Origin of the sequence: Actinacidiphila glaucinigra (assembly GCF_035918135.1) — a bacterium.
Lineage (GTDB): Bacteria > Actinomycetota > Actinomycetes > Streptomycetales > Streptomycetaceae > Actinacidiphila > Actinacidiphila glaucinigra.
The window spans coordinates 8334572-8392242 of record NZ_CP109144.1 but is presented as its reverse complement, the minus strand read 5'-3'; the positions used below and the strand labels follow the sequence as shown (position 1 = coordinate 8392242).

Sequence of the window (57671 nt, the reverse complement as noted above, 5' to 3'; positions counted from 1 at the left end):
CCTCGGCGCGGCTGAGCGCGGCGTTCCTGGTGTCGGGCATGAGGACGTAGGTGACGAGGGAGACCAGCGCGCACCCCGAGACGTACCAGAAGAAGGCCGTCTCGTGACCCGCGCCCTTGAACCACAGGGCCACGTACTCCGCCGTGCCGCCGAACAGCGCGTTGGCGATCGCGTACGGCAGCGCGACGCCCAGCGCCCTTACGCGGGTCGGGAACAGCTCGGCCTTCACGGCGGCGTTGATGGAGGTGTAGCCGGTGACGATGACGAGCGCCAGCAGCGACAGCCCGAGCGCGGGCCAGTACGAGGAGGCCGAGCCGAGTGCCGTCATGATCGGGTAGGTGCCCAGGGTGCACCCCACCGCGAAGGTGATCAGCAGTGGCCTGCGGCCGATCCGGTCGGAGAGCGCCCCCGCCAGGGGCTGGAGCAGCGCGAAGACGAACAGCGCGGTGAAGCTGACCAGGGTCGCGGTGTTCTTGGCCATGCCGGCGCTGCCGATGAGGTACTTGGTGAGGTACGTGGTGTACGTGTAGTAGGCGACGGTGCCGCCCAGGGTGAGCGCCATGACCAGCAGCGCCTGGCGCCGGTGCTGCCACAGCAGCCGGATCGAGCCCCGGGCGTCGTCCTGGGTGCCGGCCTCCTCGGCGAAGGCGTCGGTCTCCTCGAGCCTGCGCCGGATCCAGAAGACCACGACCGCGAAGACCGCGCCCAGCGCGAAGGGAATGCGCCATCCCCAGTCGTGCAACTGGTCCGTGGTCAGCACGTGCTGAAGGGTGATCAGGATCCCCAGGCCCAGCAGCTGGCCCGCCGTCATCGACACGTACTGGAAGGACGAGCCGAGACCGCGCCGGTCACGGGCCGACGCCTCGGTCAGGTAGGTCGCACTGGCCGCGTACTCGCCGCCGATGCTCATGCCCTGCAGCAGCCGGGCCAGCAGCAGGACGAGCGCCCCCGCGTAGCCGGCCTGCCCGTACGTCGGGGCGATCGCGATCAGCAGCGCGGCGACCGACATCATCGTGACGGTGAGGGTCAGCGCGCTCTTGCGGCCGTGGCGGTCGGCGGCGCGGCCCAGCACCCAGCCGCCGACGGGGCGCATCAGGAAGCCGACCGCGAAAATGCCGGCGGTGTTCATCAGCTGGGTGGTCGGGTTGTCGCCGGGGAAGAAGGAGTCGGCGAAGTAGATGGCGAAGCTGGCGTAGACGAACCAGTCGTACCACTCGACGAGATTGCCGAGCGAGCCTCCCACAAGGGCGAGGCGGCGCTTGCCGCGCTCCCCGGCGGCGGGCGGCGCGGGCATGGCGGAAGTCGGCGACATCGGCGGCTCCAAAGGGAAAGGCCCTGATGGGGGACGGGGCGAAGTGCCCAGAGCATGTGGGCCCGCGCCGCGCCCGGACAAGGTCCGGCGCCGAGATCTAACGTTCCGCTAAGAATCGGGTCACGGTCGCCGCGCCGCCCGGTCGCCCTGGGGGACGCCGTCGACACGGTCGCGTTCCGTCACCATCGCGCCGCCCGGTCGCCACGGCTGACACAGGCCGGCGACGCGCCGCTGGATATCCATGGGCGCTGTCCGCCCCTCCGGCACCGGTCGTCCCCTTGCCTAGGGAACACCGAGTTCGAAGAGCACGTAACCGGCGTACGAGCCGGAGGCCAGCGCCGCGAAGCCCAGCAGGGCGGCCCGGTCGGCCGGGCGGGCGCGGGCGAGGGCCAGCGCGGGCGGCACGAACAACGGGAAGGCGGGCAGCAGGTAGCGCGAGACGTTGCCGAAGATCTGCTGCGTGCCCAGCACGGTGACGACGGTGAGGACCGTGTAGACGACCAGGACGAGCGGCAGCCGCAGCCGCACCAGGACCGGGATCAGGGCGAGCGCGAGCACGACGACGCAGATCCCGATCACGTCCTCGATCGGGCACGCGAACAGGTAGTCGAAGTCGCCCACCGCCACGGAGGTGAAGACCTCGACGGTGTGGCGGCCCCAGTCGAAGGTGTGGGCCCAGGCGCCTTCCTGGAGCTTGAAGTAGCCTGCCGGATCGCCCATCCGGTGGCCCACCCAGGCGAGGTAGCCGAACAGGCCGAGCGGCGCGATCACGATCGCCGTCAGCGGCCGCGCCACGCCGTCCGCGCGAGGCTTCCGCAGAGCCGGCAGGGCGGACAGGACGAGGGCGCCGATCAGTGCGGTGGCGGTGGGCCGGGCCAGGCCGGCGGTGAAGGTGAGCAGGCCCGCGGTGAGCCAGCGGCGGGACATGACCGCGTGGCAGGCCCACACCGCCAGGGCGACGTACAGGGACTCCGAGTAGCCGGACCACTCGGTGCCGGAGCCGGGCCACACCGCCCACAGCCCGGCCGCGCACAGCCCGGCGCGGTGGCCGCCGAGACGCGCGGTGACGGCGTAGACGCCGAGGGCGGCGACGAAGGAGGCGAGGACGGACACCAGCATCCCCGCCCCGTACAGGCCGAGGCCGGTCACCTCGGAGACCAGGCGCATCGCGGCCGGGTAGAGCGGGAAGAAGGCGGCCGAGTTGCCCTCGAGGGTGATCGGGCCGGCCGCCCCGGGCACGGGGACCAGCGCCGGTTGGTAGCCGTGGGCGGCGACCTGCTGGTACCACCAGCCGTCCCAGGTGGCGAGGACGTCCCAGGGGCGGGCTCCGCCGCCGAAGCGCGGGTTCTTGTCGCGGAAGTCGCCGGTGTGGTGCAGCAGGTACAGGAAGACGGCGAACCCGGCGAGCTTGAGCGAGCCGTAGACGGCGAGGGCGCGCCCGAAGCGGGCGGTGCGGGAGGGCTCCTCGCGCGGGCCGGCGGCGGTGGCCGCGACCGGGGCGGCGGTGAGCGTGCTGGTCATGAGGGGGTGGGTTCCGTCCGGGGGTCGTGCCGGTCGCGGAAGACCCAGGACCGGAGGAGCAGGAAGCGAAGGAGCGTGGCGGCCAGGTTGGCGGCGACGAGCACCGCGAGTTCGGCCCGGTGGCCGGCGGCCGGTGCCGTGTGGTGCAGGACGGCCAGCGCGCCGCTGGTGAGCCCGAGGCCGACGAGGAAGGCCAGCAGCCCGCGCGCGTGGTGCCGTACGGCGCCGGAGCGGCCGCGCAGGCCGAAGGTGAGGCGCCGGTTGGCGGCGGTGTTCGCGACGGCGCAGATCAGCAGCGCCAGGGCGTTGGCGGCCTGGGGGCCGACGGGCGGCCGCAGCGCCGCGTAGAGCAGCAGGTAGCCGAGGGTGCTGACGGCGCCGACGGCTGCGAAGCGCAGCAGTTGGGAGAGGAGCCGGGCCGGGGCCTCGGTGCCCGCGGAGCCGGGGCGCAGTTCGGTGAGGGGGAGCCGGCCGGTGGCGAGCGCGCGGCCGACGCGGGCGATGCCCCGGAGGTCGGCCAGCGCGGTCGGGAGGATGTGCACCCGGCTGTCGGGGTCGTCGACCCAGTCGACGGGCACCTCGTGGATGCGCAGCCCGGCGCGTTCGGCGATGACGAGGAGTTCGGTGTCGAAGAACCAGCCGGAGTCCTGGACCAGGGGCAGCAGCCGCTCCGCGACGTCGCGGCGCACCGCCTTGAAGCCGCACTGGGCGTCGGAGAAGCGCACCGCGAGCGTCGAGCGCAGCAGCACGTTGTAGCAGCGGGAGATGATCTCCCGTTTCGGGCCGCGCACGACCCGGGCGCCGCGGGCCAGGCGGGTGCCGATGGCGATGTCGGAGTGCCCCGATATCAGCGGTGCGACCAGCGGGAGCAGGGCCGCGAGGTCGGTGGAGTGGTCGACGTCGAGGTAGGCGAGGACCGGCGCGGACGACTGCGACCAGGCGGCGCGCAGCGCCCGGCCGCGCCCCTTGTCGGGCAGCCCGATCCACGCCACCTCGGGCAGTTCCGACGCGAGGCGCTCGGCGATCCGCGGGGTGCGGTCGGTACTGGCGTTGTCGGCGACGGTGATGCGGAAGGCGTACGGGAAGGTGTCGCGCAGGTGGGCGTGGAGGCGCCGGACGGACGGCTCCAGGTCCTCCTCCTCGTTGTGCACGGGAACCACGACGTCGAGGACGGGGTCCGGGTGCCGGGCCGGGAGGGGTGCGCGCTCCATCACGGCGACCGGGTGGTCTTCTCTCATGTTCTGTCCGCATCTGTTCGCTGGTGCGGGGCATGCCGAGGGCACGCGGGACGGGCTGGACGACTGCGGCGGCGCGGAACTGGGGTCCGGGCGGCCGGGGATCGGGGCGGCCGGATCGCGGCGGCCCGGGTTCAGGGAGTGGCGCTCACGCTCGATCCGAGGCTCGCGGGCGGTGGGCTCGTGGTGGAGCCGGAGGCCCTCCCGGTCGGGGGGCCGCCGCCGTAGGCGCCCTCGCCGGTGCCGTCGTACGAGGACGAGGACGAGGACGAGGAGGTGGGCGCGTTCGTGGGGGCGTTCGAACCGGTCGCGGAGGGATCGACGCCACTCGGGCTCATGTCCGGGGAGGCCGGGCTCGTGCTCGTCGAACCGCCGGGACTCGGATAGGCCGTGCCGGTCGCCGGCGGGGTGCCTGCCGGCAGCTGCCCCGGGCCGGCGGGCCCGTTCGCGGCGAAGGCGCCCGGCAGCACCGCCAGTCCGGCGGCCAGGGCCGCCACCGCGACGGCGGAGCCGCCGGCCCGCCAGGCGGCGCGGGTGCGGCGGCGGGTCCGTACGCCGTCCCGCAGCCGTTCCCGGTGCCGGGGCTCAAGGGGGGTGTACTGCTCGGAGTCGCGCAGCATGCGCGCCAACTCGCGCTCGAAGTGGTCCATTCGCTTCTCCTTCAACCCACCGGCTCGTTGGCGTCGGACAGGATCCGGCGCAGTCGTGCCACGCCCCGGGTCGCGTGGGACCGGGCGGTGCCGAGCGGGCACCCCAGGGCCTCCGCGACCTGCGCCTCGGGCAGGTCCTGGTAGTAGCGGAGCACCACCGCGGCACGCTGGGCGGGCGGCAGCAGGCTCAGCGCGGCCTCCAGCCGCGACCGTTCCGCCACGGCCACGGAGACGTCGCCGGCGGCCGGCGGTTCCGGCACCTGCTCGACGGGGCGCTCCCCCCACCAGCGCCGCCGGGCCGAGCGGGCCGCGGCCCGGGCCAGCACCTTGCGCACATACGCCTCGGGCGCCTGGTCGGCGACGCGCGGCCAGGCGAACCACAGCTTGACCAGGGCTTCCTGCAGCAGGTCCTCGGCGCGATGGCGGTCGCCGCCGGTGAGCAGCCGGGCGAGGTGGAACAGGGCGGACCATCGGGCTGCCATGAACTCGTCGAACCCCCCATCGGTCCGGGAATCCCCCATCAGCACCGCTCCCTGGTCTCGCCGGACTCCTACGTCATGTGAAAGACGTCGGGAGGCGGCCCACTATGCAGGTCAGGGCTGTGATTCGGGTCACGCGGGCGGGGGCAGCGGCCTGGAGCAGGTCGAGGTCGCGACGTAGGCGAGGCCGTCGTAGTCCTCGGCCGGTACGACGGTGACCGGGGCGAGACTCCGCATCCGCCGGGGCACCTGGGCGCCGATGGAGCGTGCGGGACGGGGTTCGGCGAGCCGGCGCCGTACGGCGGGGCCGGCCTCCGCCGCGGCCCGCAGGTCCACGAGGTGGTCGCCGGGGTGGGCGGCGGCGAGCAGCGCCTCGAGGGACCCCGGCGGCGGGGGTCCGATCCGGTTCGCGGCGGGGGGCCGCGGGCGGGACCGGCGCCAGGGGCCGGGCCGGAGAATGCGGGCCCGGAAGCCGCCCCGGCCGAACAGCAGGGCAAGGGCGTAGTAGGCGTCCCCGTAGCGGGCGTGGAGGTGCCGTCCCAGCGGGGCGGGGCCGCCGTCGTGGCGGCCCTTGGCGATGTGCGCGTTGTGGGCCCAGACCACGACCCGGGCGGCGGGGTCGCTCAGGGCGTCGTCCACGGCGTCGGCCATGTGGCGGTCGCGGGCGGCGAAGACGGTGCGCTCCGGGTCGGCGTGCTGCCGGGGGCGGGTGACCAGGTCCGCGGCCCGGACGAGGATCCGCGCGTGGTGGAGCGGCCCGGCCGCGCCGATGGCGCGTCCTCGCACCAGGTCCACCAGCGTCTCGGCTTCGCGCACGAGGCGCTGCCGTGGGTCCGGCGCCGATCCGGGGGCGGCCGTGGCGAGCGGGCCGAGCGCCGTGTGCAGCCAGGAGACCCGGTCCGGAGCGGTTTCCCGCAGGAAGGCGTCGAGCAGCCTCAGGGAGTCGCCGCACTGCTGCGGGTCGATGCCCGCGAAGCGCACCCGGCCGTGCTCGGGCCGCGTCGCGTTGTGGACGCGCAGCCACTCGACCGCGGAGAGCACTTCGTGGGTGCGCCAGATCCAGAACCCGAGTCCGGTGAGCGCCGCCACGGGATCGCCCGCGCCCTGCCGGACGCAGGCGTCGACGGCGGGTCCGGCGGAGGCGCTCGCCTCCATGGCCAGGACCGAGAAGCCGAGTTCGGTGACGAGGAACTCCAGCAGGCGGTGCTTGAGCCGGAAGAACTCGCCCGTACCGTGGGTCGCCTCGCCCAGGCCCACGACCCGCACCCCGCGCAGCACTCGTCCGAGCGGGCGCAGATCGCCGGTGGGCGCGCCCGCGTCGAGGCCGTTCAGCGGCAGGGCGTTGCGGGCCAGCCAGGCCGTGAGTTCCGGATCGTGCGACTGCGGGTCCCCCGCGTGCCGGTCGGGCATCGTGTCGGACCGGCGGGGTCAGACCGGCAGCCCCGTGCGGGCGCGGCGTTCCAGCGTGCGCCGGCGGCGTTCGGCCGCGACGGCCCTCAGCCCCTCCTCACGGCGCTTGTTGTACCCGGGGGGTTCCACCGTGAAGAGGCAGAGGCCGCACACGTAGCCGCCCTCAGGGCCCTCGATCACGGGTTCCAGGCAACGCTCACAGTCCATCGTGCAGTCGTACCCCATCGGGACGGTGGCGGGCCAGCGGTTCCGGTGAGGTCGCGGAACCGGCGGGCGCCGCGCACGGGGTCAGATCCTGACGCTCCGCCGGCTGACGGGGACGCCGTCGCCGTCCACCCAGCCGAGAACCAGCCGGCGGAACCCGGTGTGGCTGATCATGCGGGTGGTGGTGTCCGCGGAGCCGCACTGGGCGCCGATCTCCCGGCCCTGGCCATCGTCGCCGTCGTCGGTGGCGAGGTAGATGCAGCCCGGGTCGTCGACCTCCTTGGTGACGAGGGCGTCGACCTCCCAGCCGCGCCCGACCCGGTGGACGGTGATCACGGCGTGGCCGACCCGCCCGGAGTCGTACACGGCCAGGCGTGCGCTCCGGCCGCCGTCGCGGTGCGTTGTCCAGCCGTCCGCGGCCCGGACGGAGGGCGCCGCGGACAGCAGCATCGCCGCGGACAGGACGGACACAGCGACGGGGCGGACACGCACGACGGCCTCCAGGTCGGATGCGACGGCCACCGGTCGGCGGCCGCCCCCATCCAAACCCCCGGACCCCGCCCGGGCCCCGGCGCGGCACGCCGGGCGGGCCCGTGATCACTCCGCTGGCGGGTTCCCGCCCGTACGGGCCGGCAGCACCAGCGCGGCCGCGCCGGCGACGGCGGCGGCCGTGCCCACGCCGCGGAAGCCGCGCGAGGAGCGCCAGGACAGCACCGACCAGCGCGACTGGGCGGACAGCACCGAGCCCACGCTCAGCCAGGAGCCACCCGACAGCAGCGACAGGGCGGACCCGAGGGACCCCGCGGACAGGGCGCTGCCGACCGAGCCGACGGACAGCACGGAGCCCACCGAGCCGATGGACAGCACGGAGCCCACCGAGCCGATGGAGAGCACCGAATCCTTCGACCACAGGGACAGGGTTGAGCCGCGGCAGGTGGAACCGCACGAGGAACCCGGCGGCGGCGTGCAGGGTGTCGTCATGGCCTCCATCCTGCCGAACGCGGCGGCTTTCCAAGGCACCTGAGATTACGTCAGGAGCGTGATCGCGCGTGAACCGGTACGGACCGGGAAGGCGCGCAGTGAGGGGGTGGGGCGCACGGAGGACGGGACGCGGAGCAGACGGAGGCAGGTGAGGGCCCGTGAGCGCGACCGGGCACCGCGACGGCGGTGACGAACGGGTGGGCGAGCTGGTGTCCCGCGCGTCGGAGCAGTTGTCGCAGTTGGTGCGCGAGGAACTGCGTTTGGCCCAGGCCGAGATGACGCGCAAGGGCCGGCGCTGCGGCCTGGGAGGCGGCCTGGGAGGCGGCCTGTTCGGCGGGGCGGGGCTGTTCGCGGTCCTGGCGCTGCAGGTGCTCGCCGTCACCGCCGTCGCGGCTTTGGCGCTCGCGCCGCCGGTGTGGGCGGCGGCGCTGGTCGTCACGGGGCTCCTGGCCCTGGTCGCCGCGGTTCCGGCCGCGGCGGGGCGCGGGCAGTTCGGGCGGGCGGCCCCGCCCGTGCCGCGGGCCGCCGTCGACAGCGTCAAGGCCGACATCGCGGAACTCGAGGAAAGGGCACACCGATGACGAGCGAGAAGTCACCCACGACCGACGAACTGCGGGAGCGCGTCGAGGCGACGCGCGAGGAGCTGGCCCGTACCGTCGCGGCGCTGACGGCGAAGACCGACGTCAAGGGCCGGCTGATGGACCGGGCGGGCCGGGCCGGCGCCAAGGCGCACGGGGCGGCGTCCCGGATCGGCGAGCTGGTCCGGGAGAAGACCCCGGAACCCGCCCGCGACAAGGCCGTGAAGGCGGCCGGACGGATGCGGCTGCGGGCCGTGCACGCGGCTCGGCCGGCCCGCGCGAAGGCACCGGCGGTATGGGCGGGAGCCGGGCGGAGCGCGCGGGCCGCCCGGGCCCACCGCGCGCCGCTGCTGGGCGCCGGCGCCGCCATGGGGTTGTTGCTGCTGGTGCGCCGCGCCAGGAGGAGGCGCGGGTGAAGGCGTCCACAATCGTCTACAAACCCGCGGGCATGACCCTGGGCGCGGTCTCCGGGCTGATCGCCGGCGCGTTGTTCAAGCGGGCCTGGAGGACCCTCGGCCACGAACAGGACGCGCCCGGAGCCACCGACGAGGACAGCTCCTGGGCCGAGGTACTGACCGCGGCGGCGCTGCAGGGCGCGATCTTCGCCTTCGTGAAGGCGGCGGTCGACCGTGGGGGTGCGACCGCCACCAGGCGTCTGACCGGTGCGCGGCCCGGTTGAGGCCCACGTCGTGGTCGAGGCTCACCTCGCGCGGGCGCTCTCCCGCAGCCAGGCGTCGTACCAGGTGGCGAAGGTGAGCGGGGTGCCGTCGGGCCCGGTGGCCGGGCGCAGGTCGAGGTCGTCGACCCTTTCGTCGTCCCAGATCTGACCGGCCGCCGGGCCCGACACGACCAGCCACTGCCGCTGCGCGCAGCCCAGATGACACAGGCAGACGGCACCGACGGTGCGGTCGTCGTCCCACAGCAGGGGTGCCCAGCGCTCGTCCCAGGCCTCGAAGGCGGCGTCGAACTCCTCGACGTCCTCGAAGTCCTCCTCCTCCGGGCAGTCGGCCGCCATCGCGGCGAGTTCGGCGGCGGTCGCCCGGGTCGTGGGGAACGGTTCCGCCAGCCGTCCCAGGTCCGTGAGGTCCGCGCCGTCGCCGTGCCACGCCCAACGGCCGTCCTCACCGCGCCTGACCGGGAACACCCCGTACGCCGGGCCGGCTCCGCCGGCGCCCACCAGGAGCAGGAACCGCCGGTACTCCTCCGGCAGGCGCACGCCGATCTGGTCCTCCAGTTCGGCCAGTTCGCCGGGCGTGAGCGGCTTCTCCAGCCCCGTCACCCGTTCCCGCAGACCGGCCCATTCCTCGCTCGCTCCGCTCATGGGGCGGACGATACTGCACGGGTCCGTTGTCAGTGCCGGCGCCTACTGTGAGGGGTGTCCCGATCCGTATGGCTTCTCGGAACCGGACTGGAGCGCCGGCCCTGTGGCGGGGCCGGCCTCCTCCCAGAACAGGAGGCACGATGACCGCCGTGACGGACAGCGCCGCGCTGCCGCCCGCCCTCATACCGGGCTACGACGGCGGCCCCTTCGGCCATCTGCCCGGCCGCCTCGACGACCATCTGTTCTGGGTGGGGCACCTGCACAACTGCGCGCAGGAGGAGGAAGCGGAGGAACTGCTGCTCGGCGCCGACGAAGCAGAGGCCATGCGGTTGCACAACCTGCTGCTGAGCGGTGCGGAATGGCCCGTGTTCAGCGTGCCGCTCGCCGGGGGCCGGCGTTTCCACGTGGTCTACCGCGCCTTCGAGGAGGACGAGGGCGTCGACTACCTGCTGCAGGATCCCGGCTGGGAGTCCGCGGAACTCCTCGCGGCAGACGATGGACACTTCACCGGCCCCGGTCTGTCCTGGGAGGAACTGGTCGCGGTCGCGGACAACGGCCTGCCCGGCGGCAGCACCGACGATCCGCACGCCCGCCTGTTGCTCCTGCTGCCCGCCTTCGGCGACGACGCCGTCCCCGCCGACGCGGAAGGCCGGGTGGCGGCGGCCCTCCGCGCCCGCACCCGGGTCGGTGAGCCCGAGCGGCTCGCAGCGGCCATGCTGGAGGAGCAGGGGCCGTGCGGTCCCGTGCGCTGGACCGCGGCCCCGGGCGGGTACCGGACCAACGACGGCCGGTACTCCTTCCGGAACCCGGCGGGCGCGTACGCCCGGGACGCCGGCCGGCTCGAGAGGATCGCCCGGGCCCTGGCGCCCTGAGTCCCTCCCCCAGGCCGTGTCGTCACATGCCCTCCCCCAGCCTTCGGCCGGGGGTGCCCCCACTCGGCGGCGCTCCCCCAGTTCCGCTGGGAGGTGCCCCCAGGCACGGCGCTCCCCCAGCCTTCGGCCAGGGGGAGTTGTCGAATCGTCCGAGTAGCCCACCACGAGGACGACTCTCCGCCTTGCGATGCACCGCACCTGGGGGCATCTCCCAGCGGTAGCTGGGGGAGCTCATGTGACGACACGGCCTAGCCCTGAGCGCGGGCACCCGCACCACGCGGTCGAGCGGTGCGGGCCGGGCAACCGCCGACCGAAAGGCGTAGCCGCCGCGACGCGAGGGCGGACCCTACCGCCGCACCGGGCGCCAACCTGCCCTCCAGCACATATCATGCGAATGTCACCCCTTTGCCCGGAAATGTTCATGCGGGCCTCCGGGTGTCGTTCATGTCTTCCGATCACTCCACGCCGAGGTGGCGCACGCATCGGCACACATTCGGCGCGCAGCGAAAGTGCAGGAGGTACGGCATGTCGGACCGGTCTCCCGATCTGCGGGTGCACTCCGTTCCCGCGGGACCCGAACTCGCCGGGGAGCACGAGTCCCATACGCGCCTGACCATCCTGCTCAGTCCGCACGGCACCACGCGCACCGAGGCCGTGCTGATCGGCGAGCTCGACGCGGGGACCGCGCCGGAGTTGCGCCGCGCCCTCTTCGCCGCCCTGGAGGCGGGGGACGGCCTCGACCTGGACCTGCGCGACATCACCGGCTGCGACCGCGCGGGGCTGAACGCCCTGCTGGAGCTGCGCAACCGCGCCATGGCCGCGCACCGGACACTGAACGTGACCGCCGCGAGCGACACCGTCCTGCGGCTGCTCGACCTCACCGGCCACCGCGGGGCGCTCACCCCGTCCCGCCCGTCGGCGCACCGGCTCGGCGCGGACGTCCGGCGGCTGTACACGGCGGTGTGCCTGGCCCTGCTGGACGCGGGCCTGCCGCTGGCCCAGCACCGCGGCGGCGAGGACCGTCCCGTCGTGGAGGCGGGGCCCCGGGGCGTGGTCGTGCGCTGGGACACCCTGCTCGGCGCCGGCGCGGCGGCGGGCCCTCCGGCCGGGGCGACCCGCCGCCCGCTCCACAAGGCGGTGCTGGACGCACTGGCCCTCGCGGGGTTCCGCACGGTGGAGGACAGCACGGCGACTCGCGAGATCATCGTCACCGCCCTGCCGGAGCGGGCCCGCCGCTGATCCCCCGCCGCACTTCCCCCGGGTGCTCGGCTGCGTGCTCCCCCTGCGTGCCCGGACGAAGTCGGGGTAGGCGGCAGCCAGGTATGCGGCTTGATCCCAAGACACCGCCCCGCAGGAGGACGACGTGCTGCTGGCCCACCCCGCCGTGCTGGACGACCTGGTCGACCGTTACGAGACGCTGAGCCTGCTCGACCCCGAGGACCCCGAGGTACGGCGCCGGACGGCGGACGTCTCGTACACGCTGTGCGTGGCGACCGGCACCCGGGACGTCGACGCCGCGCTGATCGCGGCCCGGCTGCGGCTGCCGGGGGCCCGGCCGGAGGACGACTCGGTGCTCGCCTGACGGCACGTCCGCATCCGCCGTCGCGGCGGACGGGAAGGAGACCCATTGCGCACGGTGGGTGTGGAGGAGGAGCTCCTGCTGCTGGACGCGGAGTCCGGGGAGCCGCGGGCGCTGTCGACGGCGGTGCTGGCGTCGGCGCGGCGCGACCGCAGCGCGTCCGGCGAGGTGTTCGAGGCGGAACTGCAGAGGGAGCAGCTGGAGTTCGCGACCCGGCCGCAGGTGCGGATGGAGGATCTGGCGGCGGAGGTCGTGCGGTGGCGTGCGGAGGCGGCCCGGCACGCGGAGGAGTCCGGTGGCGCGGTCGCGGCGCTGGCGACCTCGCCGCTGCCGGTGAGCCCGTCGCTGAGCACCGGGGAGCGGTACGCCTGGCTGCGTGAACGCTACGGGCTGACCGCGCAGGAGACGCTGACCTGCGGCTGCCACGTCCATGTGTCGGTGGAGTCCGACGAGGAGGGCGTCGCGGTCCTGGACCGGATCCGGGGTTGGCTGCCGGTGCTGCTGGCGCTCAGCGGCAACTCGCCGTTCTGGCAGGGCCGGGACAGCGGCTATGCGAGCTACCGCAGCCGGGTGTGGGGCAGGTGGCCGTCGGCCGGGCCGGTGGAGCCGTTCGGTTCCGCGGCCGGGTACCACGAGCAGGTCCGGGCCATGATCGCCACGGGGGCGCTGCGCGACGCCGGGATGGTCTACTTCGACGCCCGCCTCTCGCACACCTACCCCACCGTCGAGGTCCGGGTCGCCGACGTGTGCCTGGACGCGTCCGGCACCGCGCTGCTGGCGACGCTGGTACGGGCGCTGGTGGAGACAGCGGCCCGCGCCTGGCGAGCCGGTGGGCCGCCGTCCCCGCACGGCGTGGCCCTGCTGCGGCTGGCGGCCTGGCGGGCGGCTCGCGAGGGTGTCGACGGCCGCCTGATCCACCCGGTGTCCATGGAACCCGCCCCGGCCGAGGCCGTGGTCCGCGCCCTGTTCGACCACGTACGCGACGCCCTGGAGGACAACGGCGACCTGATCCCCGCGCAGGACGCCCTCGCCGGACTCCTCAAGACCGGCAACGGCGCCCGCGTCCAGCGCGACCTGCTCCGCCGCACCGGAAGCCTCCGCGAGGTCGCGGCGGCCTGCGTCCGCCGCACCCACGCCTGACGGGCGCGATCGCCCCGTCACCCGGCGCGCGTTCACCCGCCGTTCGGCCGCGCGTCGGCACGCGGGCCCGCACGCGACCTCGTCAGGTTCCCGATCAGCGGCTTACCATACGCATGCGTACGGAGCGGCACTTGGGGGAGGCGCGCTTGTCTCGCAGCATGCGTGGAGTCGGGCCGGAACTGCCGCGCGGTGTGCGGCTGTACCGGCTGGGACCGGACGGCTCGGTGGTCCTCGCCGATCGTGACGGCACCCGGGACCTGCGGCCCGGACCCGACCTCTTGCGGTTCATCGACGACGGACAGTTCGCCCACTACCTCGTGGGGGACGCCGCCACCTCTCCCGACCGTCCCTCCAACGCCACCGTCAAACTCGGCATCGTCGGCCCGCGCAGCGCCTTCACCCCGCACGCGCACGGCGGGGAGCACTTCGTCCTCAGCCTCGGCCACGGGGCCTGCGGGCTGTACGACGCCGAACGCGGCCGGGTCACCGACGTCCCGCTCGTCCCCGGCGAGTTGATCCGGATCCCGGAGATGGTGCCGCACTCCTTCGCCAACCGGGGCACCGACCCGCTGCCCCTGCTCGCCGCCAACACCGGCTACGGCATCGACCACGAGGACTACGCGATCACCGCCGGCGAGGCGGAGCGCAGGGCGGACGGGGCCCCGCAGGCCGGCACTCCGCGGGCCGCCGCCTCGCCCGGCAGGGGGACGGACACCCTCGCCCGTACCGACTACCTCGCGCTCGCCGCCGCGCTGCGCGACATCGAGCGCGTCCAGCGGGTACGGGGGCCGGGTGTCACCACCGTGCGGGAGCGGCTGGCCGCGCGGCTGCGCCGGCTCGCGTGGGGACTGGAGGGCCGCCGGTGATCTGCCCGCACTGCGAGAAGTCGCTGCTGCGCAAGGAGCGGCCCGGCAACGTCTGCGGCAAGTGCGGCCGCCGGTACGCCCTGGACCCCAAGACCAATGCGATGGGCCTGCACGACCTCCGGGTCCGCCGGATCGTCCTGCGCCTCACCCAGGACGGGCAGGTCCCCTGTACCCCCGGGCAGTTGTGGTACGCCCTGTCGCGCACGTCGCTGCGGAACACCCGGGTCGAGACGGGCTGCGCCGCCGTACTCGCCATCGCGGGTGTCGTGGCCGGGCTCCTCGGGCTGGGCCAGGGCTCCGTGGCCTTCGCTGCCCTCGGCGGGGTGGCACTGCTCGCGGCGAGCAGCTTCGTGGTCGCGAAGGTGAAGGGCGTGGGCCGGGGCCGGCCGCGGCTCGCCCGGGACGCCTTCCGGGCCGGTCCGCTGGAGGAGTGGAAGAGGGTCTACGGCTCGCTGCCCGCGGGCGTCGTCGACGACAGCGGCTATCCCCGGCCGCCCTCCCCGGCGGACGGCGTCGTGCTGGTCTGCCCCGACCGCTCCGTCGCCGTCTTCCTCGACGCCGCGGGGCTGACCGCCCGTCACGGGCTGACGCTCACCGCCGGCCCGGCCGCGCCCGGCCGGGGCCCCGTCCTGGTCCTCCACGACGCCGACGCCGACGGGCTGCTCCTCCCCCACCGTGTGCGCACGGCGCTGCCCGGTCGCCGGGTCGTGGACATCGGCCTGCCGCTCGGTTCCGTGCACGGCCGCGACCGCGCGGTGCCGGTACGGGGTGGCAGACCGGGCGCGGACGTCATGAAGGCCCTGGAGACCACCGGGGAGTTCAGCGGTGAGCAGCTGACGTGGCTGGCCGGGGGGTGGGGGTTCCCGCTGGTCGGGGTGCCGCCCGCCAGGCTCCTGGCCGCCGTCTCCCGGGCCGTGGAGAGGGCCGGGGCCCAGGCCGCTCCGCAGGGTCGGCGGGCCGCCGCCCTCGGCTTCATGACCTGGCCCGAGGAGGGCCCGTGATCTGCCCCAACTGCCGGGCGACGCTGCTCCGCAAGGAGCGGCCCGACAGCGTCTGCGGCAAGTGCGGGCGCCCCTTCGCCCTCGATCCCAAGGTGCACGGCAGGGGCATGCACGACACACGCATCCGCCGCGTCGTCGACAAGGCCACCGACGGGGGCCGCCGGAACGTCACCGTCACCCAGCTCTGGTACCTGGCGCGGACCGGGAACCCCAGACGGGGGCCCGGCCCGGACACCAGCCTGTCCTCGCGGGCCGCCCACTCCATCGGGGCGACGCTCCTCGTCGCACTGGTGCTGCTCGGCTTCGTCGTGCACGGCCGGTCCTTCGCGGTGCTCCTCCTGAGCGTGGGCACGGCGGTGTCCGCCCTCGTGTACGGGGCCGCGCTCAGCACGCGGAACGCGCCCGTTCCCCGCGCGCATGCCCATGTGCTCCCCACGCAGGCGAGTTTCCGGTCGATGATCTGCAAGCGATGGGTACAGGTGTACGGAAGCCTGCCGCCGGGGATCGTCGACGACCGGGAGGGCCGGCAGCCACCCCCGTACAAGCCCCGGCCGGGAACCGTGGAGCTGCTCTGCCCGGACCCGGCCGTCCGTGTCTTCCTGGCCGCCAACGACCTTCCGGCTCGTCTGGACCTGGCCCTGGCCGCCGGCCTCGGGGAGTTCTCCGGGGACGGGCCCGTGGTCGTGCTCCACGACGCGGGCGTACGCGGCCTCCAGATGGTCGCCGACGTCCGCGCGCACCGGCCGCCGCGGGTGGTCGTGGACGCGGGGCTGCCGCTGCGTGCCGTCGTCGGCAACGAGAAGGCCGTGCTGCTCCACGAGGATCCGCCCGAGAGCCTGCGGGAGGAACAGCCGGAGTGGCTGCGGCGGCTGGCGCGGGAGGCGCCGGACCACGCCGAATGGCTGCTGCAGGGGTGGTTCAGCCCGCTCGCCGCCGTTCCGCCCGCCGTACTGGAGTCCGCGGTCGAGCGGGCCGTACGGGAGGCCCGCGCCGCTCCCGCCCCGGAGCTGCGGGAGGCCGCCGCTGCCGGCTTCATGAGCTGGCTGCACTCTCCGGAACCAGCGGTGGAGGACGGGAGCTGACATGCCGCGTTCCACGAATCCCGTCGGCCGGCTGCTGCTGGAGCGGGCGATCGGCGTCGCCGGACGGCGCGCCGCGTCCCCCGGGGGCCTGCGCTTCACCGAGCGGCAGCTGTACTACGAGACCTGTCGCGTGCTGCGCCCCACACCCGCACCGCTGCGGCGCATCGCGCGCACCCCGGCCCCACCGCTGCGGCTGTCCCGGTTCACGGAAGCGCTGCGCGGCAGGGAGCCCGCCGGGCTCCTCGCCGCTCCCCCGGCCGTTGGCACGACGCTCGGCGGGCCGGTCCGGGAACCCGACCTCCACGCCTACGGGCTGCCGCGTCTGCTGGTCTGCCAGGACCGCTCCATCGCCCGGATGCTGCTGGCGAACCACGTGCACCTGGAGGCCGCCTGCCCCGTCCTGGACGCCGAGGGCGATCTGCCTCTCGATCCGCGGCTCGTGGCCGCCCTGGAGCGGGCCGGCGACGCCACCGTGCACGTCCTGCACGACGCCAGCCCCTCCGGCATCGCCCTGCCCGGCCGGATCCGTGAGGCCCTCGGTGCGGCGCGGGTCCGGGTGGAACCCCTCGGGCTGGTACCCCGGCATGCCGAGGCGCTTCACCTGGTGTCCGGGCGCGGGCCCCGTCCCGTGCCGCCGCTCGTGCCGCTGCCGCAGGGCCTCAGGCCCCGGGAGGCCCGGTGGCTCGCCGCAGGCCGGTTCGCCGAGGTCGCCGCCGCCGGCCCGGCTGCTGCGCGCCGTGCTGCGGATCGCCCGCGGTCCGCGGCCGCCCCGCCACTCCGTCCGGGGCGAACTGCGGGAGCTGCGCGCCTCCGGGTTCATGACCTGGCCCGACGCATGAACGGAAGCGGAACCCGACCCCGATGCCGACGCGAGGACCGTATGCCCGGACAGCGCCGCAGACCCAAGGACGGAAGAACATGATCCGCCCCCGCGAGATCGGCTACACCGACGCCCTGCTCGCCGACCGCAGCGTCCACCGCACCTACGAGGACGGCCGGCAGGAATGGCGCCGGCGCGGCCCGGACGGGGTGGTGCACTGGCACGACGGCCGCCAGGGCGGCGGGACCGACGAGCTGCTGGGCGACCGGATCGTCAAGCGCGTGCTCGCCGACGGCACCGTGACCTACGGACGGGACATCGGCTACGGCCGCACCCTCTGGGGGCGCGGCGACACCCTGACGGTGAACCGGACGTCCTTCGGCGGCCGGACGGGTGCGGCCCTCGTCGGCCTCGGGGTGGCCGGTCTGGCCGTCACCGCCGCGCAGCTCCCCCCGCTCGGGCTCACGCCGGAGGAGGAAGAGGAACTGCGCCGGCAGGCCCAGAGCTCGTCGGGCGGAGGGGGCGACGACGGCGGCGACGGAGGGGACTGGGACAGCGGCGACTGGGGCGATGACGACGGCGGCTGGAGCGACGACGACTTCGGCTGATCGGCCCCGCCCCCGCGGCGGGGGCCCGGCGGTCGTTTCGGCAGGAGTGACGGCAACAGGAGAGGAATCCCGTATGGCGCGCTTCTGCGTCTGTCTCGCACCGGGGAGCGCGCCCGCCGGCGGCCGACCCGGACCGGCCGACGCCCACCTCGCGGCCATGGGCGCCGCGCCCGTCGCACCGGGGCTCGCCCTCGTACGCGACGAACCCGGGCACGCGCAGGGGCCGTTCGACGCCCACGGCAGGCGCGCCGTCGGCGAGGTCACCCTGCACAACCGCGCCGAGCTCCTCGGCGCCCTCGCCGCCGACGGCGCCCCCGCCCCGCCCGGCACGAGCGACGGCGAACTGCTGCTGCGCTGCTGGGTCCGGCTCGGCGAACGGGGCGTGGCGCTGGCCGAGGGCATGTTCGTGCTCGCCGTCCTCGACGGCGACGACCTCGTCCTGATCCGCGACCACGTCGGCGCGCGCACCCTCTTCTACGCCCGTGCCGCCGGCGCCTGGGCCGCCTCCACCTCCCTGCGGGCCCTGCGCCGCTGGCCCGCGCTGGGCACCCGCATGAACCTTTCCGCCGTACGTTCCTTCCTCACCTTCGCCTATCTGCCGGGCGACGAGACGCTGCTGGAGGGCGTGCGCGAGGTCCTCCCCGGCCGGGTGCTGCGGCTGGCGGCCGACGGGAGCGTGACCGAGACCGTCCACTGGGAACCCCTTGAGCTGCCCGGCGGTTCCGGCGATCCCGTCCTCACCCTGCGCGCCCTCCTCGAGGACGCCACGGCGCGGCGGCTGCCCGAGGCGGAGGCCGTCGGCGTCTTGCTCTCCGGCGGGATCGACAGCTCACTCGTCACCGCGCTCGCCGCGAAGCTGCACAGCCACCCCGTCCACACCTACTCCATCAGCTTCGGCGACGAACTCCCCAACGAATTGGGCTACTCGGGACTGGTCGCCGCCCACTGCCACACCCGCCACCGGGTGCTGACGGTCTCCGGCGCGGCGGTCGCCGGCCGGCTCGCCCGCACCGCCGCCCTGCTCGACAGCCCGGTCGGGGACCCTTTGACGGTGCCGAACCTGCTGCTGGCAGAGGCCGTCGCGGAGGACGGGCTCGGCGTCGTCCTGAACGGCGAGGGCGGCGACCCGGTGTTCGGCGGGCCCAAGAACCTCCCGATGCTCGTACAGGAGATGCACGCCTGCGCCCCGGGGGCGCGCGGGGAGCCCTGGTACGAGGACCGGGCCACCGCCTACCTGCGGTCCTACCGCAAGTGCTGGACGGACCTCCCGGACCTGCTGACCGCCGACGCGCTGTCCGCGCTGGAGTCCGCGCCGGCACCGCAGCGCTTCGTCGAGCCCTACCTGACAGGCCCCGGCCGGATGACGCACCTGCTCAACCAGTTGCTCCACTGCAACCTGCGGACCAAGGGCGCGCACCACATCCTCACCAAGGTCGAGCGGTTGACCGCCTCGCAGGGCGTCGAGGGCCGTGCCCCGCTCTTCGACCGGCACGTGGTGGACCACGCCTTCGCCATCCCGCCCACGCTCAAGTTGCGGGGCACGGCCGAGAAGTGGGTGCTGAAGGAGGCCGTACGGGACCTGCTGCCCGCCACCGTGGTGGACCGGCCCAAGAGCGGTATGAGGGTCCCCGTGCAGCAGTGGCTCACCGGTCCGCTGCGCGAGCTCGGCGGCGACCTGCTGCTGGGCCGGGCCGCCCGGCGGCGCGGGCTGTTCCGGCCCGACACCGTACGGAGCTGGCTGCGCGGCGAGGGTGCGCTGCTTCCCCGGCAGGGCGGCAAGTTGTGGCTGGTGCTCACGCTGGAGCTGTGGCTGCGGGCGTACGACCTGTGAACGGATCCCCGATGGAGGCGACCGCGCTGTGAACACCATCCTCGTCGACCCCCGCACCGGCCGAGTCCGGGGCAGCGCCCCCGTGTCAGGCGAGCCCGAGGTGCGGTCCGCGGTTGCGGCGGCCCGCGCGGCCCTGCCCGGCTGGCGCGGACTCACCCCCAGGGAGCGGTCACGCCGATTGGAACGGCTGGCGGCGCTGGTGGAGGAGCACGCGGACTCCTACGTCGCGCGGGAGGCCGCCGGGACGGGGAAACCGGACTCCGAGACGGCGGGAGAGGTTGAACAGGTCGCGGACCTCTTCCGGTTCTTCGCTTCCGCCGTCCGCGCACAGTCGGCACCGGCCGGCGGGCGGCTGGTCGACGGCCACGAGAGCTGGGTCCGCCGGGAGCCGATCGGCGTCGTCGGTGTCATCGTGCCCTGGAACTATCCGCTGATGATGGCCGCCTGGCGGTGCGCACCCGCCCTGGCCGCGGGGAACACGGTGGTGGTCAAGCCCGCGGAGACCACCCCCGACACCCTGGACCTCCTTGCCGAGCACGCCGCCGAGGCACTCGGTCCGGCCGTGCTCACGGCCGTACCGGGTGACCGCCGGACCGGCCGGCTGCTGGTCGGGGCCGACGTCGACATGGTCGCGTTCACCGGCAGCGCGGCCGCGGGGGCCGACGTGTCGGCGGGCGCCGCGGGGCGCCGGGTCAGTCTCGAACTCGGCGGGAACGCCCCTGTCCTGGTGCTGCCGGACGCGCCCGGCGACACCTGGACGCAACTGGCCCGGGCCTGCACCTACAACGCCGGGCAGAGCTGCGCGGCGCCCGCCCGGGTCATCACGTTGCGCGAGAACCACGAGGAGACGGTGGAGCGGCTGGTCGCCGCGATGCGGGAACGCCTCGCTGGACGCGACTTCGGCCCGCTCAACAACCCCGACCAGGCGGCCCGTTACGACGGCATCGTCAAGGCCTCGGCCGCCGGGCGGAACGTCGCCGCCGGCGTCGCCCCACGGCCCGGCGAGGAGAACGGCTTCTGGCGCCCCGCCCGGATCCTGGCCGACCTTCCCGACGACGACCCGGCGGTGGTGGAGGAGGTCTTCGGCCCGCTGCTCACCGTGCAGCGGGCCGAGGACCTGGACGCGGCCGTGGCCCTGGCCGGCGGAGTCCCGCAGGCCCTGGCGGCGTCCGTGTGGACCCGGGACCTGGCCACCGGCCTGGACCTCGCCGGCCGGCTGGACGCCGGCGAGGTCTGGCTCAACTGCCACCTCGTGCAGACCGCCGAACTCCCGCACGGCGGCCGCGGCGCCTCCGGCCACGGCACGGACCTGAGCACGCTGGCGCTGCACGAGTACCAGCGCCCCAAGACCGTCACGGTCCGCCTGCACGACGGCAATTGACGTACCGTACCGGGCGCGGCCTAGAAGAAGCCGAGCTTCTTCGGGGAGTAGGAGACCAGGAGGTTCTTGGTCTGCTGGTAGTGGTCGAGCATCATCTTGTGGTTCTCGCGGCCGATGCCCGACTGCTTGTAGCCGCCGAAGGCGGCGTGTGCCGGATAGGCGTGGTAGCAGTTGGTCCAGACGCGGCCCGCCTGGATCGCGCGACCGGCGCGGTAGGCGGTGCTGCCGTCGCGGGTCCACACACCGGCGCCGAGGCCGTACAGGGTGTCGTTGGCTGTGGCGATGGCGTCGTCGAAGTCGCCGAAGGAGGTGACGGCGACGACCGGGCCGAAGATCTCCTCCTGGAAGACGCGCATGCGGTTGTCGCCCTCGAGGATGGTCGGCCGGACGTAGTAGCCGCCCGCAAGTTCGCCGCCCAGTTCGGCGCGTTCGCCGCCGGTGAGGACCTTGGCGCCCTCCTGCTGGCCGATGTCGAAGTAGGAGAGGATCTTCTCCAGCTGGTCGTTGGAGGCCTGGGCGCCGATCATGGTGGAGATGTCCAGCGGGTGGCCCTGGACGATCTTCTCGGTGCGGGTGACGGCCGCCTCGAGGAAGGCGTTGTAGTGGCCGCCCTGGATCAGCGCGCGGGACGGGCAGGTGCAGACCTCGCCCTGGTTGAGGGCGAACATCGTGAAGCCCTCGAGGGCCTTGTCGTAGAAGTCGTCGTCGGCGCTGGAGACGTCGTCGAAGAAGATGTTGGGGCTCTTGCCGCCCAACTCCAGGGTGACGGGCCTCAGGTTCTGCGAGGCGTACTGCATGATGAGCCGGCCCGTGGTGGTCTCGCCGGTGAAGGCGACCTTGGCGACGCGCGGGCTGGAGGCGAGCGGCTTGCCGGCCTCGACGCCGAAGCCGTTGACGATGTTGACCACGCCGGGCGGCAGCAGGTCGGCGATCAGGCTCATCCAGAAGTGGATTGAGGCCGGGGTCTGTTCGGCCGGCTTGATGACGACGGCGTTGCCCGCGGCGAGGGCCGGGGCGAGCTTCCACGTCGCCATCAGGATCGGGAAGTTCCAGGGGATGATCTGCGCGACGACGCCCAGGGGCTCGTGGAAGTGGTAGGCGACGGTGTCGTCGTCGATCTCGGCGAGGCTGCCCTCTTGGGCGCGGACGGCGCCCGCGAAGTAGCGGAAGTGGTCGATGGCCAGCGGGATGTCGGCGGCGAGGGTCTCCCGGACCGGCTTGCCGTTCTCCCAGCTCTCGGCGACCGCCAGTTCCTCCAGGTGCGCCTCCATGCGGTCCGCGATCTTGTTCAGGATGTTGGCCCGCTCGGTCACCGACGTACGGCCCCACGCCGGCGCGGCCGCGTGGGCGGCGTCGAGGGCCCGGTCGACGTCCTCGGCGGTGCCGCGGGCGACCTCGGTGAAGGTCTCGCCGGTGACCGGGGTCGGGTTCTCGAAGTACTCGCCGCGGGCGGGCGGCACGTACTCGCCGCCGATCCAGTGGTCGTAGCGGGGCTGGTACTTCATGATCGCGTCGTCGGAGCCGGGGTTGGCGTACCGGGTCATGGGGCGGCCTCCCATTGCGAGCCGCCCGCTCCGTCGCGGGCGGCGTTTGGCGCGACCGTAGGACACGCAAGGTTGCAACAGGGTTGCGGCGGAGCGCAGTCGCGGAACTACACTCGGCAGCACCCCACCCGGTGCCGCCGGGCACCGGTCCGTGCCGACTCCCGGGGACGGCCATGACTGTCACGTACGCGGCGTCCTACGCGGCCTGGCCGCCGGGAACCGATCCGGACCTCCTGCGCCGGGACGTGGCGCGCGCCCACGAGGAGTTCCTGACGACGGGTCGCCCCCCGCGGCCGGTGCGCGACGTCGTCCGCGACTCCTGGCAGCGCTCGCTCAGGGGAGGCGTGGACCCGGAGGCCGACGGGCCCCGCTCGCCCGGGCTCGGCGCCGCGGAGCTGCGGGACTACCGGCGGCAGCACCCGATGGCGGCCGTACTGCCCGTGGTGCGCAGCCTGCTCGTCGAACCGGCGCAGGACAGCGACCAGTTGGTGGCGGTCGGCGACGAGCACGCGCGGCTGCTGTGGGTCGAGGGCACACCGGGGCTGGCGGCCCGGGCCGAGCGGATCGGCTTCGTCGAGGGCGCGGAGTGGGCGGAGGACGCGGCCGGCACCAACGCGCCCGGCACCGCGGTCGCGCTCGGGCGGCCCCTGCAGATCTACGCGGGCGAGCACTTCATCCGCCCGGTGCACCCGTGGAGCTGCTCGGCTGCCCCGGTCCGCGACCCGGACACCGGCGCGGTCATCGGCGTCATCGATCTGACGGGCGGGGACCACATCGCGGCGCCGCACGCACTGGCCCTGGTGCGGGCCACCGTTGCGGCGGCGGAGGCCGAGCTACGGCTGCTGCGGCTGCGCGGCGTGCTCCCGGCAGCCTCGGCACCGGGGACCGCGACGGCCCGCCTGGAGGTGCTGGCGCGCGACCGGGCACGGCTGACCTCCCCGTACGGGACGGTGGAACTCAGCCCGCGGCATTCGGAGATCGTCTTCCTGCTGGCCCGGCACCCACGGGGCCTGGGCGCCGACGCGCTCGCGGCGCGGCTGCACGAGCACGAGTCGGCGCGGGTCACCATGCGCGCCGAGATGTCGCGGCTGCGCAGGCTGCTCGGCCCGCAGGTGCTCGGTTCGCGTCCGTACCGGCTGCTGCTGCCGGCCGCCACGGACGCCGACGAGGTCCGCGCCCTCCTCGCGCGCGGCGCGCACCGCCGGGCCCTGGCCCGCTACCCCGGGGCGCTGCTCCCCGGCTCGGACGCCCCGGCCGTCGTCGACGCGCGCGAGGAACTCCACTGTGGGCTGCGCCGTGCCCTGCGCGACCGCGGCGACGCCGGGCTGCTGCTCGACTGGCTGGACCGGCCCGGCAACCACGACGACGTCGAACTGCTGCGGGCGGCGCTGCGCGCGCTGCCCCGCGAGTCGCCGCGGGGTCCCGTGCTGCGGGCACTGCTCGACCGTGCCCGGCGGTGACCTGGCGGGACCCGCCGGGCACACTGGTGAGGTGGATGATCCGAACATCGCGCACGTGAGCGCCGCGTCCCGGCTGGCCGACCCGGCCGAGGGCATCGGCATGGACGAACTGGGCCTGGCGGCCCGCAACCACGCGCTGCCCCTGGAGGCCCTGCGCTACGACGTCACCCCACCCGGCCTGCACTATGTGCTGGTCCACTTCGACATCCCGCCGGCCGACGCCGCGACGTGGCGGCTCACCGTCGGCGGCAAGGTCCGCACCCCGCTGGAACTGTCCGTGGACGACCTGCGCCGCTATCCGGCCGTCACGCACCGGGTCACCATGGAGTGCGCCGGCAACGGCCGGGCCGGACTGACCCCGCGCCCGGTCAGCCAGCCCTGGCTGAACGAGGCGGTCGGCACGGCCGACTGGACGGGTGTGCCGCTGCGCACGCTGCTGCGGGAGGCGGGCGTGGAATCCGAGGCCGTCGAGGCGGTCTTCACCGGCGCCGACCACGGCGTGGAGCGCGGGGTCGAGCAGGACTACCAGCGCTCGCTCACGGTCGCCGACGCCACCGCCGAGGACCCCGAGGTCCTGGTGGCGTACGCCATGAACGGCGCGCCCCTCCCGCCCCAGCACGGCCACCCCGTCCGCCTGGTCGTCCCGGGCTGGTACGGCATGGCGCACGTGAAGTGGCTGCGCGACATCACGCTCACGGACACCCCGTTCACCGGCTTCCAGCAGTCCGTCGCGTACCGCTTCCGGCAGGAGCCCGACGAGCCCGGAGAGCCGGTGACCCGCATCGCGCCGCGCGCGCTCATGGTGCCGCCCGGCTTCCCCGACTTCATGACGCGCACCCGAGTCGTACGGCCGGGACCGCAGCGGCTGGAGGGCCGGGCGTGGTCCGGCCGGGCGCCCGTCGTCGGCGTCGAGACGAGCACGGACGGCGGCCGCACCTGGCACGCGGCCGAACTCGGCGACGAGGGCCACGCCTGGGCCTGGCGGCACTGGCACACGACCTGGGACGCCACACCCGGCCACCACGTGCTCAGCGTCCGCGCCACCGACGCGGAGGGCCACACCCAGCCGCTGGAACAGCCCTGGAACCGCGGCGGCTTCGCCAACAACCTCGTCCAGCGCGTACCGGTGCTGTGCCTGGAAGCCGGCGCCTGAGCTCCGCGCGGCACGGGGTCACCCGTCGAAGACGAGCCAGTCGACGCCGTCGTGGGGCAGGAGGCCCAGGGCACCGCGGTCGGTGGCCCCGGCCCATACGTTGAACCGGTCCTCCCTCCAGCTTTTCGAGACGCTCAGGACGAGTCCCGGGGCCGCGTGGAAACGCTTGGCCGATCCGGGCACGAAGGGCCGGAGGGGAACCGGGCGCAGTTCCCGGGTGAGCGGCTCGACCTCCGCTCCTGTAAGTCCGTGCGCCGTCGCCACGTAGTCGGCGCCCATCGCGGCCTCGTAGAGCGCGAACTGGAGGAGGAAGCCGCTGAGCGGTTCGTTCTCGGCGACCGGCGGTTCGTCGTGGACCCTGTGCCAGACGGTGGGGTCGTCCTCGGGCTCGCCGGGCGTCCACAGCGTGGACCAGTGGAACCCTCCCTGGTTCTCGACGCCGATGACGCGCATGTCGCCGCAGCGGTCGGTCCTACGACGGGGGTCCTCGACGATGCGGTTCTGGGCGCCCAGGACGCCGGGGCGCCGTACGGCCAGCCGGTAGAGCTGCGCGAGCGCGGTGGGCAGGTCGGTGGAGCCGCCCGGTACGAACGGCGGCTTCGCGGCGCCGTCGGTGGTGGCCGGGTACCAGCCCGTGACGAACCGCTCCAGCGCGAGGGCACGGTCGCCGTTCACGTCGTCCAGCCACTCCAGGCCGGGGCGGGCCGCGACGGGGCGCGGCGGGCGGACCCGGTCGAGCAGCGCCCTGTTGAGGGATGTCTGCAGCCGTACTGTGCAGTCGTCGAGTTCGTACACGGTGCCGCCGGGCGGGAGGTGCGAACCGATCACTTCGGCGTGCCCCGTGCCGAGGTGGAGCAGGCCCTCGTCCACGCGGACCATCAGATGGAAACCGGGCGGATCCCAGAGCCGCTCCAGCACCGGAGCCGGCGCGGGGCCGAGCAGCCGGATCTCCCGGGCGTTCCACACACCGCTGCGCCCCGGTACGTCCCCCGCGTCCACGATGATCAGCGTCCCGGCGGAGCCGATGGTCATCGTCGCGCCGCCGACCCGAAGGTCCTCGGCGCCGGAGGTGGCGCCGATCAGCGCCCGTGCCTGCCCGTCGTCGAGCACGTCCCCAAGGGCGGGACCCGGGTTCTCGTCAGCCATGCGCCATGGTCCCGGACGGTCACGGTCGGACCGTGCCCGGGGGGCGGCAGGGCCAGGCACGGGGGCGGGGGGCGAACTAGCGTGGGGCGCATGGACGGCTCGAATGTGATCGGTGACTTCCTGCGGGCCCGGAGGGAACTCGTCCGGCCCGAGGACGTCGGCCTGTGGCGGCGGTGGGCTGCGGCGCGTGCCGGGGCTGCGGCGGGAGGAGGTCGCGATGCTCGCGGGCATCAGCGCGGACTACTACCTCCGGCTGGAGCAGGGGCGGGACCGCAATCCGTCCGTGCAGGTCCTGGAGGCGCTGGCGGGAGTGCTGCGGCTGGACGCCGACGCGACGGCGTACCTGATCGGGCTGGTCGGACCCGGGCCGCGCAGGACCAGGCGCCCGGCGCAGGAGAAGGTGCCGGGGCACGTCCTCCAGCTGCCGGCGCAGTTGCCCATGCCCGCGCTCGTGCAGGGGAGGTACTTCGACGTCCTGGCCGCGAACGCCATGGCACGGGCGCTGTCCCCCAACAACGCGCCGGGGGTCAACCGGCTCCGCGCCGCGTTCCTCGACCCGCAGGAACGGGAGCTGCACCGGGACTGGCAGACCGCCACGGTGAACGCCGTCGCGAGCCTGCGCGCGGTGGCAGGTCCGGATCCCGGCGACCCGCGGCTGGCCGCGCTCGTGCGGGAACTGTCGCTGAAGAGCGCGCGCTTCCGGAAGCTGTGGGCGCGCCACGACGTGCACCGGCGGGAGGGCGCGCTGGCCCGGATACGGCACCCGCAGGTCGGCGACATGGACCTCTACCGGGAGAAGCTGAGCATCGACGGCGCCGAGGGCCAGGTCCTGGTGGTCTACCACGCCGAGCCGTGATCGGAGTCCGCGCGCTCGCCGGCGCTGCTCGGTTCGCCGGCCGCGAGCACCGCCGACGAGGCGGCCCGCCCCGCGGCCCCCGCCCGTGCGGGCGAGGACCGGGAGCGGACCGACCCGGGTTAGGCCAGGCCTCCGGGTGCGCGGACCAGCAGGAACAGGGTGCGGCGGCGGTGGCTGAAGCCGATCGACTCGTAGAGCCGTACCGCGTTGGTGTTGCTCGCGGCCGCGTGCAGCACCGGGGTGTCCCCGCGCTCCTTGATGCCCGCGGCGACGGCGCTCATCAGGCGGGTCGCCAGGCCGCGGCCGCGGTGGTCGGGGTCGGTGCAGACGGCGCTGATCTCCGTCCAGCCGGGCGGCTGGATGCGCTCCCCGGCCATGGCGATCAGCCGGCCGTTCTCCCGGATGCCCAGGTACGTGCCGAGTTCGAGGGTCCTCGGCAGGAAGGGCCCGGGCCGCGTGCGGGAGATCAGGTCCATGACGTCGTCGACGTCGGCGGCACCGAGCCGTACGGCCTCGGGGGCGTGCTCGGCGCGGAGTGCGGTGTCGACCATCTGCACGCCCTCGCCGCCCTCCACGACCTCCCAGCCCTCGGGGATCACCGGGGAGCCGGTGACCAGGGCGGTGCCGCCGGGGCCGAGCAGCTGCGCCAGGTCGTCCCAGGCGGCGGGGTCGGCCGGGTCGGCGAGGCCCGCGAAGAGCGACACGTCGGACCGGTAGCGGGCGGCACGGCCGCGGGCCTCGGCGAAGCGGGCGTGCGGGCCGGTGAGGGCGCCCCACACGGGATTGTCCAGGGCGGGCGCGGCATCGGCCCCGGTGGGCTCGCCGCCGGACTCCGCGGGTTGGGCGTGATCAACGGTGGTGGACATGGGTGGTGCGGGTCTCCGTCCATCGAGGGGCCGGCGCTGTCGGGTGGGTCAACACCGTCGTGCCCGCCCGCAATCCCGGCCGGGGCCGGATTTCTCGCGCCGGGCGGTGGTGGCCCCGGGGCCCCGGCCGGGTTGCGCGGCGCGGTCGGCGTAATAGCGTGGCCGGGAGGCGGGGGTCGCGCTACGAGGGAGTTGGCGCATGGCCACACTGGTCGCCGTCAGCGTCGGCAAGCCCAAGAACGTGCCGTGGCAGGGCCGGACGACGTACACGGGTGTCTGGAAGGACCCGGTGTCGGGTCCGCGCATGGTCCGGCGGCTCAACATCGACGGCGACGGGCAGGGGGACCTCGGCGGGCACGGCGGCGAGCAGCGCGCGGTGCTGGTGTACCAGCTGGACTCGTACCGCCACTGGCAGAGGGAGCTCGGCCGGGACGACTTCGCCTACGGCCAGTTCGGCGAGAACTTCACCGTGGACGGGCTGCCCGACGACGAGGTGTGCATCGGCGACCGGTACCGCATCGGCGGCGCCGTCTTCGAGGTCACGCAGCCGCGGGTGACCTGCTACCGGGTCGGGATGCGCATGGCTGAGCCCCGGATGGCCGCACTGCTGGTCGCCCACCGACGCCCAGGCTTCTACCTCCGGGTGCTGGAGGAGGGCGAGGTCACCGCGGGCGACGAGATCGTCAAGCTCGGGACCGGGCCGGAGGCCATGACCGTCGCCGAGATCGACGCGCTGCTGTACCTGCCCGGGCATCCCCGCGACCAGGTCGAGCGCGCCCTGCGCATCCCCGCGCTGAGTCCGGGGTGGCAGGCGTCGATGCGGACGCTGCTCGACAGCCCGGCGGGGGACGGCGGCACCGCGGGCAACCCCGGGCTGACGGGGGCGGCGGCCCCTCCCCCGGCGTGGCCGGGCTTCCGCCCGCTGCGGGTGGCCCGGGTGCGGGACGAGAGCAGCAGCATCTTCTCGCTGACCCTGGCCGCGCAGGACGGCAGCCCGCTGCCGGCCGGGATGCCGGGTCAGTTCCTCACCGTCCGAATGCGGCCCGACCCCGACGGGCCGCCGCTGATCCGCACCTACTCCTTGTCCGGGCGGCCCGGCGCGGCCGAGTACCGCATCAGCGTCAAGCAGGAGCCGCACGGCGCGGGCAGCGGCTTCCTGCGGCGGCACGTGCGGGAGGGCGACCTGTTGGACGTCGCCGCGCCGCGCGGCACCTTCGTCCTCGGGGAGGGCGACACGCCGGTGGTGCTGCTGTCCGCAGGGGTGGGCGCCACGCCGGTGATGGCGATGCTGTACGCGCTGGCCGACGCCTGCGGCCGGCGCGAGGTGTGGTGGCTGCACGTGGCGCGCGACGGCGAGAGCCATCCGTTCGCCGCGGAGTCCCGGGCCCTGGTGGGGCGGCTGGCCGGTGCGCATGCCTACATCGCGTACAGCAGGCCGCGGGAGGGCGACCGCGCGGGCGCGGACTACACGGGCGCCGGCCGGCTCGACGCGGCCCGCATCGCCGCGCTGGAGCTGCCGCCGGACGCGGACGCCTACGTCTGCGGGCCGCAGGCCTTCATGGACGACATGGCGGAGGCGCTGGCCGCGGGTGGACTGGCCGAGGACCGCATCCACCGGGAGGCCTTCGGCGCGCTGTCCTCGATCAACCCGGGCGTGGTCGGCGAGACGGCCCGCGCCCCGCACCCGCCCGCCGCTCCGCCCGGCGAGCCGACCGGGCCGTCGGTGTCCTTCGCCCGCAGCGGCCTCAGCGTTCCGTGGCACCCGGCGTACGGCACGCTCCTCGAACTCGCCGAGGCGTGCGACGTCCCGACCCGCTGGTCGTGCCGCACCGGGGTCTGCCACACCTGCGAGACCCCGGTCCTGACCGGCGGCGTCGGGTACGCCCCCGAACCCGTCGACGAACCCGCAGCGGGCAACGCCCTCATCTGCTGCTCGCAGCCGCGCACGGACCTGGTGCTCGACCTGTAGACGTCAGCCGCGGACCGCGGGCTGCGGGAGGTCGTGGACCTCCAGGGCCATGAGCTGGTCCGCGGTGGGGTCGTCGAGTTCGGCGACGCGCTGTGCCTGCCGTTCGGTCATCTCCTGGAACATCTGGCGCGCGGAACGGCCGTTGCCGAAGCCCTCCCCGCGCGGGAGGACCTCGAACAGGCGGGTGAGTTCCTCGCGGGCGGTGGGGGTGAGTTCGTACTGGTGCTCCGCGGCCTGGTACTCGACGATCGAGACCAGTTCGTCCGCCGCGTAGTCCTCGAAGAGCAGCGTGCGGCCGAAGCGGGAGGAAAGGCCCGGGTTGGAGCTGATGAAGCGGTCCATGTCGCCGGGGTAGCCGGCCGCGATCACGACGACGTCGTCACGGTGGTCCTCCATCAGCTTGACCAGGGTGGCGACGGCCTCCGTGCCGAAGTCGTTGCCGGCTCCGACGGGGGCGAGGCTGTAGGCCTCGTCGATGAAGAGCACACCGCCCAGAGCGCGGTTGAACGCGGCGGTGGTCTTGGGGCCGGTGTGCCCGACGTACTCGCCGACCAGGGCCGTACGGTCGACCTCCACCAGGTGGCCCTCGCGCAGCAGTCCGAGGGCCTTCAGGAGCCTGCCGTAGAGGCGGGCCACGGTGGTCTTGCCGGTGCCGGGGTTGCCCGCGAAGATCAGGTGCCGGCTGAGCGGAGGGGCGGGCAGTCCGGCCTCCTCGCGGCGGCGGACCGTCTGCATCAGCTTCACCAGCGAGCCGACGTCGTGCTTCACACGGTCGAGGCCGACGAGGGCGTTCAGCTCGCCCAGCAGGTCCTCCAGGCTCTCCTCGGGCACCTCCCGGTCGTCGGTGCCGGCCGCGGGGCGCGTGCCCACGGGCGGCGGTGCGGTGGGAGCACCCGGGGCGGCGGGCACCACCGGGGCGGCCGCGGGTCCCCCGAAGGTCAGCGGGACGCCGTCGGCGGTGCAGTCGTCCAGCTCCGGGGCCGCGCCCTCGTCGGTGCCGAGCGCGTCCGCGCAGTCGCGGATCCGGCAGTGCCGGAAGACGGGGTCCGCGCCCGTGCCCACGTGGAGTGCCGGGAAGCCGGAGCCGGACACCTCGACGGAGGTGAAGGTGCCGGTGGCGCCCTCGGCGAGGAAGACGCCGTTCTTGGCGGGCCGGTCGATGCGCAGGTCCGCGACCGTGGAGCGGGCCCCGGTCCACACGACGACGCCGGAGCCGGCGCAGTCCTCCACCGATCCGCCGCTGACGGTGGCCTCGGCGCCCTTGTCGACGACGACGCCCGCCGCGCCCGCCCCGGTGATCCGGATGCCGGTGAGGACCGCGGTGCCGCCGGTCGTGACCTGCACCCCGATGTCCCTGGTGCCGGTGACCGTGGTGTGCTCGACCCGGCTCTCGGAGGTCGAGCCGACACCTATGCCCGTAGCCACCTCGTCGATGCGGCAGCCGGTGACCGTCGCCACTGCCTGCTCGGCCACGGCGACGCCGGTCATGGCGACATTCCTGATCCCGCAGTCCGCGAGTTCGAGACGGGCCTCGCCCGCCGCGTGGACGCCGTGCTCGGCCCCGTCGCGGACGAGGCAGTCGGTCAGCCGTCCGGTGGCGGTGCCGGACAGGTGGACGGCGCTGAAGGCGCTGCGGTCGATCCGGCAGTCCGCGAGCCGGGCCTGCGCGGCGCCCGTGACCAGCAGCCCGTTGGCCCCGGCGTCGGCGACGGCGCAGCCGTTGGCGTCGAGCACCGCGTTGTCCTGGACCACGACACCGCTGGCCGACGCCCCGCGGATCCGGCAGTCGGTGAGCTCGGCGCGCGCCGTGCCGGTGACGTGCACACCGGCCGCGCCGGGCGACTCGATCCGCAGTTCGCCGGCCGTGGCCTCGGCGGCCTCCTCCAGCAGCAGACCGGCCCGTCCGGTGCCGGTCAGCGTGGAGTCGGCGAGCCGCAGGCGTGAGCTGCCGCGCAGCCGGACGCCCGAGCCGGTCGTACGGTCCAGCCGCAGGCGGACGGCCTCCAGCCGGGCCGTACCCGAGAGCACGACGCCCGTGCCGTCCACGCCGGTGACGCTGGTGTCCTCGGCACGGGCGCGGACCGCCCCGGCCAGGTGCAGGCCGGCCAGCCGGGCGCGCTCGAGGCGGCAGCGCCGCATGATCAGGGCGGTCGTCCCGCTCTCCTCGTCCTCCGGGCCCCGGGCCTGGACCCGGCCGCCCTCGACGGCGCAGTCCTCCAGCACCAGTCCGGCACCGGGCGAGACGGCGATCGCGGGGGCCCCGTCGTCGGCGCCCCACACGGTGACGCCGTGCACGGCGCAGTCCGGCCCGTCGACGGTCAGCGCCGGCCGGTCCCCGGGCGGCGCGGCCAGCACGACGCTCCCCCGGCCGTGCTCGGCGGTGAGCACGACGGCGCGGTCCAGCACCACGGCCTCGGTCCAGGTGCCCGGGGCGATCACCACCACGTCACCGGGGGCGGCGGCGCGCACCGCGTCGGCGATCCGGTGGAAGGCCCCCCGGCCGCCTTGACCTTTCGGGGCCACGGTGTGACGCGTCATGTTCCGGATCCTCTACTGCTTCTACTGGGTGCCGGCCGGCGGTACCTGGTACCAGGACGGGTTGATGCTCGCACGGTACGCACCGGTCAGGTAAACCGACTGGATCGACTTCTCGAAGATCTTGAAGGGTAGCTGGATCCAGAAGTCCGCGAAGCCCTGACGGTGGAAGAGCCGGCTGCCGCCGCCCAGCACCACCACGTTCTTCACCAGCGCGGTGGAGGCGGACGTGGTGAGCGCCGCCGCGGCGTTGATGCCGCCGTCCAGGAAGGCGTCCGCGCCGCTGAGCTTGACCGTGGTCCCGTCGGCGTTGCTCACGCCCCACACGGCGGCGTTCATGGCGCCGTTGACCCACCCCGAGATCACGCTGGTGCCCGCGCTGAAGGTGAAGTCGTAGATCCCACCGCGCCAGCGGGTCGGGGTCTCGTTCCCGGCCCACTCGTTGGTCCAGGTCTTGTCGTGGTTGAACGGCCTGCGCTGCGGGTGCTTGCCGCCGTCGATGTTGGCCAGGGTCGCCTTGAGGTTGCCGGAGTTACGGAACCAGGGAATCCGGTTCTCGTGCGCCGCGATGCCGAGACCGGTCTTGACGCCCGAGGACACGGCGGCGTTGGCGAAGGCTTTCAGTGCGTCCTGACCGGTGAACGGCTTGTTCTGAGCCGCCGCCACGATGCCGTTCACGATCAGGTTGGCACCGAACTCCAGCACGAACTCCTGGCCGAACTCCACGGCGGCCTTGTACGCCACCGTCCGCCAGTACGGTTCGTACCGGGCCTCGCGGAGCGCCGCGCCGGCGCCGTCGGGGACCACCGTGCCGGACCACGGCATGCGCTGGGCCTCGCGGATCCGTCGCCCCCATCCGCGGATCTCGGTCAGCGCCCCGCGGTAGTCGTACTCGTTGCCGACCAGCCGCATCTGGCCGAGCGGACCGCGCTCCCAGACCAGGCCGCTGTCGGTGCGCTGGGCGACGAGTCCGCCTGCGGCGTCGTAGCGGTTCCACTGGCCGCGCCAGGCGTCGGTCTCCAGGTAGCCGGTGACGGTGCCGTCGGCGCCCCTTTCGGCCTTGCGCTCACGGACGACGGACTCGTGGTCGAACTCCTTCCAGACCGAGTGCGGTGTCGCGGCCGCCGGATCGTACTCGCGCACCCGCAGCGGACCGCCGAGGCCCACCGGGACCTCGCGGAGCCTGACGGTGGCGCCTTCGGTGCCGGGCAGCGGCCGCAGCTCGTCACGGAAGTGGCGCGCACCGCGCGACCACTGGTCCTGCCAGGACGTGCCGTTCCACCAGCTGCGCACCTGCAGTCCGGGGCCGGGGTCGATCCGGTTCCCGGTCCGGTCGTACGCCGCCGTCAGCCAGCGGTTGTCGTCGGCCGGGTCGCGCCAGGCCTCCACGTAGCGGCCCTTGTCGAGCATGCGGCGCTCGCGGACCAGCCGGCCGGTGGCGTCGCGGTCACGGAAGGAGTCATCCCAGGACAGCTTCGGGTCGCTGGAGCCGCGGAAGAACTTGCGGGTGCCGGAGACGCCGCCGGCGGTGCCCTCGGCGTCGACCTCGCGCCACGTCCACTTCGAGGAGTCCGTCTTCCCCACACCCTCGATGAAGCTGTTCGCGGTGCCGTTGGGGTTCGGCTGCCGCATCCCGGTCAGGTTGCCGTGCGCGTCACGGGTGACCCAAGTGCCGTGGCCGGCGGGGGCGTCCACGGCCCGCGGGGTGGTGTACTCGCGCACCACCCCGCCGGGGAGGCCCTCGCGGGCGACGCGGTGGGCTCCCGTGACGTCGCGGAACTCGTCCGTCCACAGCAGGCCGGTGGCCGCCGGGTCCTGCGGCACACGGTAGCCCCGCGACTGCCCGGCCTCCCACGGCTGGTGCGCCGCGGACGCGGGTTCGTGGCCGGGACGGCCGGCGTGGTCGCCGACCTTGAGCGTCGTACCGTCGTGCAGCTTGGTGGTCAGGCGCGCGAAGCCCCCGTCCGCCGTCAGGTCCAGGACACCGCCGTCCATCCCGACGTACCGCACGCCCGAGGTCCCCTCGCCGGTCGTGGTGCCGATCGGCCGCTTCTCCCAGGTGAACATCTGGTACGCGTTGTCGCCGAGCACATGGGCGTACGCGCCGTCCGCGTGCTCCGCGCCCGGCAGCAAGCCCCTGCGGACCCAGACGGGCGGGCGCTGCTCACGCCACCGCTCGGTGACCAGCAGGTGGCCGTCGACGACCTCGGCCCTGCCGGCCTCCTTGCCGTGCGGCGACTGGCGCTCCCATGTGCCCGGCAGCGAGCGGTCCCGCGTCAGCGTCCACTCCTGGTACTGCCCGGCGCGCTCGGGCAGGTGGCCCATGCCCCACTGCCGCTGCACGACCTCGCCGTCCCGGTTGCGGTCGGTCCAGCCTGAGTCGTGCCGGTCCCGGGTGCGGGGGCCGGAGTCCAGCTCCTCGGCGGCACCGTCGAAGCGGTGCCAGGTCCAGGAGCCGTCGGCCTCCTTGACGGCCACGGTGTGACCGGTGCGGCCGTCGTACTTCTGCAGTCCGTCCCGGTACTCGCGCAGCATGCGGCCCCGGCCGTCGACGTCGTGCCAGCCGGTCCCCGCGGTGTCGTGGTTGCGGGAGCCGGAGCCGCGCAGCGACCCCGCGTTGTCCCAGTGCGCCCAGGAGCTGCGCGGGTTGGTGCGGCCGAACGCGATGGTGTCCGTACGGCGGAAGGCGTCGAGCACACCGCCTCCGGGCAGCAGGCGCCGTTCGAAGACGGGGACCGGCGCGCCCGTGGAGGACAGCAGTCTCAGTCGCCCGTTGGCGGCTCCCGCCGCGTCGACGGTCCCGTGGTGGAACACGCCGTCGCCGGAGTGGACACCCGCCGCGTCGGTACGCTGCCAGGTGTCGCCCACGCGGTCGACCTCGTACCGGAATCCGGTGGAGCGGCCCGCGTCGAGCACGTTGAAGCCCTGCCGGACGATCGTGCCGCTCCGGTCCAGCTCGGTGAACTCGCCGCGGCGCGGGCTGCCGGGCAGCGTGCACTCGATCCGCACGTCGCCCTGCGCCCGCACCGTGACGTCCCAGTGCCGGAGGCGGTTGCCCGCGGCGTCCTCGAGCCACTGGACGCCGTTGGGGGCGTCCTGGCTCGGCGCCTGCGCGACGAGGACGCGGCCGTCCAGCTCGTTCGGCAGCGGGGTGCCGTGAACCGTCGGGGCGCCGCCCCCGTCCCGGGCGAAGGAGCCGTCCGCCGCGGTGATCTGGCGGCCGCCGCCGGGCAGCGGGGTGACCTCCTGCACCAGCTGTCCGGTCGTGCCGTGGAACACCTGGTGGCCGTGACCGGGCCGGGCTATCTCGATGTGGCCGTCGGGGTGGACGGTGACGGCCCGCTGGGGGTCGGGCGCGAACGTGTCGTCGAGCCACTGCGGCCCCGCGGCCGCCGGGCGGTCCAGGTGGCCCGCCGGTGCACCGCCGCGGCCGGTGAGGCGCACGCCGTCGCCGGTGAACGCGCCGTCGGGTGCGAACGTCCGGTAACCGTCGGCGTGGGACACCCGGAAGCCGCCGCCGGGCAGTGCCTGGACCCGCTCGGGCAGCCGGGCACCCGCGGCGTCGGTGAGCCGATGGCCGCCCGCGGCGTCCGGGACGACGAAGCGGGCGCCGCGCCCGGTCGCCGGGTCGGCGAGTGCCGTCCCGGTCTCGACCGGACGGGCCTGGGCGTCGTGGAGCACGGACCGCCCCGTGGTGCCTTCGATCGTACGGAGGCGGCCGCCGCCGACGTCCGTCACACGCTCGGTCAGCGGATTGCCCAGGCCGTCCGTGAGGCGCAACCCGCCGGAGCCGTCCGCGACCGCGACCCGCGCCCCGCGGGTCCCGTCCGCCGGGTCCGCGAGTGCGGTTCCGGCGTCCTGCCAGCGGCCGTCCGGGGTGTAGCGGGACGTCGCGCCGGTCCCGTCGTCGATGATCCGAAAACCGGCGCCCCCGGGAAGGGCGGTGACGTCGCCGCGCTGCGGGACGCCGAGGGCGTTCGTCAGCGTGTGGGTGCCCGCACCGTCGCGGGCCAGGAACAGGTCACCGCGTCCGCCGTCCGCGCGGGTGAGCGACACTCCGCTCTCCCGGAGCCGGCCGGCCCCGTCGTGGCGTACGGACGCACCGGTGACGTCGTCGGTGATCCGGAAACCGGCGCCGTCCCCCAGGGGGGTCACCGTGCGGGGAACTTCGCCCCCGTGGATGTCGGTGACACGGGTGGTGCCGCCCTCGCGCACGAGCACGAGGTCCTCCTCGGCCGGCGCCCCGTCCGCCCCCCGCAGCCGCATGCCCTCGTCGATCGGGCGACCGCTGGACCGGTAGCGGATGGTGGCGCCGGTACGGGTGTCGGTGACGCGCACCGCCCCGTCCTCCAGCGGTTCGGCGAGGTGATGCTCGGCGTCCGGGCCGGTGAGGCGGACCGCCAGGGGGCGGCCGCGGCCGTTGAGATCGGTGTGCAGCCGCAGGCCGTTCGGGACCTCGGCCGCGTTCCGCAGCGGCACGTCCTGGGCGGTCCTGACGCCCGACTCGTTGTAGCGGACCACCGTGTCCGACGCGGTGTGCCGCACGTCGAACCCGCCGTCACGGAAGGCAACCGTCCGGCCCTCGTCGGGCTCGAGCCCACGGCCGAGGACGCGGTGGCTGACGCTGCCGTCGCCGGCCTCGACGCGCTCGATGACCAGTCCGTTGTTCCCCTCGATGCCGGAGTCGCTCAACTCGACCCGGGTGACGCCCCCTTCGGGGTTCCCGGGCAGTTCACTCAGCCTGCCGGCGCCGGGGGTCGCGCCGCGGTCGACGGCGGCCCGCTCGTTGAAGCCCCGGATCCGGTTCTCGACCTGGTGCGGGTCGATCCCCTGGTCCCGCAGGCCGTCGATCGCGGACGTGACCCGGTCGCGGGCCGCCAGCGTGTCGGAGCGCAGTTGCTCCTCTATCGTGCTGAGCCCCCGGGATGTGCTCGCCTCGCCGTGCGGCAGCGCGTCCTCCGCACTGCCGAGGTCCTGCCGGGCCCGGGTCAGATCGTCCCAGCCCTCCCGGCGGGGATCCCCCTCGCGGCCGAGGAGTTCCTCCACCCGGCGGTAGTCCTCGGCCCAGGGGACGTCGTCGGTGCCGCGCCCTGCAGCCGCCGGGGCGGGGGCCGGCGTTGCCGGTACGTCGTTCCCCGCGAGCAGGCGCAGGGCGCCGGCCTGGCGTTCGGTGTCGGTGAGCGCGTCCTGGAGCCGCAGGCGGGTCGCCTGCGTGAGGTCGTCGCCGGCCAGGACGGCACGGACGCGGGTCGCCAGGTCGTCGAGGGCGGCCACGCCGCCGTGTCCCGTGCCGAACGCGCCGTGCTCCTGCAGCAGCCGGTAGGCGCCGCTCTCGGCCCGGGCCTGGACCAGCACGCGCTCGACGCCGGCGGCGCCCGGTGCGCCACGGTGAGCGGTCAGGAAGTCGTCGGCGGCCGCGGTCAGTTCGTCGAGCGCCCTGATCCGCCCGGCGAGGTCCGTCCCGTGCACGTCGTTGAGCTCGGCCATCCGGCGTTCGACGGCGTCGATCGCCGAACCGGAGCCGGACGTCTGCGTCTTGAAGACGGCCGGGTCGAGCAGGTCGCGTTCCGCCGTGCCGCCACCCGGTGCGATCACGTCGTCCGAGGCGGCGGTGAGGTGCGGCACGTGGACGTGGTCGTGGCTCGCGACCTGGCTGTGGATGAGATCCAGGTAGCGCGGGCGCAGTCCGCCCTGGGACAAACCCTCAGGGGCCGCGTTGTGGTAGTTGCCCGTCAGGCTGCCGTCGACCTCGGGCCGATGCCCGGCCGTGGTGTCCAGGACCTCGTCCCCGGCCAGCCGCGTGGAACTCGCGCCAGCCGGTGCGGCGGCGGAGACGGACAGTGGCAGGTGCTTGTTGATGCCGTTGACCAGGGCGTTCCGGGTGTCCATGGACATCTGGACCAGCTGCTTGAAGGTGTCGTTGACGCCGCCGGTCGCCGAGCGAACCGCCGTGAACGCGCCCTTCAGGTCCGTGGTGAGTTCACTCCCCTTCATCACCCGGAGTTCCGTGCCGTCCAGCCGGATGTCGTGGAAGGCGATCGCCGCCAGGCTCTTCCCCACGTGCTGGTCCTTCGTCAGGACGTGAGGGTGGTGCAGCTTGAGGTAGTGCTCCATCTGCTCGGTCCACGTCTTGGGGTTCGCATGACTCTGCGTGAGGCCCGTGAGAAGCGACCGCGAGTCGTCGCCGACTTCCAGGGCGATCCGCTCGCCGTCGGTGACCAGGGCCAGGCCCGAGTCGAAGACAACGGCCTGGTTCTCCCGCCCCTGCCACAGGTGGCGGCGGTTCTTGACGAGGCTGTCGAGGAGGCGTTCTCCCTCCCTGGCCTCGTAACTGACGGCCCTTCCGGAGACCTCGCCGAACCTGATGTCCTTCTCCAGGCCGAGGGAGTTGGCCGGGTCGACACGGACGAATGTGTTGGGCTCGGGGAAGTAGACCGTCCGCGCGTCGGTCTTGGCCATCGCGTCGCGTACGGCCAGGTCGAGGTCGGCGGCGTTCTTCGCGGCACCCCCGGGGAGGGTGTAACCGCCACTCACCATCTCGGGGGCGAACCCGTCGTTCTGCGCGCTCAACGACTCGATCCTCGCCGCCGCGCGCTCGAAGAGCGGCTCGCCTCCGACGACCATGCTCTTGACGTCGGCGTCACCGACGTGCAGGTACACCTCTCCCCCGGCGTTCAGTTTGACCTTGTCGAGCATGCCACGGGTGAGGTCGTCGCGGACGACCGCCTCACGCAGCGCACCGTAGGGAATCTCCTTCTGGGCGCCGGCCTCCACCAGCTTGGGATCGGGCTGGCGCCACGTGAAGCCGGTGACGGAGACCTCGAAGTTGCCTTCCTGCTCCCACTGCTGGGCGAACGTGCGCACCGTGTCGGTGATCTCGGCTTCCTTGCCGGCGCGCCCGTTCACACCGATGACCAGCCCCAGCCGCTCACCCAGGACCGACTCGTCCGTGAACGCCGTCCCGTACGTCTTCGCCAGCGTGAGCAGATCGGTGTCCGGGGTCGCGATGACGGTGGCCACGAAACGCGTCCCGTCACCGCCCTGGAGCCCGCCCTTGGCCGCACCGTCGTACTGGGCCACCGGCTTCAACCGGTAGTGGCTCGCGATGTCGCCGTAGCCGTCGGTGAATCGCACGGCGTCGGTCTGCCGCGTGAAGGTGGGCGGGACGGCTGCGGGCCGCGCGGGATTCGGCTTGGCCTTCTTCGGCGCCTGGGGGGCGATCCCGTCGACCGCGTCGACGTCGGCGTGCGGCACAGGGACGTGATCGTGACTGACCACCTGGGCGTGGATGAGGTCCAGGTAGCGGGGGCGCAGCCCGCCCTGCGACAGATCCTCAGGGGCCGCGTTGTGGTAGTTGCCCATGAGACTGCCGTCGACCTCCGGGCGGTGCCCGGCGGTGGTGTCCCGGTACTCGTCCCGCAGACCCAATTGGTGGCCCAGCTCGTGCGCGAGATCCTGCTCGGTGGCGTCGATCCGCCACTGGTGCTGGTTCATCGCGCCCCGCGAACCACCGACATTCACGTTGAGGTGGGCGTCGGAGGCGTTGCCCGTGACACGCTCCAGCGTGACGTGCAGAACACTCTCATCGCGCAGCACCGCACCAGGACGGTTGAAGACCCGCTCCACACCCGACACCGCACGGTCCCACAACGCGTCCACCTGGGACGGCGACAGACCCTCACCGGCCAGCCGCACCCGCACCGTCAGATCCGTGACCGAACGCCCACCGACCTCGAACCTGCGCACGTCGTAACCGGCCTGCACCTCGTACCGCGGCGCATGGGCGCCACCGCCCCGCGGCGTCGACACCGGATCCACCCACGAGTGCTTCACCGAGTTCGGCACCGCCGCACCACGCGCCGCGTCCCAGCCCGCGTCCAGCGTCAGATCCGCCCGACCCGCACCAGAACCCGCACCGAGGAAGAAGTCGTCCACCACACCGGTCGGCGCGTCGACCGCCCGCGCCGACACACCCGGGGACTTGCCCTGGACCGGGAACGACTTGTCGCCCCGGAACTCCACCGTGATGACCTCGGAGGTGGAGGCATGGACGATGGCGCGCTCCACGTCCCGCTGGAACAGGGCTACGGTGTCGAGCAGTTCGCCCGGCGGGAAACGGCTGTCGAGCGCCCTGACCAGGCTGTCCTTCGTGATGCCGAGTTCGTCCGCCAGGTTCTTGAGGTTACCGCCCCTGTTGTCCCAGCCGGTCTTGGCGTTGCTCGGCCCCACATGGATGGAGTTGTCCGCCGTCAGAGCGGACGGCCCGGAGGTGCCGATGCGGTCCTGAGCGGCCTTCGACCGCGCGGTCAGATGGAAGTCCGACGCGTTGAGCGTGACCGTCGTTCCGTCGAGCCTCCCGCTCGGGGTGACCATCACATTGAGGTGGACGGCCACCTGGACCGACTTGTCCCCCTCGGTGACCGTCATCAGCACGGGCCGCGAGATGAGGTTCGTGCTCCCCGCCTCCCGGACCCTTCCGAACTCGAAGCCGCCGAGCGTACGGCGGGAGCCGTCGACCGTGCTCGATCCCGTGATGCTGTCCAGGATCCTGACGGCATCCGGGGTCAGGCGGCCTCCGCCCGTACCGGCACCCGCGTGAACGGCCGTGGACGTACTCGCGCTCGGTGCGGACGGGGAGACGGACTGCGGCAGGTTCTTGTTGATGCCGGTGACCAGGGCGTCGCGGGTGTCCGTGGCCATGGCGAGCAATTGCTTGACGGCCGCCGGGAAATCCTCGGCCACCTTCATGAGCGCTCCCGCCTCCGCAGGCAGCGCCCTGCCGAGTTCCTTACGAGTCATCGCCACGAGGGTGGTGGTGCCGTCCGCCTGGATCCCGTGGAAGGCAATGGCGGCGAGGTTCCGCCCCACATTCGGGTCCTTCGCCAGGACATCCGGGTGGTGCAGCTTGATGTAGCGCTCGATCTGCTCGGTCCAGGTCTTCGAGTTCGCGTGGCTCTGGGTCAGCCCGCTGAGGATCGACCGCGGGTCGTCCCCCACCTCCTTGGCGATCCGCCCCCCGTCCGTGACCAGAGCGAGTTCCGAATCGAAGACGAAGCCCTGGTTCTCCCGTCCCTGCCAGAGGTAACCGCGGTTCTTGAGGGAGCTTTCGAGAAGCCGCTCGCCCTCCCTGGCCTCATAGCTGATGTTTCCGCCGGAGATCTCGCCGAACCGGATGTCCTTCTCCAGGCCGGACGAGCTCTCCTGGTCGACACGGATGAAGGTATTGGGCTCGGGGAAGTAGATCGCCCGCGTGTCGGTCTTCGCCATCGCGTCGCGCACGGCCAGGTCGAGATCGGCGGCGTTCTTCGCGACACCCTCAGGGAGGGTATAACCACCGGTCACCATCTCGGGGGCGCTGCCGTTCTGAACGGCAAGGGCCTCGATCTTCGCGGCGGCACGGTCGAAGAGCGGCTTCCCGCCGACCACCATGCTCTTGACGTCGGCGTCACCGACGTGCAGGTACACCTCTCCCTTGGCGTTCGGCTTGAGCTTGTCGAGCATGCCCCGGGTGAGATCGTCGCGGACGACCGCCTCACGGAGCGCGCCGTAGGGGACCATCTTCTGGCCGCCGTCCTTCAACAACTGGGGGTTCCACTGCTCCCAGGTGAAGCCACTGACGGAAACCGAGAAGTCGCCCTCCTTCTCCCACTGCTGAGCGAACTTCCGCACCGTGTCGACGATGTCGGCATCCCTGCCCACGCGCCCGTTCACACCGATGACGAGCCCCAACCGCTCGCCGAGGGACTCCTTGCCGAACGCCGTGCCGTACGTCTGCGCCAGTGTCAGCAGATCGGTGTCCGGAGTCGCGATGACCGTGGCGACGAAACGGGTACCCTCACCGCCCTTGAGCGAGCCCTTGGCCATGCCGTCGTACTGGGCCACCGGCTTCAACTGGTAACGGCTCGAGATGTCGCTGAAGCCGTCGGTGAACCGAGTGGCGGTCTTGTGCTGCGTGAACGTGGCCGGGACGGCCGCGGGCTGCGAGGGATTCGGCTTGGCCTTCTTCGGCGCGTGGGGGGCGATCCCGTCGACCGCGTCGACAGCCACACGCGGCACATGGACGTGATCGTGGCTGACGACCTGCGCGTGAATGAGATCCAGGTAGCGGGAGCGCAGACCACCCTGGGACAGCCCCTCGGGTGCGGCGTTGTGGTAGTTGCCCATGAGACTGCCGTCGACCTCGGGGCGATGCCCCGCGGTGGTGTCCCGGTACTCGTCCCGCAGACCCAACTGATGGCCCAGCTCGTGTGACAGGTCCTGCTCGGTCGCGTCGATCCGCCACTGGTGCTGGTTCATCGCGCTGTCCGAACCACCCACCTTCACATTCAGGTGAGCGTCGGCTGCGTTGCCCGTGACACGCTCCAGCGTGACGTGCAGAACACTGCCGTCCCGCAGCACCTCGCCAGGCCGGTTGAAGACCCTCTCCACACCACCGAGGGCACGGTCCCACAACGCGTCGACCTCGGTCGCCGACAGACCGTCATCCGCCAGGCGTACCTTCACCGTCAGATCCGTGACCGAACGATCCCCCAGCTCGAACCGGCGCACGTCATAACCCGCACGCACCTCGTACCGCGGAGCATGGGCACCGCCACCCCGCGGCGTCGACACCGGATCCACCCACGAGTGCTTCACCGACTTCGGAGCCGCCGCACCACGCGCCGCATCCCAACCCGCGTCCAGCGTCAGATCCACCCGACCGGCACCCGCGCCGTGCGCGAAGTCACCCATCCCGCCGGACAGCCCGGAGACGGCCGGCGCCGACACACCGCGGGAGTCGCCCCGGACGGGGAACGACTTGTCGCCCTGGAAGTGGACCCGCACGTCCTCCGCGCCGGAGCCGTGGACGACGGCGCGCTCCACGTCGTCCTGGAACCGGTGGATCGTGTCGACCAGTCCGCTCGGCGGGAACCGGTTGTCGAGTGCCTCGATGAGCTTCAGTTCCGAGACGCCGAGGGCCTGTGCGAGGTTCCTGGTGTTGCCCGGCCTGCTGTTCCAGCCGGACTTGGCGTTGCTCGGCCCCACGTGGATGGACTTCGACGCGGTGTCGCTGGACGGGCCGTGCAGGTCGATCAGGTTCTGGTCGGTGTGCGGTCGCGCGGTGAGGTGGTACTTGCTCCCGGTGATCGTGACTTCCGTCGTGTTCGCGAGCTTCTTGCCCGCCACCGTCACGTCGGCCTCGTTGCCCGAGCTGAGCATGACGTTCAGGTGGACGGCCACCTCCGCTTCCGTCCCGCCGTCCTTGACCGTGACCACGATCGGCCGTGACACGAGGTTCTTGCCGTCGTTGCTGCGGGTGCCCGCGCCGAACTCGAAACCGCCGAGCGTACGGCGCTCGTCACCGTTGCGGCCGCCCGTGCCGACGACGACGTTCAGGATCTGGTCATCGGTCAGCTTGGCGGAGCCCCCGGAGGCGGACGGTGCCGCCGGGGAGACGAACGAGGCGTCGCCGGACCGCTCGACGCGCAAGGCCGTATCGGTGAAGAGGTCCGCCCTGGGCACACCGCTCTCGTCGAGGAGCGAAGCCGTGAAGCGGAGGTCCTCGTAGCTCACGTGCAGTTCGTCGGCCGCGGCGCCGGGCCTGCTCCCGCCGGGCGCGGGCGACGTGTCGGGACCGCCCGGGTGGCCGCTCACCGGCCCGGGCGCGTGGGCCGGCGAGGGCCCGGGGCCACCGGTACCGGCCGGGTGGGTCCCACCGGATCCGGGGGGCGCCGGGGGCGCGGGGTGCACTCCGGAGGCGGAGGCCGCGGCGCCCGGTCGCGCGTTGTGGACCTCGACCGTGAACGAGAGCCCCTTGTCCTTGGCGAACTGCTCCAGCTGCAGCTTCTGCGCCTGCAGTCCAGCCGGGTTGAAGCCGTCGTTCACGAGCACGACGCGGTCGAGGTCGTCCCACTTCACGCCACCGTGGAGCTGGGCCTCGAAGTACCTGTTGAGCTTCCCCTCGAGCTTCCCGGCATCGCGCAGGCCGCGGAACGCACTGTCGTACTGGAAGTCGGTCGCCTCGGCGAAGGCGAGCCGGACCAGCACCTCTGGGCCGTGGTTGAGCAGCGGCAGCATATTGCCTCGCCCGGTGACGCTCAGGGCGCCCTCCAGGCCCTGGCCGAAGCTGTCCGCGGGCGTGAACGTGGCCCGTTCCATCAGGTTGGGCTTCAGGTGGAAGACCGCCTGCCCGTACATCTTCACGCCGCTGGGCCGGTACTTGGAGGTGAGGGCGGCGTAGTTCGGGAGGTCCGCGATGTCGGCCGCGGTCGGGGCGAACGCCTTGCCGCCCTGGCCCGGGTAGATCCCGGAGGCGTCCGTCGTCCGCTTCACGGACGCCGGCAGGCCGAGGGCCTCTTCCGTGTTGCCGCGCGTGACGTAGTACCCGGCGCCGGCGTTGTCGATCTCCCATGCGTTGCGGAGCAGCTGCTGGTCCGCGGTCATCGCGTCCAGCAGCGTCCCGCCGCCGGGCAGTTGGTTGCCGAGCTTGAGGTTCACCGTGAGCGAGAGCTCGTCCTGCAGATGCTTGTGGACCTTCGTGATGAGTTCACCGGCCTCCGCCCCGTCGAGCCGGTAGCCCTTCGCCCACTCCCACTCGTCGCTGCGCAGCTTGGTGGTCAGCTGGTCCGTGTCCGCCGCGAGCGTGCGGATGGCGCGCCGTTCGGCCATGACGATCGCGGAGAGCTGCGGCATGCGCAGGTTCCGCAGTTCCGTTCGGCCTTCGAGGGCCTGGAACAGCCGCGTGTTCTCGTCGAACGACTTCTGCTGCTGCAGCAGCACCGACTTCAGCGCGTCGTCGTGCTCCGCGCGCGCCAGCCCCTTGGTCAGGATGTCCTGGTGGGCCTTGAGATCGCCCTCGTAGGCCTCCTTGCCCTGGCCCTTGGGCCAGCCGTGGGCCGACTGCGGTTCGCTCAGCCAGTGGGCCACCGTCAGGTCCTGGCCGCTGGGCACCAGCGCGTGGCTGAGCTTCCCGCCCTCCAGCGGGGTGACGACGTGGGTGGCCGACGGGACGTGGTCCACGGACTGCACGATTCCCTCGGGAGCCGGGGGCACCGCGTCGCCCCGGCCCTTGAGGTGCAGCAGCGAACGCAGACCGTCCGGAAGACGCGGCGCGCCGCCGCCGAGGCCGTGGCCGGTGTAGGACTGCACCTCGGGGAGCGGTGCTCCGCCGGTCAGGTCGTTCCAGTGGGCCTCGGCCCGGGCCAGCGCGGCGTCGGCCTGCCTGACCTGCTGCCACGACTCGAGGTAGCGGACGCCGTCGACCTCGGCGGAGGTGCCGACGCCGTCCACGTAGCGCGTCTGCAGGTCGTCGCGGATCGTCCGGGCGTTGATCAGCTCGCGGCGGGCGTCGGTGATGGCGGCCGACGCGTCGATCTCCGACAGGTCGTCCGCGAAGTTCCCGCGCACGCCGCCGTGGTCCGATCCGGTGCCGGTGGTGTCCAGGGTGCCGCCGGGCGGCTTGCCCTTGCCCTTGTCCCCCACCACGAGCGGCGCGTCCGTGACATCGGCCGTCACGTCGCGCACCGCCCTGCCGGCCGAGCCATCGGGCACCGCCGGCCGCGCGTCGAGCACCGCGTTCATGAACCCGTCGGTGAACCGCCCCGCGTCGGTGTGCCACAGCGGCAGGTTCCGGGCCGCGTACAGATAGGCGTTCTCCAGCTGTGCCGCCGTGATCCGGTGCTCCTCCAGGACGTGCGTCCCGCCCGCCGGGGCCCCGTCGGCGGTGCCGCGGACGGCACCGAGCTCGCCCGGCGCACCCGGGCCCAGGGGCACCGGCGCGTCCCGGCCCGGCAGCAAGACCGTCAGCGAACGGGCGCCCGTCGAACCGTCGGTCCCCAGGACCAGCCGGATGTCGGCCGCGGGGTCGGCGATCGCGTGCTCCAGGTGCTGCCGCACCGGACGAGTGTCGTCCATGAACCGTACGACGTCGTCCCCGCCGGTGCCGACGTGGACGTCGCCCCCTCCCGTCCCCGGGTGCACGGGTGACGGGGGACCGGACGGCAGGTCGTCGAACGAGGTCCGGAAGAGACCCATGTCCTGCAGCATGTCGTCGATCTCGCCGAACATGTGCTGCACGTCGGACGGGTACTGCACCGAGGACGGCGGCAGGTGGCCGGCGGAGTCCCCCGCGGCCGACCCACCGGGGCTCGGCACCGACTCCGGCACGCTGTCCACGGAGCCCCTCCCGATCCCGGAGAGCGAGCCGTCGGCGGCGGGCACCGTCACCGAGGGTCCCGGCAGGTCGGACAGCCCCGGACGGAGCGTGCCGTACGTCTCGCCCAGCTGACGCGACAGCTGGCGTCCCGCGTCGTCGCCCGAGTTGAGGATGGTGTGGGTGATCATCTTCTCGAACTGCTCGAGGATCTCGAGACGTTCCCGCTGCGGAACCGTCTTGACATTGCCGTCGATCAGGGGACGCTGGTGGTCGAAGAGCACGAAGGTCTTCGCCTGGTCGGTGGCGCCTTGCACCCCGTCCGGGTCGACACGCCGCCAGTCCTCCACCTCCCCGAAGGCGTCCTGGTACCGGATCGTGTCGTCGGCGGTCAGCTTGGCCACCGGCGACGTGCCGTCCGCCCAGTGCCAGGCGCCGTCGCGGCGCAGCATCGTGTCGACGAGACGGTACGGGGCCGCCACCCACAGGTCCGCGACGGATTTGCCGAGTGCGGCGGACACGAAGCCCTCCGCGAACCGCACGCAGTTGTAGCGGAACAGGTCGTACACGGCACCGGAGTTGGCCATCGCGTACCGGTACCCGTCGAACAGCTGCGCCGCCGTGATCCGGTAGGTGCCCAGTACGCGGACGTGCCCGGAGACCAGGTATTCGGCGTCGTTGACGATGGCACCCGGGTTGCCGAAGAGGTGTCCTTCCTCCGGGTAGAAGCCGATCGTGAGCGGCTTGCGCTCGCCCGGCAGCATCACGGCCACCATGGCGTGGCCGACGTCGTCGGAGAACTCGCGCCACGTACGGCCTCCGGGGCTGGCCACGAGGGCCACTTCGATGTTCGCCGCGGGGTTGTCGATGGCCTGTTCCACGTGCTGCCGCAGCGGGCGGATCAGGTCGACGAACTCCGAGAAGCCGTCCAGGTCCTCGGTCCCGTGCTCACCGACCGGGGAGCCGGGTACCGAGTCGTCGTCCATGTCCAGGTGCGAACGCATCGGTGCCCCGGTGCCGTCCAGGTCCACGTCGTCGAGCCCGTCGAGCAGGCCGCTCTCGGGCCGCGGCGGCCGCGGCGGGACGGGCGGTGCGTGGTGCCCGCCGGGCCCGGGGCTGGTGGGCGCGTCGTGCGTGAGGTCGGTGTCCCTGACACCGCCCGGGAGGTGCCCGCGTTCCGGGCCTGCGAGGTGCACGGCCAACTGGTCGGCCTGCGCCCGGATGTCGACCTTGGTGAAGGCCGCGCCGCGGAGGTCCTCCAGCACCTGGCGTGCGGCGGTGACGGCCTCCACCGTCACCGCGCCGGATCCCATCTTGCCCAGCTTCAGGTTGACCTCGTGGAACAGTTCCGCCTGATGCGAGTGCACGCGCCCGCCGCCCGACCCGGTCGCCGGTGCCGGGGCGGGGTCCTGGCGCAGCGGCACCGCGACGTGTCCGTCGCCGGTGACGGCCGCCTTGCCGTGCGTGCCCGGGGTGGCGACCACGTCGTCGGTGCTGCGCGCGGGCGCGCCGGCGAAGGCGTGCCCCGTGTCGGCGTCCACGGCCTTCCCCGTTCCGGGAGCGCCGGCGAAGGCGGGCCCGTCGACGGGGCGGACGCCGCGGCCGTCGTCGAGGAGGTCGAGCGCGGAGCGGGCCGCGTCCTTGGGCGGTGTCCCGTGCACGCCGCCCTTGGGCAGGCCGGGAGCAGGGACGCCGTGGGCGGTGGAACCGGGCACGGTGTCGGTGACCACGGAGCCGGGACGGCCGCTGCCGGCGGGCCGCACGATCTCGTCCAGGGCCATATGCGCCTGGTTGGCGCGTGCGGCCCCGGCGACGTTGTCGCCGAGGTCGGCCCCGATGTGCGAGGGCACCGGGTTGTTCGGCGTCCCCTTGGCGCCGCCCGACAGCAGGTCGAACACCGAGCCTCCGGCGGCGCCGGTGCCGCTCTGATGCCCGGGGACCCCGGTGAGCGGGCCGTGGGCGCCGCCCGTTCCGCCCGGAGCCGCGAGCAGGTCGTGCACCCCGGCTCCGCTCGGCGGCGCCGGGACGCCGGTCAGCGCGGAGTGCGCGGCGCCCGTCCCCGCGCCCGGGGCGCCGGGGGCGGCGAGCAGGTCGTGGAGCCCTGTGGCGCCGGGGGCGGGAGCGGGTACTCCGGTGAGGGCGGTGTGCAGCGCGCCGGTCCCGCCGGGCGGTGCCGTCAGGACGCCCGTCGGGCCCTGCGCGAGCAGGTTGCCCCCGTTGCCCTTGGCGACGAGGGCGGCGACGTCCACGCCTTCGTGTACGACCGGGGTCCCGGCGGAGCCGGGCACGTACAGGCCGGAGGAGTGCGTCACATGGCCGCCCGGGGCCGCCGCGCTCACCCCGAGTCCCCCGCTCATCTGGCCGGGCGCCGCGTCCATGGCGTCGATCCTCATCCGGCTCATCTGTGTACCGGCGATGTCGACCACGTCGTCCATGTGCCGCACTGCGCGGAAACCGGCCGTCGAGTTGTCGAACACGGCGTTCGCGCCGTGCACCGCGACGGGGTTGACCGTGCCGACCCGCAGCCCCGTCAGGTCGACGGTGCTGACGGGCGCCACGGAGAAGGAGGACGGGCGGACGGAGGTGTGGGTGTCGGCGAAGTTGCCGAAGCGCACGTTCTCCAGGTCCATGCGGGCCATGTTGATGTCGGCGTGCCCGAGGTCCAGGTGCGGGGTCGCACCGTGCGGGCCCATCGGCACGGCGCTCGCGGTGTGCGCGACCGTGCCGCCCACCGGCAGGTCCCACACACCGCGGCCCATGACCCCGCGGTCCCAGAAGCCCATGCGCAGGGCGCCCTTCAGCCCGTACTCCGCGACGTCGGTGTGCGTCACGGGCAGGATCAGGCGCGTCCACTTGCCGTCGGCCATCTGGCTGCTCCAGGTCTCCTGCGCGAAGATCCGGAAGTTCTGCCACGCCCCGGGGGCGCCGGCCCGCACGGCCGACCCCCACCCGCGCACGACCACGGGGATGGCGCGGACGCCCTGCACGACGACGAGCCCGCCCTTGACGAACACCGAGCCGGCGAGGGCGGGCACGTTGTGGAAGTTCTGCATGACCCACAGTCCGCCCTGGCGCACCCAGCTCAGGCTGATCCGCGCGACGTCCCTCAGGCCGGTGAAGACGGTGGCGAACCGGAACCCGTTGACCAGGTCCTTCAGGGACAAAAAGCCGTTGCGTCCCCACTGGAGGACGGCTTTGAAGCCGGACTTGAGGAGGCCGCCGATGGCGAAGATCGGCAGCGCCTTCGTGGTGGGGGCGATGATGCCGAGCCCGGCGAGGAACAGGTCGAGGAAACCGATGTCGCCGCGGGCGAAGTCGATGGCCGCTTTCACGAACAACGTCATGTTGACGCCGAGGGCGAGCAGTGCGACCGGACCGCCGAAGATCAGCGCCGGGACGATGAGGATGATCGCCAGGATCTGGAACATCTCCCAGAAGACCTGGCAGTCCGAGATCGGCAGCCGGATGTCGGAGGCGTTCCTGATCGAGTTCGCGATGGTGTTGCCCACGTCGGCGAGATGCGTGCCCGCGCTCTGGGCGGTCTGCCGGTGGACCTCCACCTGCGGGTCGTCCTTCGCCAGGCCGCGTGCGGCCGACAGGGCGCCGTCGGCCTGCCGCTGGGCCTCCTCGATGTCGTTCGCCCAGGCACTGAGGTTCTGGGAGACCTCCCAGAAGGAGTCGGCCACGTCGTTGATGTGGTTCCGCAGCCTGTCGTCGACCTTGCCCCGCAACGCGTCGGCGGTCTTCCCCGCGAAGACACTGCTGTCCGCCGTGTTCATCACCTGGTCGATGGCCTTCGCGATGGACCTCGCCTGGTTGCCGATCTTGACCAGGTCGTCGACCAGCAGACGGATCTGGACCGGGTCTCCGGGGGTCGGATCCCCGTGAAGGCCGAGAACGTTCCAGTCGCTCGGGCGAGGCATGTGAGGGATCCCTCCCGGTTCGGTGCGGAGGAGCACGGCGGAGCTCTCCACGTGGACCACGCGCGGGGCACGCCTGTGGTTCATGTGACGTGGGTCAAACCCGCGCGCGGCGGTGAACCGGCGGGGGGCGTGGTGCGTGGTCGTGGTGACCGGATTCTCCAAGGACCGTCCGGAGGTCCCCTGTGCCCGAGATCAAAATCGACTACGACGTCCTCAACGCGGCCAAGCGCGACCTGGACGCCCTGGCGGGCGAGATCGACCCGCTCATCACCAAGGGCGTCTTCGGCCGCCTCGGCTCGGGCAGCGGTGAGGCGGAGGCGATCCTCGGGCACGAGGGCGTCGCCAGTGCGATGTCGCTCTTCCACACCAACGCGAGCAGCACCATGAAACGCGCGGACAAGGGCCTGAAGGAGCTGGCCGGCGCCTTCGGCGGCGTGGGCGAGGCGTTCCGCGAGTTCGACCGCGAGCTGGGCGCCGAGATGGGTGTGATGAGCGCCAATCTGCACGTTCAGAACTGGCGGCAGAAGAAAGACCTGTGGGACTACAAGCAGAGCCACCTCAAGGAGTGCGAGGGGCCCGGCAAACTGCCGGACTTCTGCTCCGCCACGAATCCCGGTGACACGCCGCCCGACTTCCACGTCGACACGCCGAACGGTTCGATCGACTCCCACGTGGAGGTCGACAAGGACGGCAACGTCATCAAGGAAGTGACCACCGTCAAGTACGACGGCAGCGAGTACACCTCCACCACCGACTACAACGGTCCGAGCTACACGACGGACACCAAGTATCCCGACGGCAGCACCTCGCACACGGTGGCCAACATCAACGGCGACGGCAGCGGCTCCATGACCGTCACCGGCAGCGACGGCAGCCACACCGAGTACACCCGCGGCCCCAAGGGCGCCGACGGGAAGGCACCGGAGTGGACGTGGTCCGGCGGCGACAAGCCGGGCGGCGGCCCCGAAGACCCGAAGAACCCCAACAACCCGGACACTCATCCGCAGAATCCGGGTACCCACGGCGGCACCAACCCCAGGATCGCCTGATCGGGGACACCACCCCCAGGCCGGTCATCACAACAGAAAGGCGACGCAATGCCTGCGATTCACATCGTTCCCGAGGACGTCCGGCAGCGGGCGGCGATTCACGCGGCCACCTGCCAGGAGTGGATGACCCGGCTCGGGAGCCTGAAGGGCCAGGTCGAGAGCATGCTCAACGACGAGCTGGTGCTGCCCCAGGCCAGCCCCGCCATCCGTGACGCCTACGAGCAGTTCACGGGAAGCCTCACCCAGGCCATCCACGGCCTGGAGAACTTCGGTGAGGCGTTCACCTCGATCGCCAAGGGCGCCGAGGACTTCGACACCCAGGTCGCGAACAACTTCAACAAGAAGTAGGGGACGCGCGCGAAGGGCCGGGCGGGAGTCGTCTCCCGCCCGGCCCTTCGTGGTGTCCGGGGCCCGTGCCGTGGCCCGCACCGCGGTGCGGGCCACGGCACGGGCTTCACTCCGTGCGGAGCGAGGTCAGCGGCACCTGGAGTGCCATCACCTCGTTGCCCGGTCCCGCGGTCCAGCCGCGGCCCGCGTGGGGTGCCACCCGGGTGACGGCGTGCGGCAGCCGCACGCCGATCAGGTCGCCCTCGGTGGTGCTCTTCGGGCCGAGCAGCAGGCCGCGGCGGGCCTTGCGGGCGCTGGACATCCAGCCGCTCATGCCGCCCTGGACACCGTCGGCGGTCGCGGCGTAGACGAGGCCGAGGCCCTGGTCGCGGCCGGACACCGTGATCTCCTTGAGGAGCTTGTCCGCGCCGGACATCGCCAGCAGGTCGGCGTCGTCGACGATCACCACCCGCGGGCCGGGCAGCGCGGCGAGCGCGGAGCGCACCGCCTCCTCGGTCGGTTCGGTGTCGGTGATGACGCGGACCGTGGTGTGCCGGCTGAGTCCGCGCAGCGGGGACTCGCGCGGGGTGAGGACGACCAGCGAGGTGCCCCCGGCGAGCAGCGAGACCGCCAGCGAGGCCAGCGTGTTGCTGCGCCCGGACCCGGTGGGGCCGATGACGCCGAACACCGCGGACGCGCCCGCGAGGTCCACGCCGACCGGCTCTCCGCCGTCGCCGCCGATGCCCAGCAGGCCCCACAGGGGCCGCCGCTGCCCGGCGGGCACCTTGTCGTAGACATCGGCGAACTCCGCCGACCGCGGCAGCGAGGCCACCGTGAAGGGGCGCCGCGCCTGCGGCACCCGCGCGTCGCGCTTGAGTGCCGCGGCCCCGATCTTGCGCAGTGCCTCGACCTGCTCGGTGCCGCCGCCGGGGGCGAGCAGCGCGATCTGGGTCTCGGTGCCGGTCAGGACGTGCCAGCCGCGGCCGGGCGGGATCTCCGCCGGCAGCTTGCCGGGCTTCATGCCGACGGCCTGGACGTCGGAGCGGTCGCCGGGCCGCAGGAGCAGCCGGTGGTCGTTGTGCGCCGCCATGCGGCCGCTGAGCAGGGAGCGTTCGGAGGTGCCGACGAAGTGGATGCCGGCGCCGGCGCCTTCGCGCACCAGGCGGACCATGTCCTGGTACATGTGGCTGTACTCGTGCTCGTCGAGCATGGCCGACAGCGCGTCCCAGCCGTCGACGAGCAGCAGGATGTGCGCGGGGCGTTCGGCCTTCGGGAGCACCTTGCGCAGTTCGTCGATGCCGGTGGCGCTGTGCTGCTGCGCCAGTTCCTGGCGGTGGACGAGTTCCTGGTTGAGGCGGCGCAGCAGCCGTTCCAGCCGCTCGGTGTCGTGGCGGGGGACGACCGCGCCGCAGTGCGGGAGGGTGGTGAGCGCGGCCAGGCCGCCGCCGGCCGCGTCGATGCCGTAGAAGTGCACGTCGGCGGTGCTCTGGTGGCGGGCCGCGGAGCCGGCCAGGGTGCGCAGCACCTGGGTGCGGCCGGAGCGGGGGGCGCCGATGACGTACAGGTGGCCGAAGCTGCTGAGGTCGGCCGCGGCCACGTGGCGCTGCTGCAGCTGCGGCACGTCCTCCAGGGCGTACGGGATGAGCAGGCGTCCCTCGCGGACGGGGTTCATCGCGTCGAGGTCGTCGAGCAGGACCCGGCGTTCCAGCGCGGGCAGCCAGGGACTCGGCTGCGGGGTGTAGTCCTCGATCTGGTCGGCGGCCCCGCGGATCTCGTCCACCAGCACCTGCAGGTCGGTGGGGGCGGGCGCCTGGACGCTCTGGGTGAGGACGACCTCGGACGCAGCCGGCGCCGCGGCCCGGCCGAGCGCGTCCCAGGACAGCTCCGACGCCACGACGGGCTTGCGGGTGCCGCTGTCGGCCTCGGTCTCCTCGGCGGACTTCGGGCGCGGGCGCTCGGCGCCCACCCACGCGGTCTGGAAGGGGTCCGCGGACTTGGGGCCTCGCCGGACGAGGGCACGGCCGGGGGTGGTGGCGGAGATGTCGACGGCGTCGTTGACGTCGATGACGTCCTGGCTCTCGGACGTGTCGGTGACCCGCAGCGCGATCCGGAGGTTGGTGTTGGCGCGGATGTCGGCGGTCACCACACCGGCGGGACGCTGGGTGGCCAGGATCAGGTGGATGCCGAGCGACCGGCCGCGCTGGGCGATGCTGATGAGTCCGGGGACGAAGTCGGGCACCTCGCGCACCAGGGTGGCGAACTCGTCGATGACCAGCAGGAGCCGCGGAAGCGGCGCGAGCGTGGGGTCGGCGGCGCGCTTGGCCTGGTACTCGGGGAGGTCCTTGGCGTCGGCCGCGGCCAGGACGTGCTCACGCCGCATCAGCTCGGCGCCCAGCGACTCCAGGGCGCGCTCGACCAGGTGGGCGTCGAGGTCGGTGACCATGCCGAGGGTGTGCGGCAGGTTCGCGCACTCCTTGAAGGCGCTGCCGCCCTTGTAGTCGACGAGGACGAAGGTCAGCTCGTCGGGCCGGTTGGCGGTGGCGAGGGAGGCGACGAAGGTCTGCAGCAGCTCGGACTTTCCGGAGCCGGTGGTACCGGCGACCAGTCCGTGCGGGCCGTCCTGGACGAGGTCGAGGGAGAACGGGCCCTCGAAGCCGCTGCCGAGCACGAAGGAGGTGGCGGCGGGACGGGACCGCCAGCCCGCCAGGATCTTCTCGGCGCTGGGCGGTTCCTGGTTCAGCAGGTCCAGCAACTTCACGCGCTGCGGGAGTCCCGCGTCGTGCTCGGGGCTGACGTCGCGGACCGGCGCCACGGCTCGGGCGACCTGCTCGCACCACTCGGGCGTGACCTGGTCCGCGCGGACCCCCGGGACCTCGGGCGTGCCGGGACGCTTGACGGTGAGCCGGCCGGCCTCGGCGAGCACGACTCCGGTGCTCTCCTCGGGCAGCAGCCGCTCCTGCTCGTCGAGGCACAGGCTGAAGACGCGCGTGGCCGGGCCCTCGGTGAGGACCTGGACCATGCCGGGCACGTCGCGCAGCCGTCGGGCGCCGTCGGCGATCACCAGGACGTCGGGGCCGACGAGGGCGGCGTTGCGGTCGGAACCCGTGGCCCGCTTGCGCACCTGGATCTGCGCGACCAGTTCCGACACGCGGGCCGCGGTCGACTCGGGGTCGTTGCCGATCAGGACGAGCGGGCCGCCGGGCGCGGCGGGCCGCACGTGCGGGAGCCAGCGCACCCAGGCCCAGTCGCCGGCCCGGCTGGAATCGGTGAGCAGCACGATCCGCAGGTCGCGGGGGGTGTGCAGCACCGCCGCCTGCACGGCCATCCAGCGGGCGAGCGGCTGCACCTCGGCGGCGGGGCCGGCCACGCCCACCACGCCGTGGCCGGTGAGGTCCATGCCGATGGGGGCGTCGGGGATGTTCCAGCGGATGGTGCGGTGGTTCTCGTCGCGGGCGGGGTCCTCGAGTTCGCGCAGCGAGGGCTGGTCGGCGGTGCCCAGCCGCAGCACGAGGTGGTCGGGGTCGTGGCGGCGCCGCTCCCACAGCCGGCTGCCCGGCCCGGTGGCCATCAGGGCGACGGCGGCGGGGTCGGGGGCGGTGACGTGGCGTATCCGGCGCTCGCGGGCGACGGCCTCGCGGACACCGTCCTCGACCACGACGCGGCGCCGGTTGTACTGCCGGTCCGCCTCCTCGTACTCCTTCCGGGCCGAGCGGCGGCCGGTGACCCAGTTGGAGACCATCATCATCGGCCCGAGCAGGATGAAGGCGAGGAAGTAGTACGACTTGAAGATGGCGACCATGAAGAAGCCCATGATCACAGGGGCGATCATCATGGCCGCGGGGAAGGGCCGCTTGGCGGGGGCCGAGGGCGGCGAGGGCAGCCGCACCCGCTCGCCGTCCAGGTGCGGGGCGATCCGCGGCGGACGGTTGTAATCGATGCCGAAGCCGTCCGCGGACTCGGTGACGGCGGCGTCCGCCTCGACCGGCGCGCTCATCCTCAGCAGGACGGAGCCGACGGTCAGGTCCTCGCCGGGCGGCCACGGCACGGGCTGTCCCTGGGCGGCGGTGCGCTCGGTGGTGACCTTGTGCGGACGGGTGCGGCGCAGCGCGGTAACCGCGTCGTCGGGCGGGGGCGCGGCGACCCGGCCGCGCACCTCGTCGCCGGGCGCGGTACCGGTGCGGTGCCAGTGCGCGGAGCCGTCCGCGCCGATTGTCACCCACAGACCGCCCTCGGGGACGCCGTCGCCCTCGAGGCGGATCGCGCAGAGCGGCCCGGAGCCGATCTCGTGGCTGCCGAACCCGAGCCGCCAGGTGCGCCCGGCCTGCGGTCCGGAGACCACGTGGACCTCGGCGAGCACCGGTCCGGCGTCGGCCTCCGCGCCGACGCGGACCCGGTCGGGGTCCGTGCCGGGGGCGCCCAGGCCCAGGACGCCGCCTTCGCGCAGTCCCGCCGCGGCGACGGACGCGTCGGGGTCGAGCCGGTGGCCGTCGAGGTAGAGGTCGCGGGTTCGCGCCCCGTCCACGGCCTCCGAGAGGTCCGCGACGGTGGTGCGTGCGGGCAGCCCTACGAGGTGGTCGCGGCGCGCGCCGTCCACGCCGTCGACGGTGGTGATGGTGAGGTTCACGGTCTTCCCAGTTCGGGCGTCACGAGGACGAGGAGCGTGCGGTGGCGGCGGAGACGCCCGCCGGTCCGAATGCGGTCGGCTCGGCGAGGTCGCCGTCCTCGTCGCCGGGTTCTGCGGCGGCGGGGGCGGCGGTGGCCGGGGCGGGCTCGGGCCGGGGGGCGGTCGCGGAGACGGCCATGGCGGTGGGCGGGAGCCCGGTCTCGACGAGGTCGTCGTCGGCGGACAGGGCGTGGAGCGTCTTCGGCGGGTTGGGGCCGGCGCCCCCGTCGTCCCCGGGGACGGGCGGCAGGGTGTGCACCAGCCGGGAGACGACACGGGCCAGGGGCAGGGCGTCGACGGTGAGGGCGGGCGGGCCGCCGTGCAGGCGCAGGTGGCCGTCCCGGTCCGCCTCCAGGATCAGGGTGCTGTGGTGGGCGACGCCCAGGGTGAGCAGGCGCATGCCGGCCGGCCGGTTGCGTTCCGGTGCCTCGGCGCTCACGGCGTAGCCGGCGCCGGGCCGCTCGAAGACGTCGGCGGGGCCGTCGTGCCGGGGGTGCACCCCGGCGCCGACCACGACACGGCCCGCGGGGAGGCGGGCGTCGAGTTGCGCGGCGAGGGCCTGGAGGACCGCGCGGGCGGTACGGCGTTCACCGGTGACGGACACCGCCGGGGGAACGGCCGCCAGGTCGAGCAGCACCGCGTCGGTACCGGACCTGCCGAGGCAGACCAGCACGGGGGCGTCGCCGTCGCGCCCGGTCTCCGGTGCGGCGGCGAGGTCGGCGCGGCTGATCCACCACAGCCGCGGTTCGGCCGCGTCCCGGGCCCACGGTTCGGGCAGCGCGGACTCGCCGTGGCCGTGGGCGGCGTAGACGCCGACGACGTCGGTGCCGAGGAGCGCCGCGTACGGCCGCGCGTCGGGGCGTGCGGCGGCGGCGCGGCGCAGCGCGGTCGCGCCGTCCGTCCAGCCGGCGGTGTCGCGGAGCAGGCGGCCGAGCACCCGCAGACCGCGGCGGTGCCGCAGTTCCGTACGGACCGGTGTGGCGAAGGCGCGGGCGGCCGTCCTCAGTTCGCGCACCACGCGGCGGCGCAGTGCGCCCCAGCCGCCCTTGCGGCGGACGATCCAGTGCGCCAGGACGACGACGAGGATCAGCAGCCCGATGAGTCCGATGAGCCGCGTCCAGCCTGCGGGAACGTTCACGCGGCCACTCCGTCCACGCCTCGGCGGGCGAGTTCGGCCC

At 73.6% G+C, this 57671-nt stretch carries 38 protein-coding genes (2 of these 38 running past the window's edge); 20 read left to right on the top strand and 18 right to left on the bottom strand.

All coding sequences use genetic code 11. The features are described 5' to 3' along the window. From OIE69_RS38110 to OIE69_RS38070, 9 genes are all read right to left on the bottom strand, one after another. Positions 1–1294, bottom strand: the 5' portion of a protein-coding gene (locus OIE69_RS38110; protein WP_326581533.1) for an MFS transporter. It extends 71 nt beyond the left edge of the window; 1294 of the gene's 1365 nt are visible here — the first part of the coding sequence; the start codon lies at positions 1292–1294; the stop codon falls past the left edge of the window. A 300-nt stretch (positions 1295–1594) separates the two neighbouring features. Further along, complete coding sequence (locus OIE69_RS38105) at positions 1595–2833, bottom strand: hypothetical protein (RefSeq protein WP_326579543.1); 1239 nt, start codon at positions 2831–2833, stop codon at positions 1595–1597. Further along, the gene (locus OIE69_RS38100) at positions 2830–4071 is read right to left on the bottom strand and encodes a glycosyltransferase (protein ID WP_392567619.1); all 1242 of its coding nucleotides are present in this window, start codon (positions 4069–4071) and stop codon (positions 2830–2832) included. Before OIE69_RS38100 ends, OIE69_RS38105 begins: the two co-directional genes overlap by 4 nt. Before the next feature lie 131 nt (positions 4072–4202). Further along, positions 4203–4718 carry a cellulase gene (locus OIE69_RS38095; protein ID WP_326579542.1) on the bottom strand — a complete coding sequence of 172 codons (516 nt, stop codon included), beginning with the start codon at positions 4716–4718 and terminating at the stop codon, positions 4203–4205. 11 nt (positions 4719–4729) lie between these two features. Next, positions 4730–5239 carry a SigE family RNA polymerase sigma factor gene (locus OIE69_RS38090; RefSeq protein ID WP_326579540.1) on the bottom strand — a complete coding sequence of 170 codons (510 nt, stop codon included), beginning with the start codon at positions 5237–5239 and terminating at the stop codon, positions 4730–4732. Positions 5240–5329: 90 nt separating this feature from the next. Then, complete coding sequence (locus OIE69_RS38085; protein WP_326579538.1) at positions 5330–6607, bottom strand: erythromycin esterase family protein; 1278 nt, start codon at positions 6605–6607, stop codon at positions 5330–5332. Positions 6608–6625: 18 nt separating this feature from the next. Then, positions 6626–6814, bottom strand: coding sequence for a hypothetical protein (locus tag OIE69_RS38080; RefSeq protein ID WP_326579536.1), 189 nt, complete (start codon positions 6812–6814; stop codon positions 6626–6628). Positions 6815–6895: 81 nt separating this feature from the next. Next, the gene (locus OIE69_RS38075) at positions 6896–7333 is read right to left on the bottom strand and encodes a hypothetical protein (protein WP_326579534.1); all 438 of its coding nucleotides are present in this window, start codon (positions 7331–7333) and stop codon (positions 6896–6898) included. Positions 7334–7408: 75 nt separating this feature from the next. Next, complete coding sequence (locus OIE69_RS38070; protein WP_326579532.1) at positions 7409–7792, bottom strand: hypothetical protein; 384 nt, start codon at positions 7790–7792, stop codon at positions 7409–7411. Between the two features lie 158 nt (positions 7793–7950). Here OIE69_RS38070 and OIE69_RS38065 point away from each other — a divergent pair, with 158 nt between their 5' ends. Genes OIE69_RS38065 through OIE69_RS38055 form a run of 3 tightly spaced genes read left to right on the top strand, consistent with a single transcriptional unit; the run spans position 7951 to position 9049 of the window. Next, a complete protein-coding gene (locus OIE69_RS38065; RefSeq protein ID WP_326579530.1) occupies positions 7951–8373 on the top strand; it encodes a phage holin family protein in 423 nt (140 codons plus the stop codon). Beyond that, positions 8370–8786: a DUF3618 domain-containing protein gene (locus tag OIE69_RS38060; RefSeq protein WP_326579528.1), complete on the top strand. Its 417-nt coding sequence runs from the start codon at positions 8370–8372 to the stop codon at positions 8784–8786. The genes OIE69_RS38065 and OIE69_RS38060 overlap by 4 nt, the downstream gene beginning before the upstream one ends. Continuing rightward, positions 8783–9049, top strand: coding sequence for a DUF4235 domain-containing protein (locus OIE69_RS38055; RefSeq protein ID WP_326579526.1), 267 nt, complete (start codon positions 8783–8785; stop codon positions 9047–9049). Before OIE69_RS38060 ends, OIE69_RS38055 begins: the two co-directional genes overlap by 4 nt. 21 nt (positions 9050–9070) lie before the next feature. Here the strand turns inward: OIE69_RS38055 and OIE69_RS38050 are convergent, their stop codons facing one another. Beyond that, positions 9071–9691, bottom strand: coding sequence for an SMI1/KNR4 family protein (locus tag OIE69_RS38050; protein WP_326579524.1), 621 nt, complete (start codon positions 9689–9691; stop codon positions 9071–9073). A gap of 140 nt (positions 9692–9831) precedes the next feature. Here OIE69_RS38050 and OIE69_RS38045 point away from each other — a divergent pair, with 140 nt between their 5' ends. The 11 genes from OIE69_RS38045 to OIE69_RS37995 all read left to right on the top strand — a co-directional run bounded on the left by OIE69_RS38045 (position 9832) and on the right by OIE69_RS37995 (position 20871). Next, positions 9832–10563, top strand: coding sequence for a hypothetical protein (locus tag OIE69_RS38045; protein WP_326579522.1), 732 nt, complete (start codon positions 9832–9834; stop codon positions 10561–10563). A 525-nt stretch (positions 10564–11088) separates the two neighbouring features. Then, the gene (locus tag OIE69_RS38040) at positions 11089–11802 is read left to right on the top strand and encodes an STAS domain-containing protein (protein WP_326579520.1); all 714 of its coding nucleotides are present in this window, start codon (positions 11089–11091) and stop codon (positions 11800–11802) included. A gap of 124 nt (positions 11803–11926) precedes the next feature. After that, positions 11927–12145, top strand: coding sequence for a DUF5133 domain-containing protein (locus OIE69_RS38035; RefSeq protein ID WP_326579519.1), 219 nt, complete (start codon positions 11927–11929; stop codon positions 12143–12145). A gap of 45 nt (positions 12146–12190) precedes the next feature. Beyond that, entirely contained in the window at positions 12191–13282 is a 1092-nt protein-coding gene (locus tag OIE69_RS38030) for a glutamate--cysteine ligase (RefSeq protein ID WP_326579518.1), read from the top strand. 158 nt (positions 13283–13440) lie between these two features. Then, positions 13441–14148: a cupin domain-containing protein gene (locus tag OIE69_RS38025; protein WP_326579517.1), complete on the top strand. Its 708-nt coding sequence runs from the start codon at positions 13441–13443 to the stop codon at positions 14146–14148. Further along, positions 14145–15149 carry a hypothetical protein gene (locus OIE69_RS38020; protein ID WP_326579516.1) on the top strand — a complete coding sequence of 335 codons (1005 nt, stop codon included), beginning with the start codon at positions 14145–14147 and terminating at the stop codon, positions 15147–15149. The genes OIE69_RS38025 and OIE69_RS38020 overlap by 4 nt, the downstream gene beginning before the upstream one ends. After that, positions 15146–16231, top strand: coding sequence for a hypothetical protein (locus OIE69_RS38015; RefSeq protein WP_326579515.1), 1086 nt, complete (start codon positions 15146–15148; stop codon positions 16229–16231). Before OIE69_RS38020 ends, OIE69_RS38015 begins: the two co-directional genes overlap by 4 nt. A 1-nt stretch (position 16232) precedes the next feature. Further along, positions 16233–17153 (top strand): hypothetical protein, encoded by a 921-nt coding sequence (locus OIE69_RS38010; RefSeq protein ID WP_326579513.1) that lies wholly within the window; start codon positions 16233–16235, stop codon positions 17151–17153. Next, on the top strand, positions 17150–17659 hold the full coding sequence (locus OIE69_RS38005; protein ID WP_326579510.1) for a hypothetical protein: 510 nt from the start codon (positions 17150–17152) through the stop codon (positions 17657–17659). Before OIE69_RS38010 ends, OIE69_RS38005 begins: the two co-directional genes overlap by 4 nt. A 73-nt stretch (positions 17660–17732) precedes the next feature. After that, the gene (locus OIE69_RS38000; protein ID WP_326579508.1) at positions 17733–19490 is read left to right on the top strand and encodes an asparagine synthetase B family protein; all 1758 of its coding nucleotides are present in this window, start codon (positions 17733–17735) and stop codon (positions 19488–19490) included. A gap of 28 nt (positions 19491–19518) precedes the next feature. Next, positions 19519–20871 carry an aldehyde dehydrogenase family protein gene (locus OIE69_RS37995; RefSeq protein WP_326579505.1) on the top strand — a complete coding sequence of 451 codons (1353 nt, stop codon included), beginning with the start codon at positions 19519–19521 and terminating at the stop codon, positions 20869–20871. A 20-nt stretch (positions 20872–20891) separates the two neighbouring features. Here the strand turns inward: OIE69_RS37995 and exaC are convergent, their stop codons facing one another. After that, the gene (exaC, locus tag OIE69_RS37990; protein WP_326579503.1) at positions 20892–22415 is read right to left on the bottom strand and encodes an acetaldehyde dehydrogenase ExaC; all 1524 of its coding nucleotides are present in this window, start codon (positions 22413–22415) and stop codon (positions 20892–20894) included. Positions 22416–22588: 173 nt separating this feature from the next. Here exaC and OIE69_RS37985 point away from each other — a divergent pair, with 173 nt between their 5' ends. Both OIE69_RS37985 and OIE69_RS37980 read left to right on the top strand, forming a co-directional pair. After that, the gene (locus OIE69_RS37985; protein WP_326579501.1) at positions 22589–23875 is read left to right on the top strand and encodes a GAF domain-containing protein; all 1287 of its coding nucleotides are present in this window, start codon (positions 22589–22591) and stop codon (positions 23873–23875) included. A gap of 100 nt (positions 23876–23975) precedes the next feature. After that, positions 23976–25028, top strand: a complete 1053-nt coding sequence (locus OIE69_RS37980) for a sulfite oxidase (RefSeq protein ID WP_326581531.1) — start codon at positions 23976–23978, stop codon at positions 25026–25028. Between the two features lie 18 nt (positions 25029–25046). Here OIE69_RS37980 and OIE69_RS37975 read toward each other — a convergent pair whose 3' ends face one another. Continuing rightward, positions 25047–26174 (bottom strand): hypothetical protein, encoded by a 1128-nt coding sequence (locus OIE69_RS37975; protein ID WP_326579499.1) that lies wholly within the window; start codon positions 26172–26174, stop codon positions 25047–25049. Between the two features lie 217 nt (positions 26175–26391). Between OIE69_RS37975 and OIE69_RS37970 the strand changes: the two genes are divergently transcribed. Next, positions 26392–27030 (top strand): helix-turn-helix domain-containing protein, encoded by a 639-nt coding sequence (locus tag OIE69_RS37970; protein ID WP_326579497.1) that lies wholly within the window; start codon positions 26392–26394, stop codon positions 27028–27030. A gap of 119 nt (positions 27031–27149) precedes the next feature. On the opposite strand, the gene OIE69_RS37965 is transcribed toward OIE69_RS37970, so the two are convergent. Then, positions 27150–27896, bottom strand: a complete 747-nt coding sequence (locus OIE69_RS37965) for a GNAT family N-acetyltransferase (RefSeq protein ID WP_326579495.1) — start codon at positions 27894–27896, stop codon at positions 27150–27152. Positions 27897–28095: 199 nt separating this feature from the next. On the opposite strand from OIE69_RS37965, the gene OIE69_RS37960 reads away from it, so the two are divergent. Further along, complete coding sequence (locus tag OIE69_RS37960; RefSeq protein WP_326579493.1) at positions 28096–29865, top strand: MOSC and FAD-binding oxidoreductase domain-containing protein; 1770 nt, start codon at positions 28096–28098, stop codon at positions 29863–29865. Positions 29866–29868: 3 nt separating this feature from the next. Here OIE69_RS37960 and OIE69_RS37955 read toward each other — a convergent pair whose 3' ends face one another. Together OIE69_RS37955 and OIE69_RS37950 are read right to left on the bottom strand one after the other, a co-directional pair. Beyond that, positions 29869–32403, bottom strand: coding sequence for a right-handed parallel beta-helix repeat-containing protein (locus OIE69_RS37955; RefSeq protein WP_326579492.1), 2535 nt, complete (start codon positions 32401–32403; stop codon positions 29869–29871). A 21-nt stretch (positions 32404–32424) separates the two neighbouring features. Further along, positions 32425–50454 (bottom strand): RHS repeat domain-containing protein, encoded by an 18030-nt coding sequence (locus tag OIE69_RS37950; RefSeq protein WP_326579490.1) that lies wholly within the window; start codon positions 50452–50454, stop codon positions 32425–32427. Positions 50455–50636: 182 nt separating this feature from the next. Between OIE69_RS37950 and OIE69_RS37945 the strand changes: the two genes are divergently transcribed. Further along, entirely contained in the window at positions 50637–51503 is an 867-nt protein-coding gene (locus OIE69_RS37945) for a hypothetical protein (protein WP_326579488.1), read from the top strand. A 48-nt stretch (positions 51504–51551) separates the two neighbouring features. Further along, a complete protein-coding gene (locus OIE69_RS37940; protein ID WP_326579486.1) occupies positions 51552–51851 on the top strand; it encodes a hypothetical protein in 300 nt (99 codons plus the stop codon). Positions 51852–51957: 106 nt separating this feature from the next. Here OIE69_RS37940 and OIE69_RS37935 read toward each other — a convergent pair whose 3' ends face one another. The 3 genes in view from OIE69_RS37935 to OIE69_RS37925 are tightly spaced (at most 19 nt apart) and all read right to left on the bottom strand, a layout consistent with a single transcriptional unit that may run on beyond the window. Further along, on the bottom strand, positions 51958–56454 hold the full coding sequence (locus OIE69_RS37935; protein WP_326579484.1) for an FtsK/SpoIIIE domain-containing protein: 4497 nt from the start codon (positions 56452–56454) through the stop codon (positions 51958–51960). Positions 56455–56473: 19 nt separating this feature from the next. Further along, the gene (locus OIE69_RS37930) at positions 56474–57631 is read right to left on the bottom strand and encodes a hypothetical protein (RefSeq protein ID WP_326579482.1); all 1158 of its coding nucleotides are present in this window, start codon (positions 57629–57631) and stop codon (positions 56474–56476) included. Next, a protein-coding gene (locus OIE69_RS37925) for a sigma-70 family RNA polymerase sigma factor (protein WP_326579480.1) crosses the window boundary here: on the bottom strand, positions 57628–57671 show its 3' end. It continues 550 nt past the right edge of the window; 44 of the gene's 594 nt are visible here — the last part of the coding sequence; its start codon lies beyond the right edge, outside the window — the gene reads right to left on this strand; the stop codon is at positions 57628–57630. The genes OIE69_RS37930 and OIE69_RS37925 overlap by 4 nt, the downstream gene beginning before the upstream one ends.

Excerpts from the sequence above, each read along its gene's own strand:
- OIE69_RS37955 (WP_326579492.1), bottom strand. The coding sequence starts at position 32,403 with ATGACGCGTCACACCGTGGCCCCGAAAGGTCAAGGCGGCCGGGGGGCC.
- OIE69_RS37985 (WP_326579501.1), top strand. The coding sequence starts at position 22,589 with ATGACTGTCACGTACGCGGCGTCCTACGCGGCCTGGCCGCCGGGAACC.
- OIE69_RS38090 (WP_326579540.1), bottom strand. The coding sequence starts at position 5,239 with ATGGGGGATTCCCGGACCGATGGGGGGTTCGACGAGTTCATGGCAGCC.
- OIE69_RS38070 (WP_326579532.1), bottom strand. The coding sequence starts at position 7,792 with ATGACGACACCCTGCACGCCGCCGCCGGGTTCCTCGTGCGGTTCCACC.
- OIE69_RS38095 (WP_326579542.1), bottom strand. The coding sequence starts at position 4,718 with ATGGACCACTTCGAGCGCGAGTTGGCGCGCATGCTGCGCGACTCCGAG.
- OIE69_RS37950 (WP_326579490.1), bottom strand. The coding sequence starts at position 50,454 with ATGCCTCGCCCGAGCGACTGGAACGTTCTCGGCCTTCACGGGGATCCG.
- OIE69_RS38100 (WP_392567619.1), bottom strand. The coding sequence starts at position 4,071 with ATGAGAGAAGACCACCCGGTCGCCGTGATGGAGCGCGCACCCCTCCCG.
- OIE69_RS38060 (WP_326579528.1), top strand. The coding sequence starts at position 8,370 with ATGACGAGCGAGAAGTCACCCACGACCGACGAACTGCGGGAGCGCGTC.
- OIE69_RS37940 (WP_326579486.1), top strand. The coding sequence starts at position 51,552 with ATGCCTGCGATTCACATCGTTCCCGAGGACGTCCGGCAGCGGGCGGCG.
- OIE69_RS37970 (WP_326579497.1), top strand. The coding sequence starts at position 26,392 with ATGCTCGCGGGCATCAGCGCGGACTACTACCTCCGGCTGGAGCAGGGG.
- OIE69_RS38005 (WP_326579510.1), top strand. The coding sequence starts at position 17,150 with ATGATCCGCCCCCGCGAGATCGGCTACACCGACGCCCTGCTCGCCGAC.
- OIE69_RS38000 (WP_326579508.1), top strand. The coding sequence starts at position 17,733 with ATGGCGCGCTTCTGCGTCTGTCTCGCACCGGGGAGCGCGCCCGCCGGC.
- OIE69_RS38040 (WP_326579520.1), top strand. The coding sequence starts at position 11,089 with ATGTCGGACCGGTCTCCCGATCTGCGGGTGCACTCCGTTCCCGCGGGA.
- OIE69_RS38085 (WP_326579538.1), bottom strand. The coding sequence starts at position 6,607 with ATGCCCGACCGGCACGCGGGGGACCCGCAGTCGCACGATCCGGAACTC.
- OIE69_RS37965 (WP_326579495.1), bottom strand. The coding sequence starts at position 27,896 with ATGTCCACCACCGTTGATCACGCCCAACCCGCGGAGTCCGGCGGCGAG.
- OIE69_RS38010 (WP_326579513.1), top strand. The coding sequence starts at position 16,233 with ATGCCGCGTTCCACGAATCCCGTCGGCCGGCTGCTGCTGGAGCGGGCG.
- OIE69_RS38105 (WP_326579543.1), bottom strand. The coding sequence starts at position 2,833 with ATGACCAGCACGCTCACCGCCGCCCCGGTCGCGGCCACCGCCGCCGGC.
- OIE69_RS38080 (WP_326579536.1), bottom strand. The coding sequence starts at position 6,814 with ATGGACTGTGAGCGTTGCCTGGAACCCGTGATCGAGGGCCCTGAGGGC.
- OIE69_RS38050 (WP_326579524.1), bottom strand. The coding sequence starts at position 9,691 with ATGAGCGGAGCGAGCGAGGAATGGGCCGGTCTGCGGGAACGGGTGACG.
- exaC (WP_326579503.1), bottom strand. The coding sequence starts at position 22,415 with ATGACCCGGTACGCCAACCCCGGCTCCGACGACGCGATCATGAAGTAC.
- OIE69_RS37980 (WP_326581531.1), top strand. The coding sequence starts at position 23,976 with ATGGACGAACTGGGCCTGGCGGCCCGCAACCACGCGCTGCCCCTGGAG.
- OIE69_RS38045 (WP_326579522.1), top strand. The coding sequence starts at position 9,832 with ATGACCGCCGTGACGGACAGCGCCGCGCTGCCGCCCGCCCTCATACCG.
- OIE69_RS37960 (WP_326579493.1), top strand. The coding sequence starts at position 28,096 with ATGGCCACACTGGTCGCCGTCAGCGTCGGCAAGCCCAAGAACGTGCCG.
- OIE69_RS37975 (WP_326579499.1), bottom strand. The coding sequence starts at position 26,174 with ATGGCTGACGAGAACCCGGGTCCCGCCCTTGGGGACGTGCTCGACGAC.
- OIE69_RS38025 (WP_326579517.1), top strand. The coding sequence starts at position 13,441 with ATGCGTGGAGTCGGGCCGGAACTGCCGCGCGGTGTGCGGCTGTACCGG.